General features: G+C 54.9%; 55 protein-coding genes and 3 pseudogenes (1 of these 58 running past the window's edge). 32 read left to right on the plus strand and 26 right to left on the minus strand.

Features of this window, described 5'->3' with window-relative positions:
• The first annotated feature begins 10 nt into the window (after positions 1-10).
• Both Q3Y66_RS04880 and Q3Y66_RS04885 read left to right on the plus strand, forming a co-directional pair.
• Positions 11-553, plus strand: coding sequence for a hypothetical protein (locus Q3Y66_RS04880; protein WP_008958284.1), 543 nt, complete (start codon positions 11-13; stop codon positions 551-553).
• Between the two features lie 290 nt (positions 554-843).
• Positions 844-1,221: an Ltp family lipoprotein gene (locus tag Q3Y66_RS04885; RefSeq protein WP_008958283.1), complete on the plus strand. Its 378-nt coding sequence runs from the start codon at positions 844-846 to the stop codon at positions 1,219-1,221.
• A 73-nt stretch (positions 1,222-1,294) separates the two neighbouring features.
• Here the strand turns inward: Q3Y66_RS04885 and Q3Y66_RS04890 are convergent.
• Positions 1,295-1,390 (minus strand): annotated as a pseudogene (locus Q3Y66_RS04890) (type II toxin-antitoxin system YoeB family toxin); the annotation flags it as partial.
• 265 nt (positions 1,391-1,655) lie between these two features.
• Between Q3Y66_RS04890 and Q3Y66_RS04895 the strand changes: the two are divergent.
• Entirely contained in the window at positions 1,656-2,261 is a 606-nt protein-coding gene (locus Q3Y66_RS04895; protein WP_008958282.1) for a porin family protein, read from the plus strand.
• 121 nt (positions 2,262-2,382) lie between these two features.
• On the opposite strand, the gene Q3Y66_RS04900 is transcribed toward Q3Y66_RS04895, so the two are convergent.
• Together Q3Y66_RS04900 and Q3Y66_RS04905 are read right to left on the minus strand one after the other, a co-directional pair.
• Positions 2,383-2,685: a putative quinol monooxygenase gene (locus tag Q3Y66_RS04900; protein WP_008958280.1), complete on the minus strand. Its 303-nt coding sequence runs from the start codon at positions 2,683-2,685 to the stop codon at positions 2,383-2,385.
• Positions 2,686-2,745: 60 nt separating this feature from the next.
• Entirely contained in the window at positions 2,746-3,765 is a 1,020-nt protein-coding gene (locus Q3Y66_RS04905; protein ID WP_008958279.1) for an NADP-dependent oxidoreductase, read from the minus strand.
• Positions 3,766-3,872: 107 nt separating this feature from the next.
• Here Q3Y66_RS04905 and Q3Y66_RS04910 point away from each other — a divergent pair, with 107 nt between their 5' ends.
• Positions 3,873-4,757, plus strand: a complete 885-nt coding sequence (locus Q3Y66_RS04910; protein WP_008958278.1) for a LysR family transcriptional regulator — start codon at positions 3,873-3,875, stop codon at positions 4,755-4,757.
• A gap of 95 nt (positions 4,758-4,852) precedes the next feature.
• On the opposite strand, the pseudogene Q3Y66_RS20930 reads toward Q3Y66_RS04910, so the two are convergent.
• Positions 4,853-4,921: pseudogene (locus Q3Y66_RS20930) on the minus strand (thiaminase II); the annotation flags it as partial.
• A 452-nt stretch (positions 4,922-5,373) separates the two neighbouring features.
• Between Q3Y66_RS20930 and Q3Y66_RS04915 the strand changes: the two are divergent.
• The 5 genes from Q3Y66_RS04915 (at position 5,374) to Q3Y66_RS04935 (ending at position 8,620) form a co-directional block, all read left to right on the plus strand.
• Positions 5,374-5,961 (plus strand): hypothetical protein, encoded by a 588-nt coding sequence (locus Q3Y66_RS04915; RefSeq protein ID WP_008958276.1) that lies wholly within the window; start codon positions 5,374-5,376, stop codon positions 5,959-5,961.
• Between the two features lie 135 nt (positions 5,962-6,096).
• Complete coding sequence (locus Q3Y66_RS04920) at positions 6,097-6,654, plus strand: hypothetical protein (RefSeq protein ID WP_008958275.1); 558 nt, start codon at positions 6,097-6,099, stop codon at positions 6,652-6,654.
• A gap of 135 nt (positions 6,655-6,789) precedes the next feature.
• Positions 6,790-6,984 (plus strand): hypothetical protein, encoded by a 195-nt coding sequence (locus Q3Y66_RS04925; RefSeq protein ID WP_008958274.1) that lies wholly within the window; start codon positions 6,790-6,792, stop codon positions 6,982-6,984.
• A 584-nt stretch (positions 6,985-7,568) separates the two neighbouring features.
• Positions 7,569-8,024, plus strand: coding sequence for a GNAT family N-acetyltransferase (locus tag Q3Y66_RS04930; protein ID WP_008958273.1), 456 nt, complete (start codon positions 7,569-7,571; stop codon positions 8,022-8,024).
• A 113-nt stretch (positions 8,025-8,137) separates the two neighbouring features.
• The gene (locus Q3Y66_RS04935) at positions 8,138-8,620 is read left to right on the plus strand and encodes a hypothetical protein (protein ID WP_008958272.1); all 483 of its coding nucleotides are present in this window, start codon (positions 8,138-8,140) and stop codon (positions 8,618-8,620) included.
• Between the two features lie 121 nt (positions 8,621-8,741).
• Here Q3Y66_RS04935 and Q3Y66_RS04940 read toward each other — a convergent pair whose 3' ends face one another.
• The 6 genes from Q3Y66_RS04940 to Q3Y66_RS04965 all read right to left on the minus strand — a co-directional run bounded on the left by Q3Y66_RS04940 (position 8,742) and on the right by Q3Y66_RS04965 (position 12,338).
• Positions 8,742-8,996, minus strand: coding sequence for a Txe/YoeB family addiction module toxin (locus tag Q3Y66_RS04940; RefSeq protein ID WP_008958271.1), 255 nt, complete (start codon positions 8,994-8,996; stop codon positions 8,742-8,744).
• The gene (locus Q3Y66_RS04945) at positions 8,993-9,244 is read right to left on the minus strand and encodes a type II toxin-antitoxin system Phd/YefM family antitoxin (RefSeq protein WP_008958270.1); all 252 of its coding nucleotides are present in this window, start codon (positions 9,242-9,244) and stop codon (positions 8,993-8,995) included. Before Q3Y66_RS04945 ends, Q3Y66_RS04940 begins: the two co-directional genes overlap by 4 nt.
• Positions 9,245-9,427: 183 nt before the next feature.
• Complete coding sequence (locus tag Q3Y66_RS04950; RefSeq protein ID WP_008958269.1) at positions 9,428-10,099, minus strand: hypothetical protein; 672 nt, start codon at positions 10,097-10,099, stop codon at positions 9,428-9,430.
• A complete protein-coding gene (locus tag Q3Y66_RS04955; protein ID WP_008958268.1) occupies positions 10,096-11,055 on the minus strand; it encodes an aldo/keto reductase in 960 nt (319 codons plus the stop codon). Before Q3Y66_RS04955 ends, Q3Y66_RS04950 begins: the two co-directional genes overlap by 4 nt.
• A complete protein-coding gene (locus Q3Y66_RS04960) occupies positions 11,052-11,465 on the minus strand; it encodes a hypothetical protein (RefSeq protein ID WP_008958267.1) in 414 nt (137 codons plus the stop codon). Before Q3Y66_RS04960 ends, Q3Y66_RS04955 begins: the two co-directional genes overlap by 4 nt.
• 51 nt (positions 11,466-11,516) lie before the next feature.
• Complete coding sequence (locus tag Q3Y66_RS04965) at positions 11,517-12,338, minus strand: aldo/keto reductase (RefSeq protein ID WP_008958266.1); 822 nt, start codon at positions 12,336-12,338, stop codon at positions 11,517-11,519.
• 281 nt (positions 12,339-12,619) lie between these two features.
• Between Q3Y66_RS04965 and Q3Y66_RS04970 the strand changes: the two genes are divergently transcribed.
• Positions 12,620-13,039, plus strand: coding sequence for an ester cyclase (locus tag Q3Y66_RS04970; RefSeq protein ID WP_008958265.1), 420 nt, complete (start codon positions 12,620-12,622; stop codon positions 13,037-13,039).
• A gap of 171 nt (positions 13,040-13,210) precedes the next feature.
• Positions 13,211-13,525 carry an antibiotic biosynthesis monooxygenase gene (locus tag Q3Y66_RS04975; protein ID WP_008958264.1) on the plus strand — a complete coding sequence of 105 codons (315 nt, stop codon included), beginning with the start codon at positions 13,211-13,213 and terminating at the stop codon, positions 13,523-13,525.
• On the opposite strand, the gene modF is transcribed toward Q3Y66_RS04975, so the two are convergent.
• Together modF and ilvC are read right to left on the minus strand one after the other, a co-directional pair.
• On the minus strand, positions 13,522-15,024 hold the full coding sequence (gene modF / locus Q3Y66_RS04980) for a molybdate ABC transporter ATP-binding protein ModF (RefSeq protein ID WP_008958263.1): 1,503 nt from the start codon (positions 15,022-15,024) through the stop codon (positions 13,522-13,524). The genes Q3Y66_RS04975 and modF overlap by 4 nt on opposite strands.
• 118 nt (positions 15,025-15,142) lie before the next feature.
• Complete coding sequence (gene ilvC / locus Q3Y66_RS04985) at positions 15,143-16,615, minus strand: ketol-acid reductoisomerase (protein WP_008958262.1); 1,473 nt, start codon at positions 16,613-16,615, stop codon at positions 15,143-15,145.
• Between the two features lie 230 nt (positions 16,616-16,845).
• On the opposite strand from ilvC, the gene ilvY reads away from it, so the two are divergent.
• Positions 16,846-17,724: an HTH-type transcriptional activator IlvY gene (ilvY, locus tag Q3Y66_RS04990; protein WP_008958261.1), complete on the plus strand. Its 879-nt coding sequence runs from the start codon at positions 16,846-16,848 to the stop codon at positions 17,722-17,724.
• A gap of 72 nt (positions 17,725-17,796) precedes the next feature.
• On the opposite strand, the gene Q3Y66_RS04995 is transcribed toward ilvY, so the two are convergent.
• From Q3Y66_RS04995 to Q3Y66_RS05005, 3 genes are all read right to left on the minus strand, one after another.
• On the minus strand, positions 17,797-17,928 hold the full coding sequence (locus tag Q3Y66_RS04995; RefSeq protein ID WP_008958260.1) for a putative transporter small subunit: 132 nt from the start codon (positions 17,926-17,928) through the stop codon (positions 17,797-17,799).
• 71 nt (positions 17,929-17,999) lie between these two features.
• Positions 18,000-19,652: a sodium:solute symporter family protein gene (locus Q3Y66_RS05000; RefSeq protein ID WP_008958259.1), complete on the minus strand. Its 1,653-nt coding sequence runs from the start codon at positions 19,650-19,652 to the stop codon at positions 18,000-18,002.
• A gap of 340 nt (positions 19,653-19,992) precedes the next feature.
• Positions 19,993-20,553, minus strand: coding sequence for a manganese efflux pump MntP family protein (locus Q3Y66_RS05005; RefSeq protein ID WP_008958258.1), 561 nt, complete (start codon positions 20,551-20,553; stop codon positions 19,993-19,995).
• A gap of 685 nt (positions 20,554-21,238) precedes the next feature.
• Between Q3Y66_RS05005 and Q3Y66_RS05010 the strand changes: the two genes are divergently transcribed.
• Positions 21,239-22,558: a GGDEF domain-containing protein gene (locus tag Q3Y66_RS05010; RefSeq protein ID WP_337998525.1), complete on the plus strand. Its 1,320-nt coding sequence runs from the start codon at positions 21,239-21,241 to the stop codon at positions 22,556-22,558.
• Here the strand turns inward: Q3Y66_RS05010 and Q3Y66_RS05015 are convergent.
• Positions 22,555-23,514, minus strand: coding sequence for an AraC family transcriptional regulator (locus tag Q3Y66_RS05015; RefSeq protein ID WP_008958256.1), 960 nt, complete (start codon positions 23,512-23,514; stop codon positions 22,555-22,557). The two genes, Q3Y66_RS05010 and Q3Y66_RS05015, sit on opposite strands and share 4 nt — an antisense overlap.
• 453 nt (positions 23,515-23,967) lie before the next feature.
• On the opposite strand from Q3Y66_RS05015, the gene Q3Y66_RS05020 reads away from it, so the two are divergent.
• The 4 genes from Q3Y66_RS05020 (at position 23,968) to Q3Y66_RS05035 (ending at position 29,499) form a co-directional block, all read left to right on the plus strand.
• Positions 23,968-25,155, plus strand: a complete 1,188-nt coding sequence (locus Q3Y66_RS05020) for an efflux RND transporter periplasmic adaptor subunit (RefSeq protein ID WP_008958254.1) — start codon at positions 23,968-23,970, stop codon at positions 25,153-25,155.
• Between the two features lie 5 nt (positions 25,156-25,160).
• Complete coding sequence (locus tag Q3Y66_RS05025; RefSeq protein ID WP_008958253.1) at positions 25,161-28,346, plus strand: efflux RND transporter permease subunit; 3,186 nt, start codon at positions 25,161-25,163, stop codon at positions 28,344-28,346.
• Positions 28,347-28,531: 185 nt separating this feature from the next.
• The gene (locus Q3Y66_RS05030) at positions 28,532-29,002 is read left to right on the plus strand and encodes a GFA family protein (protein ID WP_008958252.1); all 471 of its coding nucleotides are present in this window, start codon (positions 28,532-28,534) and stop codon (positions 29,000-29,002) included.
• 167 nt (positions 29,003-29,169) lie between these two features.
• A complete protein-coding gene (locus tag Q3Y66_RS05035; protein ID WP_008958251.1) occupies positions 29,170-29,499 on the plus strand; it encodes a four-helix bundle copper-binding protein in 330 nt (109 codons plus the stop codon).
• A gap of 107 nt (positions 29,500-29,606) precedes the next feature.
• Here Q3Y66_RS05035 and Q3Y66_RS05040 read toward each other — a convergent pair whose 3' ends face one another.
• Together Q3Y66_RS05040 and Q3Y66_RS05045 are read right to left on the minus strand one after the other, a co-directional pair.
• Entirely contained in the window at positions 29,607-30,260 is a 654-nt protein-coding gene (locus tag Q3Y66_RS05040) for a phosphoribosyltransferase (protein WP_008958250.1), read from the minus strand.
• A 45-nt stretch (positions 30,261-30,305) separates the two neighbouring features.
• On the minus strand, positions 30,306-31,034 hold the full coding sequence (locus tag Q3Y66_RS05045; RefSeq protein ID WP_035586911.1) for a CDP-alcohol phosphatidyltransferase family protein: 729 nt from the start codon (positions 31,032-31,034) through the stop codon (positions 30,306-30,308).
• Positions 31,035-31,396: 362 nt separating this feature from the next.
• Here Q3Y66_RS05045 and Q3Y66_RS05050 point away from each other — a divergent pair, with 362 nt between their 5' ends.
• The 4 genes and pseudogenes from Q3Y66_RS05050 to Q3Y66_RS05065 all read left to right on the plus strand — a co-directional run.
• Positions 31,397-32,416, plus strand: a complete 1,020-nt coding sequence (locus tag Q3Y66_RS05050; RefSeq protein ID WP_008958246.1) for a zinc-binding alcohol dehydrogenase — start codon at positions 31,397-31,399, stop codon at positions 32,414-32,416.
• Positions 32,417-32,449: 33 nt separating this feature from the next.
• Positions 32,450-32,848 (plus strand): 6-carboxytetrahydropterin synthase, encoded by a 399-nt coding sequence (locus Q3Y66_RS05055; protein ID WP_008958245.1) that lies wholly within the window; start codon positions 32,450-32,452, stop codon positions 32,846-32,848.
• Positions 32,845-34,809: a glycosyltransferase gene (locus Q3Y66_RS05060; protein WP_008958244.1), complete on the plus strand. Its 1,965-nt coding sequence runs from the start codon at positions 32,845-32,847 to the stop codon at positions 34,807-34,809. The genes Q3Y66_RS05055 and Q3Y66_RS05060 overlap by 4 nt, the downstream gene beginning before the upstream one ends.
• Before the next feature lie 4 nt (positions 34,810-34,813).
• A pseudogene (locus Q3Y66_RS05065) lies at positions 34,814-35,737 on the plus strand (lysylphosphatidylglycerol synthase transmembrane domain-containing protein); the annotation flags it as partial.
• A gap of 57 nt (positions 35,738-35,794) precedes the next feature.
• On the opposite strand, the gene Q3Y66_RS05070 reads toward Q3Y66_RS05065, so the two are convergent.
• The gene (locus Q3Y66_RS05070) at positions 35,795-36,661 is read right to left on the minus strand and encodes a RibD family protein (protein ID WP_368411725.1); all 867 of its coding nucleotides are present in this window, start codon (positions 36,659-36,661) and stop codon (positions 35,795-35,797) included.
• 139 nt (positions 36,662-36,800) lie between these two features.
• Here Q3Y66_RS05070 and ribA point away from each other — a divergent pair, with 139 nt between their 5' ends.
• On the plus strand, positions 36,801-37,904 hold the full coding sequence (gene ribA / locus Q3Y66_RS05075; RefSeq protein ID WP_008958242.1) for a GTP cyclohydrolase II RibA: 1,104 nt from the start codon (positions 36,801-36,803) through the stop codon (positions 37,902-37,904).
• Positions 37,905-37,942: 38 nt separating this feature from the next.
• On the opposite strand, the gene Q3Y66_RS05080 is transcribed toward ribA, so the two are convergent.
• Genes Q3Y66_RS05080 through Q3Y66_RS05090 form a run of 3 tightly spaced genes read right to left on the minus strand, consistent with a single transcriptional unit; the run spans position 37,943 to position 41,144 of the window.
• Positions 37,943-38,716: a creatininase family protein gene (locus Q3Y66_RS05080; protein ID WP_008958241.1), complete on the minus strand. Its 774-nt coding sequence runs from the start codon at positions 38,714-38,716 to the stop codon at positions 37,943-37,945.
• Positions 38,717-38,737: 21 nt separating this feature from the next.
• Positions 38,738-39,607, minus strand: coding sequence for an FkbM family methyltransferase (locus tag Q3Y66_RS05085; RefSeq protein WP_238528541.1), 870 nt, complete (start codon positions 39,605-39,607; stop codon positions 38,738-38,740).
• Positions 39,567-41,144, minus strand: a complete 1,578-nt coding sequence (locus Q3Y66_RS05090) for a glucan biosynthesis protein (protein ID WP_008958239.1) — start codon at positions 41,142-41,144, stop codon at positions 39,567-39,569. Before Q3Y66_RS05090 ends, Q3Y66_RS05085 begins: the two co-directional genes overlap by 41 nt.
• 226 nt (positions 41,145-41,370) lie before the next feature.
• Between Q3Y66_RS05090 and Q3Y66_RS05095 the strand changes: the two genes are divergently transcribed.
• On the plus strand, positions 41,371-42,999 hold the full coding sequence (locus Q3Y66_RS05095) for a hypothetical protein (protein ID WP_008958238.1): 1,629 nt from the start codon (positions 41,371-41,373) through the stop codon (positions 42,997-42,999).
• Entirely contained in the window at positions 42,996-44,405 is a 1,410-nt protein-coding gene (locus Q3Y66_RS05100; RefSeq protein ID WP_008958237.1) for a mannose-1-phosphate guanylyltransferase/mannose-6-phosphate isomerase, read from the plus strand. The genes Q3Y66_RS05095 and Q3Y66_RS05100 overlap by 4 nt, the downstream gene beginning before the upstream one ends.
• Before the next feature lie 7 nt (positions 44,406-44,412).
• On the opposite strand, the gene Q3Y66_RS05105 is transcribed toward Q3Y66_RS05100, so the two are convergent.
• The 4 genes from Q3Y66_RS05105 to Q3Y66_RS05120 all read right to left on the minus strand — a co-directional run bounded on the left by Q3Y66_RS05105 (position 44,413) and on the right by Q3Y66_RS05120 (position 46,627).
• The gene (locus Q3Y66_RS05105; protein ID WP_008958236.1) at positions 44,413-44,763 is read right to left on the minus strand and encodes a membrane protein; all 351 of its coding nucleotides are present in this window, start codon (positions 44,761-44,763) and stop codon (positions 44,413-44,415) included.
• 13 nt (positions 44,764-44,776) lie between these two features.
• Positions 44,777-45,712 (minus strand): lysophospholipid acyltransferase family protein, encoded by a 936-nt coding sequence (locus Q3Y66_RS05110; RefSeq protein WP_008958235.1) that lies wholly within the window; start codon positions 45,710-45,712, stop codon positions 44,777-44,779.
• 2 nt (positions 45,713-45,714) lie between these two features.
• Positions 45,715-46,104 carry a DUF4870 domain-containing protein gene (locus tag Q3Y66_RS05115; protein WP_008958234.1) on the minus strand — a complete coding sequence of 130 codons (390 nt, stop codon included), beginning with the start codon at positions 46,102-46,104 and terminating at the stop codon, positions 45,715-45,717.
• A gap of 139 nt (positions 46,105-46,243) precedes the next feature.
• On the minus strand, positions 46,244-46,627 hold the full coding sequence (locus tag Q3Y66_RS05120; protein WP_008958233.1) for a VOC family protein: 384 nt from the start codon (positions 46,625-46,627) through the stop codon (positions 46,244-46,246).
• Positions 46,628-46,667: 40 nt separating this feature from the next.
• Here Q3Y66_RS05120 and Q3Y66_RS05125 point away from each other — a divergent pair, with 40 nt between their 5' ends.
• The 8 genes from Q3Y66_RS05125 to Q3Y66_RS05160 form a co-directional block, all read left to right on the plus strand.
• Positions 46,668-47,312 (plus strand): class I SAM-dependent methyltransferase, encoded by a 645-nt coding sequence (locus Q3Y66_RS05125; RefSeq protein ID WP_035586908.1) that lies wholly within the window; start codon positions 46,668-46,670, stop codon positions 47,310-47,312.
• Positions 47,313-47,481: 169 nt separating this feature from the next.
• Positions 47,482-48,855: an MFS transporter gene (locus tag Q3Y66_RS05130; RefSeq protein ID WP_008958231.1), complete on the plus strand. Its 1,374-nt coding sequence runs from the start codon at positions 47,482-47,484 to the stop codon at positions 48,853-48,855.
• 123 nt (positions 48,856-48,978) lie between these two features.
• A complete protein-coding gene (locus tag Q3Y66_RS05135; protein ID WP_008958230.1) occupies positions 48,979-50,766 on the plus strand; it encodes an acyl-CoA dehydrogenase in 1,788 nt (595 codons plus the stop codon).
• Positions 50,767-50,882: 116 nt separating this feature from the next.
• Positions 50,883-52,511, plus strand: coding sequence for an acyl-CoA synthetase (locus Q3Y66_RS05140; protein WP_008958229.1), 1,629 nt, complete (start codon positions 50,883-50,885; stop codon positions 52,509-52,511).
• A gap of 70 nt (positions 52,512-52,581) precedes the next feature.
• The gene (locus Q3Y66_RS05145; protein ID WP_008958228.1) at positions 52,582-53,430 is read left to right on the plus strand and encodes a 3-hydroxybutyryl-CoA dehydrogenase; all 849 of its coding nucleotides are present in this window, start codon (positions 52,582-52,584) and stop codon (positions 53,428-53,430) included.
• 117 nt (positions 53,431-53,547) lie between these two features.
• The gene (locus Q3Y66_RS05150) at positions 53,548-54,321 is read left to right on the plus strand and encodes an enoyl-CoA hydratase/isomerase family protein (protein ID WP_008958227.1); all 774 of its coding nucleotides are present in this window, start codon (positions 53,548-53,550) and stop codon (positions 54,319-54,321) included.
• A gap of 106 nt (positions 54,322-54,427) precedes the next feature.
• On the plus strand, positions 54,428-55,045 hold the full coding sequence (locus Q3Y66_RS05155) for a LysE family translocator (RefSeq protein ID WP_008958226.1): 618 nt from the start codon (positions 54,428-54,430) through the stop codon (positions 55,043-55,045).
• A gap of 41 nt (positions 55,046-55,086) precedes the next feature.
• A protein-coding gene (locus Q3Y66_RS05160; protein WP_008958225.1) for a glutathione S-transferase family protein crosses the window boundary here: on the plus strand, positions 55,087-55,467 show its 5' portion. It continues 315 nt past the right edge of the window; 381 of the gene's 696 nt are visible here — the first part of the coding sequence; it begins with the start codon at positions 55,087-55,089; its stop codon lies beyond the right edge, outside the window.

Here is a 55,467-nt window from a genome sequence, read left to right on the forward strand (position 1 = left end):
GTGTAAAAGCATGTTTGAAATAGCGATCCTTGAAGAAGAAGCTCACCTCTCCACGTTGGTAAATACCGTACTGTACACACTTCGCAAGTCAATCAAGGAGATTGAGTATCCACATGATCTGCGAAAGAAATCCAATATGGTGGCATGGGAGCAATACTATAAGGAAATTGACGCCCTCAACGAAGATATCTTTTCAGCCTTGAACGGAAGAGCAGGTGTGTATGCGATTTTGACCGCTAGACCCACTAAAGAGTGGCACCTACGATATATTGGGCAAACAGACGTGAGAGGAAGTAAGCAACGCATACGTTCTCACATTGTATGGCGAAACAAATCAACAAAATCGGGAAAATTCACTGGCTCAAAATTCGACGAGGTCCAGCACGCCGTTGTTTGCGGAGCGGATATTGCTATCTCGTTTGTAGAGATTGCACCTGCAAGCTTACGACATTATGTCGAAGAAATATTGATCAAGACAAAACAGCCTGAATGGAACTTAAAAGGAACAACTCTGCAGGGGCAAAGCCAGAGTGCTCGCTCATGTGTCCTGTGATTGTATAGCCTAACCAGTGCAGGCGCGGCGACCTCCTTTCCATTGCGCCTTGGACTCCATTCCAAGGTCGCGTGTGCTGCGGGCATTAAGTCTGACTACACCCATGCAAATTGCCAAGTTTGCGGAGTGTGGTGATCAACGGCAATAACTATGGCTTCTTCTGTCAGCTCATGGCGAATATATCGTATGGGAAGCGTTCTGGAATCAGGCGTCTTGGTGTTGGGCTCTTGCTGGCGCCGTGAGTAAACTAAAGATAAGGGCCACCCGGATTTACATATGGAGAAATGACAATGAAAATTTTGAAATTAGCGATGATTATGGCCTTGTTTGCCGCCTTGCCGACATGGGCGGATAGCCTTACGGGGCCTCAAAATAATGCCGTAAGATCTGCGAATCTATATCTCAGCATGCAGGGCTTCTCACGGAACGGACTTATTCAGCAGCTCTCATCAGACTTTGGCGATGGTTATGAGGTTGCCGACGCTACCGTGGCTGTGGATAGCCTCGATATTGATTGGAACAAACAAGCGGCAAAGTCTGCGCAGCAGTACCTCAATATGATGGGCTTTTCTTGCCAAGGTCTTGTTGAGCAACTTTCATCCAGTGCAGGCGATGGGTACACCGAGAGCCAAGCCACTTATGGAGCACGGCAAGCGGGTGCTTGCTAATTAACCAATGGTACGTCCTGACAAATCCGTTCAAGAATCGACGTGCTTACGCGCAACCTAACGTAACGTTAAATCAGTAGTGATACCGGAGCTGGGCGATAAGCAAAGCGTCGTCCGTTACTTTGTATACCTTTCGGTGTTCTTTGTTGATTCGTCGAGACCAGTAACCGACGCGGCTCGCCATATTGACGAACCGTTTCAGCGCTGAGTCGATGACCGAAGCGCCTCTACCTTCCCGGTAGTGGCGCTTTTTTTACATACTATAAACTTACCTGTCGTAACCGAATCCTCCTTGTTGTCGAACAGTGTTTTGCCTATGGTTATACGTGTGAATCAAACGACTATCACATTGCGTGAATCACGGCAGGATAGCCTTTCAATACCATGACGATTCATAGAATCGTTCACAGCAAGTCGTCACAAGGAGAACACACGTGAAACTCAGAACCCTACTTACCGCCTCGTTTGCCTCTACCGCTCTGCTCGCCACGGCACCGTCGGCATTCGCCGCACCCAATGCTGATGGACTCTATCTGGGCATCGGCACCGGTTTCAGCTCGCTGGAGAACGACGACGACGAAGTCGGCGATTTCATCTCCGATGGCGCCGAAGACTTTGACTTGGATGATGACTCAGACAACGGCTTTAAAGGTTTCGTCGGCTACGAATTCAATCCTTACTTCGCTACCGAAATCTTCTATGCCGATCTTGGTCGTACGCGCCTGAGGGGTAACAGTGACGCCAATACCGATTTGGAATCCGACGCCTACGGGGCGAGTCTGGTCGGTCAATTGCCCATCACCTCCTGGTTTACCGCCTTCGCCAAGGCCGGTGTGGCCAAGTGGCAAACCGACGTCGATGGTAACCTTGGCGGGGCTAGCGTTGATCTTGAAGATCAGGACGGCACCGATCCGGTCTACGGTGTTGGCGCGCAGTTCAACTTCGACCCCTTCCTGGTCCGTGCCGAATACGAGCGCTACGACTTCGACAGCGACTATAAGATCGACTCCTTTACCGCGTCAGCCGGTTTCCGCTTCTAACCGTCAATTTGTTTTGCCATGTGCGATAACGGCGCCGGGGCGAGCCCCGGCGCTGCCGCTTTACCTCGCGCAACCCTCGCATCAGCTTCTGCACAAATGCCTAGTGCGCTTACAGGCATTTCTAATCCTCCATGAGGTCACGTTCATTCAATGCGTCGTACTTTCGGATATCAGCGCGCATCCTCCCGATCCATTGATTGACAAACTGTACGGTCTCGTCGGCGTTTAGATGAGCAGCTAGTGCGGCTTGATCAGCCCAACGCTCCGACAAGAGCAACCGTCCGGTGTCCGCGTCATCAACTGCCGCGTCATAAGAAATGTTTCCATCACGTTGCCGCGTGACGTTGGCAAGTGCTTTCAGGTGAGTCATAAATCGCGCTAATTCAGCCGGGGCAACGTATAAGTATCCGGTAACGATGAGCATGTATTGTTCCTCATAGTGCCGCCGCTGGTGCAAGGAATTGCTGTGATCGACGGCAACAATTTACTCTTTAACGACAAGCACGACCTTACCTTGAACACCGCCTTGCATAGCTCTCTGATGCGCAGCCGATGCTTCTGCCAATGAATAGGTACTGTCGATCACGACCCGAATGGTACGGTCGTCAAGCAAGCGACCGGCCTGCGCCAGAAGCATTCCGTTTGAGTGCACCTGTAGTGAGGAAACCGTAATCCCTAGCCTGTCGGCTTCATCCCTGGCAGAAAAGCCCAAGGGGTTGACCAGGAAGAGCGAGCCGCCTGGTTTAATAATGCTGAGAAAACGTTCCATGTTCGGCCCACCCACAGCGTCAAGCACCAGATCCACGTCATGGGCGACCGTTTCGGCGGCTGTCTTGGTGTAATCAATGAAGTCGTCAGCACCCAGCTCGCGAAGAAGCCCTTCATGCTTGCCTGAGGCAACCGCGATCACACGTGCCCCTTTCCATTTGGCGACTTGAACCGCTAGATGCCCCACGCCACCGCCAGCCCCATTGATCAAGACGGTCTTGCCTTCGAGCGGGACAGGCACATGCCGGAATGCCTGGAATGGGTTGGGTCGGTCTTGACCAGGGTCAACTAGAAATTGCCAGGCAGTAAGCAGTGACATCGGGGCACCTGCAGCCTCGACATGAGAAATGCTCTTTGGCTTCAACGCTGGTTGGCTTTCAGGAACGCTGACATATTCGGCATAGGTGCCGCTGCCCGTCATCAAGTCTTCGGGAAAACGCACCATTGCAAAGACGTGGTCACCTACGCTGACCTTGGAAACCTCGTCGCCTACGGCAGCAACGACGCCTGCCACATCAGTGCCTAATATCAGCGGGAAGTTGGGGCTAGGTTGCCATTCTGGCGGTAGCGCACGATAGCCGTCGCGCAGGTAAAGGTCTGGTGGATTAAGACTTGCCGCATGCACTTGGATAAGCACTTCACCGGCTTGTACTTCGGGTCGGGGCGTATCTTCGTAATGCAAGACCTCTGGGCCACCGAAACTATGCAGTTGCACTGCTTTCATCATCTCGTTCATCACAATCTCACTCAAGAATAGTCACATGGCAAATAGTAAGGAGGTTCCTTGTCGTTGATAATGGTGCGCCGTTTCGTTTTAATAGTTCCATGAAGGAACAAATCGGATTGGAACGCCTCACGGGGCTTATCGCATTTGCACGCGCCGGCTCTTTAGGCAGCTACACCGCTGCGGCGCGCTCGCTGTCTGTTTCGCCCTCTGCGATCAGTAAAAGCATCCAGCGGTTGGAGCGTCACTTCGGCGTCTCTCTTTTCACGCGTACGACACGCTCGCTGTCTTTCACAGCCGAGGGCCGCGACTTGCATGGGCGTGTGCTAGAGCTGCTGCGCCAAGCAGAAGAGATAGAACAGGTGGTTAAGTCTGCTCGTTCAGAGCCCGCAGGCACATTACGAATTGCGACATCACTTCCACTGGGACTGCACCTGATTGCTCCTGCTATTACGGATTTTCGAACACGCTACCCAAAGGTAACGATCGACCTGCGGCTGAGCGACCACATCGTCGGTATGGTTGAAGAGAGCATCGATCTTGCAGTACGAATCGGTGACCTTGCGGATTCGTCACTTTTGTCCAGGCGACTCTCACCTTACAGGCTCTCTTGCTACGCTTCGCCAGACTACCTAGCTAGGAATGGTGCTCCCGAGCATCCAGATGAACTGGTGGGGCACGAAACGATCAATTTGCGCTACCAAAGTACGGGCCAAATGTTTCGCTGGCCGTTCCTGATCGGTGGGAAGGAGGTCGAGATAGTGCCATCTTCCCCTGTCATCGTTGATTCAAGCGAAGCCGTCATAGCCGCTATGACAGCAGGGGCAGGCATTGGTATGGCTGCAAGTTTCATGGCTGCCCCGCGGGTTAGGCGAGAGGAACTGGTACCAATCCTGCCCGACTTCGACGTAGAGCGGCATAATATCGTGGCACTATGGCCACAGAGTCGTCGCACCAACCCCGCTGTACGCGCCTTTATCGATATGTTGATCGAAAGGCTTTGAATACCTAACACTTGATACACACAAGCCTCTGGAATCAACGAACAGCAGTTTTACATCGCTTTCGGCAGCATTTCAGCGCTTCGCAACGGTCCAACATCGTGCTCAATATAGGCGCGCCAATCTTGCTGGCAGGCGGTGGTGAGATCGGTAAAGCGGTAGCCCATGTTGCCTCAGGTGGTAATGATCTGGAGGGCAGGCGAGAAAGATCGAGGGAATGGCACGGAAGGTTGGTGCAAAGGTGCGCCGCGGCCATCGCTTGATCCCTACGTCGGTACCTGCGCTGTAACTCAAGTGAGCATCAGCACATTAGCCGGAGCGGGTACAGCGGGATCAGCGCTCGGCAGCATTAATTGCTAACCCTGTGCTATCAGCCGGATTTTACCGGCACCCCGTCAAGCTGTTCGTTGGTGACGTGTAGGAGGCGGGTGGGTTAGATGCAAGGGGAGTGAGCAAACACGCGAATTTTGGGTATGCTGCCAAAATTTGCTTTGCTACTAGAAGAATCGATGGGGTAAAGTTAATTTTGTTGGCTGAATAACCTCAATCAATGCGCCGTCGCGATTTTTTGAGGTTATTCAGCTGCATGTATGATCACTGTTATGAGTCAGGAAGGTAAATGGATAAGCGTTTAAAGCTCATATGGATGTGGATAAAGAAGTACAAGCATCCGCTAAGAGTTCTTGGAGGAATTTTTTTCGGGATGGGATTGTTGGCCGCTTTCTTCTGGATATCTGGTTTTGACATAGAGCCTGTAGCTTTTTCTCTCGGAATGATGAGTTCCCTTTTTCTTGCAAGCCCTTCAGTAGCAGAATACTTTTTGCCGGATCGTAAGCCAGTCCGAGATATGAGCTTTGAGGAAATCTTGGATTTCATTCCGAAAACTGACCCATCAGAAGATTGGCATGGGATATCAAGGGAATGGGCCAGTGAACGGTTCCTTAAAGAAGACCCACGTCTTCGGTTTAGAGCGAAATTTATAGACGATGGAATCCATTGTGAAGATTCCACCGAGGATTGGGCAAATCGGCATCCGGATAAAAGAGCAACTGGCTACTGGTATGAACTTTACTATGATGGTGCATTTTTAGACCGTTTTATATTGGTGTCTGTAGATGGCGGGAGGGCAGATCTTCCTCCACCAGATTTGCAAACCAAAGAAATTAGTCAGTTTGATTATCATTCGCAAAGATACATGACAATTTAAACTCTTTGGATGAGTACATAAGGCGGTCTGGTTTAAGCGTAAAAGACTCATAATAGTTTCTGTTTTTGGACGCGCTTACGCTGGCGCTCCGGCACGCCGCAAAGCCAAGCATTATAGCTCTTTAGGAGTTGGACTATGGACTGGAAGACTTTTATTACGGCAATAATTGCCTCCTTAGCATGGCCAGTAGTTGTCATATTTTCAATTGTTATACTTAAATCCAACCTTGGCGATTTACTGCCAAGGTTGAAGAAGCTTAAGCATAACGATACTGAGCTTGAGTTTATAGCGGGTGTTAAAGAGTTAGCCAAAGAAGATAGTGCCTTGCCCAAGCCGGAGATTGAGTCACAAGAAGTCAAATTAACCCGAGAGGTTTTGCAGCGTTTGGGAAATATCTCACCGCGATCTGCCGTTATCGAGGCTTACCGAATCGTTGAGGTTGCAGGTGTCAAAGCAATAGAAGCATTTTACCCAGATCTAAAAGGGCGTGATCTTCACAGTCAAGTTCAAGTGAGTAAAATGCTTAGAGATAAGGTTCTATCTTCAGAAAGATATCACCAGCTTCGCGAACTTTTAATGCTCAGAAATAAGGCGGCTCACGACGAAGAGTTTTCGTTAACAGGAAGTCCAATTGAGACTTATATTGATGTTGCGTTGTCGTTATCAAGTGAGCTTGAACAGGCCAAGCCATAATAGTCAATCAACTGCGCGCCTTCGGCGCCGAATACGGCAAAGCCGCGCCGATTATTTAGGCGTTGAACTTGTAGAAAAGCCCCGCTGACGGCTAAGTTTTGGTAGGAACGAGGAAGCAGGCGAGGAGTGGTCAGCATGCCGCGCTTCAAGGCTTATAACTACGATCAGAACGCCATGGTGGTGATCAACTACCAGGATCAGCTCCAGCCAGACACCTTTGAACACGCTGTGCACTACCTGATTGAGCACAAGCTCGACTTATCCGTTTTCCATCCCCAGTACCGCAACGACGTGACCGGTCGGTTGGCCTATGATCCAGCTTTCAGATGAAACGATAAGTAATATAAAAAGCTACCATTACAGTAGCTTTTATTAGTATTATTATTTTTTTGAGGATTTGCTAGGTTTTAAGCCCGGAGTATTTCCGGGTGTACTTTTATTGTCACGTCGACGTTGATCAGGTTTCCCTGTTGAGTCAGCAATTGGCTTTGGGCCTGGTTTAAGAGCCATAATTTTTTTTCCTTAATTGTATGAGAGAAATCCTCTCATACGTCAAGTTACTCGTATTGATTCATATATTCAATAGGTATGAGAGGTTTGGTTTTAACTAGTTTGCAACTGTGAATTTGTTGGAGTGAGCTTAGAGTGTTTGCGTTAAAAAAGAATATGCTACAGCAGGTTTACTGCTCTATATCAAAAATCTTAAGTTCCATAAATGAAAAGTTGCACCATGGGCTTTTGTTGTTAAATAGAAAATATGTAAGCTAATAAATTTTTCAAGGAGGGCGCAGCGCGTGGCATTTTTACTATTCGTTTTTTGTAATTAAGATGGTTTTCAACGGCTTTGGCATTGCGTTGCACACGCCGTAACAATGTGTTAAATCTAAAGCCAAGCATTAAATATGGAGCACCTAATGAAAGTTGCATACAGGATAGCAACGCCTAACGATACGGCCGAATGCATCGCCTTGAGAGGAAAGACGAGAGAAAATGCTTTCTCTGTCGAACAATTGGAAGAGCTCGGTATTACTTTAGATAGCTGGAAAGCAGGAGTTAGCGATGGCTCCTTACCTGGTTACGTTGGTGTTAGTGAAGGAAATATCATTGGCTATTGCTTCGGTGATAGCGAAACTGGAGAAATTGTTGTCCTAGCACTATTGCCAGAGTATGAAAGTAAAGGTGTTGGCAAAGTACTATTAAAGAAAATGATTGAGTATTTTAATTCTTTAGGGTTTGAAAGACTTTTCCTCGGATGCTCATCCGATCCGAAATCTCGGTCATATGGCTTTTATCGACACTTAGGCTGGTGTTCCACTGGTATATTTGATGATGCGGACGATGAGATACTTGAATACTTCCCTAATAAATAGTGAGGTCATTTGGTGCCGTCTAACAAGTGTTTCAAGCCATTCGCTGCGACGGACTAAAGTTCATCCATTAACTAAACGTGCTGACGCACGATAAAATTAACTAGGTAATTAAGATGAGCGATAGAGTAAAAGTGGCTTTGAGTTGGCTGAAGGGCATATTGGATTCAGAAAAAATTGACTACCAGATTGTTGGCGGTTTGGCTGCAAAAATTTACGGTGGCAGCCGCGAAGTGGCTGACATTGATTTGTATATCCGCAACTCAGACGCAGACAAGTTGTTAGCAAGGGTCGCTTCATATCTCTCAAAGCCTTTAACACATTACGTGGAATACGGTTGGGATTTAGAGTACTTTCAACTAATCTATCGTTCACAAAAAATCGAGGTTGGCTTGTCTCATGAAACTAGAATCCAATCTGCCATAGATGGTTCGTGGCACACGTTGGAAATAGATTTTTCTAAGTCAATTAAAATGCGTTATCAAGATATCGAAGTGCCAGTTATTCCTGCAGAAGAATTAATAAAATACAAACGTTTACTAAATAGGGAAGTAGATTTAATCGACATACATGAGCTGACTAAAAGCCCAACGTCATAAAAAAGCATTTAAGAGTGAATTGCAACGCTTGGCATTTTTAGTTCAAGGTTGGGTGTCGTTTTTACGGCGCAATGTTTTAGGTTAGGTGGCAGCGTTGCTCACACCTTAATGCTGCATTATATCAGTAGTGATAACGCAGCTGTGCAATAAGCAAAGCGTCATCCGTGACTTTGTAAACCATTCGGTGTTCTTCGTTGATTCGTCGAGACCAATAACCCGCGAGGCTGTGTTTGAGGGGCTCTGGTTTGCCGACGCCTGCAAATGGCTCTCGTTTAGTCTCTTTGATGAGCTTATTAATTCGGTTAAGAATCTTCTTGTCGGTTTTCTGCCAGTACAGATAGTCCTCCCAGGCGTTCTCGGAGAAGATCAATTTCATTCAAGAAGTTCCTTTTCCTGGCCACCACCTTGCTCCAGCTCGGTAACGGATTCCAGCAAACGGCGGGCGTTCTTAGGTGCGCGCAGGAGATAGGCTGTCTCTTGCAGTGCCTCATAGTCTTCGAGAGAGATCATTACCACGGATTGCGCCTTGCTTCGGGTGATGATCATAGGTGAGTGGTCTTCACAGACCTGCTCCATGGTTTTTGCTAGATTGGTTCTAGCGGCCGTGTAGCTGATGGCATCCATAAGGTAGCTCCTGTACGGGATGTTGTTAATGTACAGAATATCGTACGTTATGAGGTTTGACAATCGCCTGCACAGCGTTCGGTTTTCCGCCGCTTAAAACCAGCGGCTGAGCCCAGGCGTTAGGGGTTAAATTGTCGATAAACCAGAGCCTTGCATACGTTCATTATCGAAGATGCTGCGGCGTTATCGCTTGGCCTTGATGGATTTCCAAACAAGCCCAACAAGCGTAAGCGCCAACACGGCGAACAGCACGGCGGCGCCCGTCGAATCCAGCGCTTGCAACGTCAAGCCTGACACGACCAGCCAGAGTGCGGGAATGATGACGGCGATCCATAGGGCGAAACCCCGGAGCATGATAAGCACCAGGCCCAGCGTGGTAACCGCTGTGGGGTCGGCATGAATGCCGAATACTTCAGCCTGGTACCAGGAGCCACCGCTCAGCGGTGCTATCAACGGCATTATTAGCAGGCCGAAGAGGGTGATGGCTATGCCTATAATAACCGGTGGGTTTGTTGCGCGTGGCGCGTTATCCATTCCCCATCCCGTTAGCGCCATCAATACCAGCAGCACGGCTTGGGCGATGAAAGCGTAGCCAACATAGCCCCCGGCCCAGTTAAGTTCTGCATAGCGCTGAATGAAAAACACGACGGCGACGAAAGCCCAGAGAGGGGCGGGTAGCAGGCAGGCGATTCGCGCGCGGTGTTTCAGCGCCAGTACCAGGGTGGCGGCGCCGAGCCCGAGGGTCAGCAGGTGCAGCGGCCAGAAGGTTTCGCCCATGCGCTCCAGCAGGCGAAAGTAAACCTCCGCCGTGAAGGGAATAAAGTCCTGCAGCTGGTAGCTTGTCCACGCGTTCATAGCGACTCGAGATAGGTGGCTATCCGCTGCCGGACATTGGCCGAGGGCATGGGGGAGTGGCCAGCGCGCATATTCTCGCGCAGGTGCTCGACCTGGGTGGTGGCGGGTATCGCGCACGTTATCGCCGGGTGGCTGACGATAAACTTCAGCAGGAAGTCCGCCCAGGTTGTGCAACCGCATTCCTCGTTGGCCCATTCGGGCAATGGCGCGTTACGGCGCTTGAGGTTCTTGATCAAGCTGCCGCCATTGTAAGGCCGATTGGCGATCACGCCGATGCCCCGTTCTTCTGCCAGTGGCAGTAGCCGGTTTTCGGCCTCGCGGTGGGTGATGTTGTAGGTGAGCTGAACGAAGTCGATATCCTCTGACGTCATGATCTGCTCGATCTCGCTGTGGCGGCGCCCGTGTGAGGTGGTAATGCCGACATGGCGAATAATGCCTTCGGCTTTCATCGCCTGCAGCGCTGCCAAGTGCTCGCGCCAATCAGTCAGGTTGTGTACCTGCACCAGATCGAACTGCTCCACCTTCCAGCGCTCTTTAAGCTCCGCCACCTGCTCGCGGGCGGAACCACCGGCCGGACTCCAGACCTTCTCTGCGGCAAACAGGCTCTCGGGCGTGCCCAACTGCTGCAAGGCATATCCCATCACATCCGGCGCCGAGCCATACATGGGCGAGGAGTCGATCAGTCCACCGCCATGCTCGAAGAATGCCTTTACCACCTCGGTACGCGCATCAAGCAACTGCGGGTCACTGCCAACGTTGAAGGTGCGCCAGGTGCCCATGCCGATAACGGGCAGTTTTTTGTCCGTGCCCGCCAACGCCTTCTGGCGCATCCCGCCCGTGTTGGCAAGAAGCGATGCGGTTGGGAGCGCTATGGCGGCGAGCGTGGCGCCGATGAGCGTAAGGCTTTGTCTGCGCGTGATGCGATGCTTGATGCGGTGCTTGATGAGAGGCTTCATAGCGGTCGCTCCTTCCGATTTTTTCGAATCGGCACTGTGGCAGCCAACACCAGAACAAAGCATGTCAGCACAAATACCTTATTCACAAACCAGTTGGTGCGCCAGATCGACCACTCAGGGTCGGCGAGAAAACGGACGAACAGGGTACTGATGATAAGGATTTCAATGACGGACATGCCCACCGCCAAGGCACGCGTATAGCGAGGCCGTTCGAGCAGCGCCCAGCCTAGCCAGATGTGCGCCAGTGGCCATAGATCCCAATAGATATACCGCGCCCAGGGCTCGCCGTAGGCCAGCGCGTAACCCACAGGGAACAGGTATTTGATGAAAAGCGTCCACGCCGCGAGGATAAACAGCAAGTGGGCGAGGAAGCTGATCCAGGCATTGGGTCGTTGGGCGGGCAGTGACATGACAGTGCTCCTGTCCTATTCCTTTAATCCTGGGCCGTTAATGGCTCGTTCTCACACCATGTGCAAAGAGTGCTTGCGCGTTGGCGGGGGATAGGCGGCGTCAATCTGTGCCAAATCCTCTTCGTCGAGCCTGACCTTATCTGCCTCAGCATTCTGTTTGAGGTGCTCCAGATTTACGGCTTTGGGAATAGCGATCACGCCGGGGTGGCGCAGTGCCCAGGCAAGCGCAACTTGCGCGGGGGTGGCGCTGTGCTTGTCGGCGATGCGTTGCAGGGCGGCGTCACGAAGTAGCGCGCCGCCTTGCCCGATGGGGCAGTAGGCCATAAGCGGCATGTGGTGTTGTGCTTGCCAGGGCAGTAGGTCGTATTCAATGCCGCGGGCTTCGGGGTTGTAGAGCACTTGATTCGTGGCGCACGCGGGCGCGTTTAGCTCTTCTAGGTCGTCAACGTCGAAGTTCGACACGCCCCAGCGCAAGATCTTGCCCTGCTCGCGCAGCCGCTCAAACGCTTCCACTGTTTCGCTTAGCGGGTACTGGCCGCGCCAATGCAGCAGGTAGAGATCAATCGTATCGGTGCCCAATCGGCGCAGGCTGCGTTCGCAGGCGGCTTGAACACCCTGGGTGCTGGCGTTGTGCGGGTAAACCTTGCTAATCAGATACACCTCATCGCGCCGCCCGTGAATGGCTTCGCCCACGATTTCTTCAGCGCCGCCCTCGGCATACATCTCAGCGGTATCGATCAGCGTCATGCCCAGATCCAGCCCTTCACGCAGCGCTCTAACCTCAGCCTGCCGCTGCCCGGCATCCTCTCCCATGTGCCAGGTGCCCTGGCCAATACGGGGTACGCTTACGCCGCCTAGCTCTATTGTCTGCATATCTCGCTCTCCTAGTGTCATTCCCTGCTTTGATGCAGTTCTGACTGATTAAGGCAATCGCCGTTCATGGACCAAGCGTAGACGATCCGTATCGAAAGCCGCCCCATTTGAGAAGCACATCGGTGATCTTGCTGGCGCTATTACGCGTCGTACATCTCCAGCGGTATTATCGAAATGGGCCGCTATACTGCCAAATACCCCTATTAAACGTTGGCGAATAACGACCCGTTGGAGGCGTGACAGAGGGCGCCTAGCCCATTGATCCTCAACAGGAGTCTCACGTGTCAGAACAACATAAGGCCCGCATTGCTGCGTTTCTCGACCGCGTTCTCACAGCCGGTGAGATTTTTGCTACTGGCGAGTACTTTCATGACGATATGGTGGAAGAGGTTCCGTTTCCGGGCCAGGGGCCAGGCCTTGCAGGGCTCATGGAAACGTTAGCCGGTCTGCGAACCGCCTTTCCGGATATGCGCTGGAGCGTTCAAGAACAGATTGCAGAAGATAGCCGCGTCTTAACACGTTTCGTTTGGGAAGGAACTCAGCGGGGGGATTTTCTTGGAATACCACCGACTCACCGTGCCGTCAGCGTGTGGGGCATGGTCATTGATCAGTTTGAAGGGGAGAAGGTGAAGTCCACCCGCATTCTTATGGATACGATGGGCTTAATGCAGCAGCTTGGGGTTTTACCCGGTGCGCCTTAACAAGGTGACGACCCTGCAGCGTAACCGCCTTTAACATCTCGTATAGGAATCCAAGAAATGAATTCTGACATCGTTGCGGAAGCTGATCGTGCCACCCTTGATGGACGATGAACTCAATGAGATTTTCAGCTAATCTCGATTAACGCAGACGTAACGCAAGCAGAGGATTGAATGGCCATCGCTAACACCCCCAGCCCACCTTATTACGCGGTTATTTTCAGCTCTGTGCGCACCGAGGGAGATAATGGCTACGGGGCCATGGCTGACAGAATGCTGGCGCTGGCTTCCGAGCAGGAAGGCTTTCTGGGTATTGAGTCAGCGCGTGAGGAGGTGGGTATTACCGTGTCGTACTGGGCAAGCGAGGAAGCCATCAAGCAGTGGAAGCAGAACGCTGAGCATCTTGAAGCTCAGCGCCTGGGGCACAAGGTGTGGTACGCCGAATTTAAAGTCCGTGTTGCCAAGGTCGAGCGGGCTTATGGCATCTAGTGATTCTTTTCCAGCGCTAAATAGTGCTCGATACCTGAGATCTGGTCTTCCGCGTGGTGGTTGACGTAGAGCACGGTGGTTTCTGAGCCTTGGCAGATTTTTTCGATCAGGGCGAGCACGAGTTGGCGGTTGATGTCGTCCAGGCCAAGGCAAGGTTCGTCTAGAATCAGCAGGGGCGGATGTTTGACCATGGCGCGGGCAATGAGCAGTAGGCGCTGGTCGCCGTAAGAGAGCTTGTTAAACGGCTGGTCGGCGCGGTCTTGCATACCGAGTAGTGCGAGCCACTGGTAGGCAATTTTTTTCTGGCTGTCAGAAGACTTGGTGTACATGCCGATGCTGTCGTAGAAGCCGGAAATAATCACGTTTTTGCAGCTGGTGCTCACCCGATATTCCCACTGCAGGTTAGTGGAGACATAGCCGATGAACTGTTTAACCTGCCAGATGCTTTCGCCGTTACCACGCTGGAAACCAAACACGAAAATATCGTTGGTATAGCACTGCGGGTGATCGCCGGTGATCAACGATAAAACGCAGGTTTTGCCGCTACCGTTAGGGCCACTCAGTTGCCAATGCTGGCCCCGTTCTATCGTCCAATCCAGCTTATCGACAATCACCGTGTCGCCGTACTGGATGGTCGCTTGGGTTAGTTTGACTAATGGCTGGCTCGGGTCGAGAGCGGGTAGCTTATTGGTGGGGTCGGCCTCCGGCACGCTTAGGTCGGTGGTTTTTAAATGCAGTAATTGGTAAAGCTCATTGAAGGCGGCGTCGTCCTGACGGTCAACCGTGAGCTTTAGGCGGCCTTTGTCTCCACGCTGTTTATCTGAACGGTCTTTATCGCCACGCTCTTTATCTAAGTAGGCCACATGGGTGATGAAGTCCGGCATTTCATCAAAGCGGTTCAGCACCATGACCATGGGAACTGCGTCGATAATAGAGGCTAGGTGTGCTTGCAGCATCTTGAGCGTGTCGGCATCTAACCCATCGAAGGGCTCGTCTAAAATAAGTAAATCAGGCTTGTTGGCCAGTGCGCGAATCAGCATGACTTTACGCGTTTCGCCGGTGGATAGTTTGCGGAACGCGCGATCGAGCAGTTTGCTTAAGCCAAATTTTTCGACCAGGGATTGGGCAAGTTCAGTGTCTTGGCAGTGGTCGAAAATCATTTCACTGACGGGGGTGCCGAGTGAAATGACGTCCATAATGTCGGCGTCGTCTTTCTTCAACTCTTGGGCGATGAGCTCCGCCTGGACTTCAAAAGAGACGATTTCCACATTGTTGGGAAGGCCTTGAATGCTTCCGCTCTGAATGTCACCAATGCCCGCAAGGGCAGCCGCTAGGGCGGATTTACCTGCGCCGTTGGGGCCAGTGATAACCCAGTGTTGTTCTGGCGTAATGGTCCAATCAATCTCGCTTAGCGTGAAACGATCATCAAAGCTGACCGTCGCTTTTGTTAGGCGGATATGGTCTAGGTGAATATCGTCTAGGCGGGTTAACGAATCCATTACTCTCTTCCTTACGCTGTTCTAGGAGCAAAAAAGCCGAGCATATCGTGATGATATCTCGGCTTTTTTTGGCGGCCTAGGTGTTGAAGACCTGAACGTCTATCGGTTAATCAGGCGATTAAACGATTTTTTTCATGTCAGCCATGTAGCCACGAAGAACCGAGCCAACGGCTTCTACGGGGTGTGAACGAAGGGCGGTGTTAACTTCGATCAGACGTGCGTTATCAACGCCGTTGTCGTCTAGCGAAAGCCCTTTACCGATCACGTCGGATTTGATGCCTTTCATAAAGTCTGCCAACAGCGGCACGCAGGCGTGGTTGTAGAGGTAGCAACCGTATTCTGCGGTATCAGAGATCGTCGCGTTCATTTCGTACAACTTCTTACGCGCGATGGTGTTCGCGATAAGCGGCGTTTCGTGTAGCGACTCGTAGTAAGCAGACTCAGCGATGATGCCCGCCGCTGTCATGGTTTCGAAAGCAAGCTCAACGCCAGCTTTCACCATTGCTACCATCAAAATGCCGTTGTCGAAGAACTCTTGCTCAGTGATTTCGACATCACCAGCGGGGGTTTTCTCGAAGTTGGTTTCAGCGGTTTCGGCGCGCCATTTTAGCAGGTTCGCGTCATCGTTCGCCCAGTCTTCCATCATCGTTTTAGAGAAGTGGCCGCTCATGATGTCGTCTTGGTGCTTGTTGTACAGCGGACGCATGATGACCTTTAGCTCTTCAGAAAGATCGAACGCTTTGATCTTCGCTGGGTTAGAAAGACGGTCTAGCATGTTCGTTACGCCGCCGTACTTCAGCGCTTCGGTGACTGTTTCCCAGCCGTATTGAATCAAACGTGAGGCGTAGCCCGGGTCGATACCTTCTTCGATCATCTTGTCGAAGCACAGCAGTGAGCCCGTTTGCAGCATGCCGCAAAGGATCGTTTGCTCACCCATCAGGTCTGATTTCACTTCCGCGATGAAAGAGGACATCAGTACGCCCGCTTTGTGGCCGCCCGTACCGACCGCGTAGGCTTTGGCGAGCGCAAGGCCTTCGCCTTTAGGGTCGTTGTCTTCGTGAACAGCGATCAAGGTGGGAACACCGAAACCGCGCACGTATTCAGCGCGAACTTCAGACCCTGGGCACTTCGGTGCCACCATGATGACGGTTAGGTCATCGCGAATTTTCATGCCTTCTTCTACGATGTTGAAACCGTGAGAGTAAGACAGGCAGGCGCCTTCCTTCATCAGCGGCATCACTGCGTTCACTACCGAGGTGTGCTGCTTATCGGGTGTGAGGTTCAAAACAACGTCTGCAGTGGGGATCAACTCTTGGTAAGTACCTACTACAAAACCGTTTTCAGAAGCGTTTTTCCAGGACTGGCGCTTTTGCTCAATGGCTTCCGGGCGCAGTGCGTAAGAAACGTCCAGGCCGCTGTCGCGAAGGTTCAAACCTTGGTTAAGGCCTTGTGCGCCACAGCCGATCACCACCATTTTTTTGCCTTTTAGCGCTTCGACGCCATCAGCAAACTCGACGGTGTGCATGAAACGGCATTGCGCAAGCTGAGCCAATTGCTCGCGAAGCGGTAAGGTATTGAAATAATTAGCCATCGTTAGCTTCCTAATTTTGTGATCAATGTGTCGATGTAAGGTACACCGATATTAAAAAGGGTGACACCGTCGCTAGTGGTGAGCGCTAGCGGTATGTGATGAGAGGTAATGTATACAAGTGTGACTCTTTCTTAAATTGATATATTTGCAATATCACGTCCCATTTTTAGAAACAGTTGGTTAGTATTCGGACACCGCCATGAACGCAGTCGCGGAGCGCCGACGTTATTATGAATATTAAACTGTTAAAGCAGTTCCTCGCCCTGGCAGAAACGCTGCATTTCGGGCGCGCCAGCGATGAGTGCCATGTCAGCATTTCTGCGCTGTCGCGCAACATTCGTCATTTAGAAGACGAGCTGGGTGTGCCGCTGTTTAATCGCGACAACCGGACCGTAGCGTTGACCCAGGAAGGCCAGAAGTTTCTTAAATACGCGCGCGATACCAGCAGCCAGTGGAACTTGATCCGCCATGAGTTAACCGACAACGCTGATCAATTAAGCGGTGAAATCAGCTTGTACGGTTCCGTCACCGCGAGTTACAGCTTTCTATACGAGCTGCTGCGCCGCTTTCGTATTGCCTATCCTGGGATTGAAATAAAGCTGCGCACGGGAGATCCGGAACACGCGATTGCGCATGTGCGGGACGGTAAAGAAGACCTCAGCATCGCGGCACGTCCCGCCAACCTACCTCGCGGGTTAGGCTTTAAGCCCATTGCGACGTCGCCGCTGTTATTTATTGCGCCGCTTGAGCAGCAAGTGCCGAATGTTCCCACGACCTCGCCAACCGCATCGGAAGAGTGGGCGAATATTCCGATGATTTTATCCGAGAGCGGTGTCTCAAGAGCGCGTGTGGACGAATGGTTTCGCCAACGCGATATCGCCCCGCGCATTTATGCACAGGTGACGGGAAATGAGGCGATTGTGAGTATGGTGAGCTTGGGCTTCGGCATTGGCGTGGTGCCAAAAATTGTGCTCGATAACAGCCCATTGAAGGATCGTATTCGGGTGCTCGACGTGACGCCGGAGCTGGAACCCTACGATATTGGCTTGTTTACGTTGAAGAAAAACTTAAAAAATCCGCTGGTCGATGCCTTTTGGAGCTTAATGTAGGCCTGTAAGTCACGGCAGTCCTTTGCCGCACTTACTCCCCCTACTATTGCTGTTCATCAATGAATAGCTATGTCACACCAGCTCGCGCTTATTGCGTCGTGCAATGCGGATGTCTTTGACGGTGGCGATGCCGATGATCGCGAATATGGCGAGTGATATTAACGGCCAGATCAGTACGTATAACGCCAAGATAAAGGTTTGCATGCGCTTTCCTATTGCTTGGCTGGTGCGCTTGGCGCACCAGCGGATGAAGTGATTCTAGCGTGACGCTGGGCTTAGCCTTGAGTCGCAGGCTTGGCCGGGTCGTAGTTGATCACTTTTTGATTAATCTGCGTGAAGTCGAACTTATTGGAACTCATCAGGCTGACGCCGATACAGACAATGGTGCTGACGCCGTAGGCCATGAGTGAAGCCAGTAGCACCGTGTAGTCCCGCAGGAATCCGACGCAGAAATAGGCCAGCACGATGGCGCAGAGTGCACCGAAGATCACACCCACCCGGCGTCCGCAGAACCCGAAGGCCATCAAGCCGAGCACCACACCACCGCCGACGGCGGCGAGTAGTTCGAATAGCCCGCCGACTACGCCGACCAAGGGCAGCAACTCAAATCGTGCGACGCAGAACATCACTAGGCCCGCGATCACCGCAGAGGTGAAGGCCTTGTTAGTCACTCGATCCCAGAAGCAGCTGGCGATAACCGGGAACACGATCGCGCCCCAAAGAGCACCAACAAAGACCAGCATGATCAGTATGTCCATCGAGAAGCTGGCGAGAATCACCCCAATCAGCGTTGCAACGATCATGGTCAGCCTGCCGATAAACAGCATCTTGGTCGGGTCAGGTTTGTTTTTGGCGATGTTCTTGCCGTACACATCGGCCATCACAATCGCCGACATGGCAGAGAGGTCCGAGTCAGCGGTAGAGGAGAGCGAACCGATGACCAGGATAAAGAACAGCCCGATAAACACCGGCGAGAGGTACATCGAAACCATCTGCGGGATCAGGTTGTTCATGTCGCCACCAATGGGCTCCATGCCGGTCATCAGCGCCATCAAGCCAATCATGCCAAGGCCAATGACGATCGCACCGTAACCAATGGTCGCGGTGATAAAGGTCGGTTTGATATGGTCTTCACGCACGGCAAATAGCCGCTGGGAGATGGTCTGGTTACCAATCGCGTAAGCCAGCACCGCCACAAAGAAGGGCGCACCTTGATTGAGAATCGCGTCCATCGAGAACAGGTTGGCTTGTTCTGGCGTAAGGAGACTCATGCCGTCTGACAACGTTTCTGGGCCGCCGAGGGCAAACATCACCGCTGGAATAATCAGAATGGCCACGGCCATCATCGCCATTAGCTGAGCGAAATCCGTCAGCACCGAGGCGCGAAAACCTGACCACAGCGTATAGGAGAGCACCCCAACCCCGGCAATAATCACACCGGCCTGGAACGAGAGGGGGGAAAGCACCGAGACCAGCGCGCCGGAAGCGGTGAAGTTCACCATCAGACTGATGATGCTACCCAGAATGTTGGAGGAGGCGAGAATCAACTGGCTGGAAGAGCCATGGCGGGCGTGGATCAGCTCACCGAGGGTGTGGGCATTGGGCGCCAGTTTGCGAAAGCGACGACCAAAGGGATAGATGAACAGAATCATCAACGCGCCCCATAGGCCATAGTGCAAAGGGCCGGAAATACCGTAGGTGTAACCTGAGGTGGCCGCGCCGTAGAACGAGGCCGCCCAGATCCAAGTAGCGGTCATGCTGGCAGCGCCAAGGCCAAAGCCGATCTGGTGGTTGGACACCATAAAGGCGTCGGTATTTTCCTTTTTCTTCTTAATCAGCAGGGTCAGCAGGTAAGTGCCGCCATAAAAAGCCGCCAGTAAGGCGAGCACAGTCAGAGTAGAGAATTGATAGAAATTTTCTTCGTTCATTGAATACCCGTAGGCTTTGCAGCCCTAGCATCCTAAATAGCAACCACAGTTCCCTTTACGGGGTGGCCGCGACAGGACGTAAGTAAAAAACAGAACATCTTTCTAGGTATGTCTGTAGCGAGATGAGACTGCGGTTGGCAGCCTGGTCGTGCAAGTTCAGGCGTTGGAAGCGCCTTAATAGAGGGGCCGGATTAAACGCGCGCAGAAAGCTGCAATAAAGCAGCAACAAAGCGCTGAGAGGATCAATCCGGATGGCTACCCTACTCCCTAAGGCTTGAACAGTACAGGTAGACGCGCTAACGAGCTGGGGAAGTAGGAAGCCTGGAGGGGAGGGAATTCTTCAAAAAAACGCGGTGTGTTCTGCCAATACTGCTAAACCAATACCAATCAATACGACGCCGCCAATCAGCTCCGCCCAGTGGCCAACAAACTTGCCGAGTTTGTGGCCCAGGAAGGTGCCCATGGAAGCCATGACGGTGGTGGCGAGGCCAATCGCTAAGCTGGTGGCGATAATGTTGGCATCAATAAACGCAAGGCTGGCGCCCACGGCCATGGCATCAATACTAGTCGCCGTGGCGGTTAACACTAATAACCAGAGTGTTTGTTTGCGCTGTTCTATCTTGTCGTCTTTCTTGAGCCCGGCATACATCATATGTAGGCCAATAATCGAGAGCAGCGTAAAGGCCACCCAGTGATCCCAGGCCTGCACATACTGCTGCGATGCCTTACCCGCCGCCCAGCCAAGCACTGGTGTTATTGCTTCAATCACGCCAAATACCAAGCCAATACCAATAGCATGCCGGAAACGAGGCTTTTGCAGCTCGGCGCCTTTGCTGAGAGAGGCCGCAAAGGCGTCTGCCGACATGGAAACGGCCAGGAATAGCAGGGTGATAGGCGTCATGAAATATGCACTCGCTCACTGAAAAAAGTACCGCGTAGAATCCCGTCAGTATGAAAGCAGAATCCATACTTGAGTTTAATCGTCGGGTATTTAATAGTGCTGAATCCTATCAGCTTTTAATAAACAAACAAGGTGGTTTTATAAAAATAAAGTTTGAAATAGCGAACTAACATAGCCTTGGCTAACAATGTGTGTGCTAGCTGATTTTGTTGCCTTTTTTAATCTTATGCCTGCTCTGGTTAATCGGGCAGTATTTCCTTTTAATATTTAAGTTAGTGTTAATCATTTGGTGGATTTTTAAATCATAGTTTAAATTTTCAGATAGTCGCTTATGTGTGGTTTTTAAATTAATGAAATTAAGCACAGTTGTTTAGGTTCTCGTTGTTCAAACACTGGGTAGTCACCACCGAGCAGACAAAATCATGCTTCGACATTGGGTGCTCGTGCTAAAGTAGCCACTCACTGACTTACTAACGCTTTCTGTTAGCATGCTGAGCATGGTTGAAACAGGGATATTAAGTGAAAATTCGCATGAAGCGGGCATTTTACTTGATCTTTTCTGTTGTTAATTTGAGCTAAATAAGTAGAGATTAATATGCGATTAGCGGCGTTTATTCGGACTGAAATAGAGGCGATCCTGCTTGATTGGGAAAGATTTTCTAAGACCCTCTATCATGCTAAGAATATGGACAGGGACAGTCTGCGCGATCATGCCAAGGAAATGCTGTTGGCGATTGCCGCTGATATCGATTCACATCAGGATGAGTCCGCACAGGCTGCTAAATCGAAAGGGGACGCGCCAAAGGGTGAGGAAGAGACTTGGGCAGAAGTGCACGGAGGGGACCGCCAGAACAGCGGCTTCACCGTTATTGAAACGGTATCTGAGTTTCGGGCGCTGCGCGCGAGCGTGGTGTCGCACTGGAGTAAAGCGCACCCAACACTTGCGGGCCGACGGCTTGAAGATCTCACCCGTTTCCATGAAGCGATAGACCAGGCCGTCGCTGAATCATTGGAGCAGTACGCTACCGAAAAAGAGATGGAAACCCGCCTGTTTGGCGCCATTCTACTCGCATCGCCCGACCCAATTTACGTGCTGGATCTCGACGGTCGGTTTATCTATGCCAATAAGGCCACTGCCGATTTGTTCGCGATGGCGCCTGAGGCGATTATTGGTAAATCCACGTTTGATCTTGGCTTTTCCTTTGCCTCTGACTTTCAGCGCAATTTGGATAAGGTCATTGCTGAACAGACTACTTTTCGCGGTAAGTTTGCCCACACCTTTGCTTCTGGCCAGGGTGAGCGGTTCGAGTATCTACTTGCCCCCGTGCTTGATGAACAACAAGACACTGAAGCGACGGTGTGCATTTCCCGCGATATTACTGAGCAGGCCATTGCGGAAGAGAAAGCATGGCATAACGCCCACTACGACCTTTTGACCGGCTTGCCGAACCGGCGCCTTTTTCTGGACCGGTTGGAGCAGGAAATCAAACATGCCAAGCGCCGTAGTCGGCCTCTTGCGCTGCTCTTTATGGATCTTGACGGCTTTAAAGACGTCAACGACTCGCTTGGCCATGAAGCGGGGGACCGCATACTGTCTGATGTGGCGGAACGCCTTGCCGACTGTGTGCGAGCCAACGATACGGTTGCCCGTCTAGGTGGGGATGAATTTACCGTGATTCTCACCGGCGCCGAGCAGCGCAAAGATGTCGAGCTTGTGGCGCAGACGATCATCGATGCCCTGGCGATGCCATTTCACATGGGGCAACAGCGCATTCAGATTTCCGTCAGCATTGGGATCGCTTTTTATCCTGACGTTGCCTCCACTCCCGATGCGTTGTTAGAAGCCGCGGATCAGGCGATGTATCAAGCCAAAAAAGCCGGTTCTAATCAGATGTGTTTTTACGACACGTTCGATAAAACAGGTGCCGATGCAGCCAACGTTTGCCTGCAGAGTGAGTTTGCTTCCCTACCAACTGCGTTAGATACCCATAACGCTGCCGACTAAGCGGGCAGCGGCGCTGCTCCGGCTGCACGCAACTGGCTAACATCTGCCCGCGGCGGGGCACCAAACATGCGGCTGTATTCGCGGCTGAAGTGGGAGGGGCTTTCATAACCTACCCGGTAGCTGGCAGTGGCTGCTTCCAACCCTTCGGCCAGCATGAGCCGCCGCGCTTCATGTAGGCGTAGCTTCTTTTGAAACTGTAGCGGCGACATACGGGTGACTTGCCGGAAGCTGTGGTACAGGGTTGATTCGCTCATATTGGCGACTGCCGCCAGCTCGCGGATTTTTAGCGGCTGGGCGTAGTGCTCATTAAGAGCGTAGATGACCCGCGCAATGCGGTTAGCCTGGGAGTCCGAGGTGGTAAACCGGCGCATGTGAGGCCCCATTGCACCCATCAGTGCCCGATAGATCAGCTCACGACGGGCTAGGGGCGAAAGCACCTTAATATCTTCAGGGGCGTCGAGCAGGCTTAAGAGCCGGTAAAGCGCGCTCTGCATACGTGAATCCATGGGGGCCGACTTTAAACCGCAGTCCATCTCGGGGCAGATAGCATCATTCCCCGCGGGCGGTGCTGTGTCGCCCAGTTCTAGTATCAGTCCCGCTACCTCCTGAGGATTCACCGAGACCTTAACCGCCAGGTAAGGGCGCTCGGGAGTCGCATGGTCAATCCTGCCTACCACCGGTAGATGAACGGCGCTCGCCATGTAGCTGGGGCCGGTGTAAACGATCTCCTTGTCACCCAATAGCACGGTCTTGCTGCCCTGAATGACAAAGCACAGGCACGGCTCGTATACGGCACAGTGAAAGCTGGTGGGGGCGTCAGCACGCACGAGTTGCACTTCGGCAATCGCCGTATCCTGGAGCTCTTCCAAGGGCGTCCAACGGCGGGCGATTTGGCTCAGCTGCTGGGGCAGGCTGTCGCTGAAATGGGCGATCTGCTCAGGTACGATAACGGTCAATGGCTCTCCTCCCTAACAGCTCGAAGTATATGCCTTCGCTTTACCAATCGAAGGCTTTTTCATGTGTTTTTGCAGGTTCAGGCAAGCACCTCGCAGAAACCGGCAATCCACGCTGTGTGTCATCAGACCTTCATCAAGCTCAGGCGCGGAAATAGCGCTTTATCTTGAGTCGCCCGCCTTGTTAATGCTTTCACCCGCCACGGCAGAATTAGGCAATCTTCCCGCAGAAACCCGCTACCTCGAATGCGTTCGTGTCGCCTATGTTGAGTAACGTCCGGTTGACAGTAAGCCACTGCTCGATCATGCCAGCCCATTCAGCCCTCCTGATAACAATAAACGACTGTCGATTCTGACGCTGCGTAAACGACTAGTTAAATCGTCAACCGCCTGCGCGGTGCGAAATGTACAACGAACGCTGCTATCGGTTTTCGGTAGCCACTGGAGCAAGTCATCATGGGAAGTCTGTCTCAAAGAAGCCGTTTTGCAAGCAGCCGGGCGGTGATTCTGTTTCTGCTGCTAACGGCCTTGTTGACCGGGTGCGAGGCCAAAAGTGAGGAGGCAGCAGCGCCTGCTTCTCCGCCGCCGCCGGAAGTCGACGTCGCGGAAATCGTCGCTCAGCCGGTGGTCTTGAGCGAGTCGTTTACCGGGCGGGTGGAAGCGGCTGAAACGGTTGCGTTAAGAGCCCGGGTGAGTGGCTATATTCAGGAAGTGGCGTTTGAAGAGGGCGAACTGGTCGAGCAGGGGGATCTGCTGTTCCTGATTGATCAGCGGCCTTATCAGGCCCGTGTTGGTGCTGCCCAGGCGGATCTTGCTCAGGCCAAGAGCCAACTGGCTCAGACTGGCAGCGAAGCCGAGCGCGCCAGGGTATTGCTGGGGCGTCAGGCCATTTCCCAAGAGGTGCACGACCAGCGTCAAGCGGCACTGAATAATGCTCGCGCTATGGTGGATGCCGCCGAGGCAGCGTTAGATACCGCCGAGCTAGACCTGGAATACACCCGCATTACGGCGCCGGTCAGTGGTCGTGCCGGTCGGGCAATGGTAACCCGCGGCAATCTGGCCAACGCCGATCAGAGCCTTTTGACCACGCTGGTGAGCATCGATCCGGTGCATGTCTATTTCGAGGCGGACGAACAAGCCGCGTTTGCCAGCCAGACACTGCTAATCGGTGATATGCCGAACAGCCTCACCATTGAGTTGGGCGGCGACCCGCAGCGGCAACACGCAGGCGCCTTGGACTTTATCGACAACCATTTGAACCCCAATACGGGAACTCTGCAGTTCCGAGCGGTGCTGGCCAACCCTGATGGTCGCATCCGGCCTGGGGAATTTGCGCGGGTCGAAATGCCGATAGCGCGTTTAGAGCAGGCGCTGCTGGTGGATCGCAAGGCGGTATTAACCGACCAGGATCGCCGCTACGTTTATGTGGTGGATGCCAATAACCGCGCAGAGCGGCGCCAGGTAACCACCGGGCGCCAAGTGGCAGAACAAACCGTCATCACTGAAGGGCTCACCGCCGGTGACCGAGTGATCGTTAATGGGGTGCAAAAAGTCTTTATGCCGGGTATGGAAGTCGCCCCTCATAAGGTGGCTGATGTACCGCCGGTGAACGCTCAGCCCACCATTGCTGCCAGGGAAGATTAACCGCCATGAATTTCTCCCGTTTCTTCGTGGATCGACCGATTTTTGCGGCGGTGCTATCGATCATTATTCTGGCGGTGGGGCTGATCTCCATTCCCAATCTGCCCATTAGTGAGTACCCGGACGTGGTGCCGCCATCGGTGGTGGTTCGTACGGTCTACCCCGGCGCCAACCCGAAGGAAATTGCCGAGACCGTGGCGACGCCGTTGGAAGAAGCCATCAATGGCGTCGAGGACATGATGTACCTCAAGTCCGTGGCGGGTTCTGATGGCGTGCTGCAAATGACCGTCACCTTCCGCCCAGGCACCGATGCCGAGCAGGCCGCCGTTCGGGTGCAGAACCGCGTTAGCCAGGCCGAGGCCCGGCTACCGGAAGCTGTGCGTCGTCAAGGTGTCACTACCCAGAAACAGTCGCCGACGTTTCTGATGGTCGTTCACCTAACCTCGCCCAGCGGTGAATATGACACCCTTTATTTGCGCAACTATGTGCGGCTGAATGTCCGTGACCGTCTCGCCCGGCTCGAAGGGATTGGGGATGCACAGATATTTGGCGGTGGGGACTACGCCATGCGGGCGTGGCTTGATCCCGATCGCATAGCCACCCGCGGCCTGACAGCCAGCGATGTGGTGGGAGCCATGCGCGAACAGAACGTGCAGGTCTCCGCCGGGCAGTTGGGAGCCGAACCCATTGAAGAGAGTGACTTTCTCACCCTGATCAACGCCCGAGGGCGGCTGGAAACAGTGGAGGAGTTTGGCGACATCGTGCTGAAGCGCGGCGAGAGCGGAGAGATCCTCAGGCTTTCGGATGTGGCCCGGCTGGAAATGGGCGCCGGGGACTATACGCTGCGCTCGCAGTTGGACAGCAAAAACGCGGTGGGTGTGGGGATATTCCAGGCCCCGGGGGCCAATGCGCTGGAGATTCGCGAGCAGGTGATCGCCACCATGGATGAGCTGTCCGAGCAGTTCCCTGAAGGTGTTGAGTACGAAGCGGTCTACGACACCACCATCTTTGTGAATGACTCTATAGAGTCAGTGATAGCCACCCTACTGGAAGCCGTGTTGCTGGTGGTGTTGGTGGTCACGCTGTTCCTGCAGACCTGGCGTGCGTCGATTATCCCGCTGCTGGCGGTGCCGGTCTCGGTGATCGGCACCTTTGGGGCGCTCTACCTGCTGGGGTACTCCATCAACACGCTGACCCTGTTTGGGCTGGTGCTGGCCATCGGTATCGTGGTCGATGACGCCATCGTGGTAGTGGAAAACGTGGAGCGGAACATCGAGGAAGGCCTCAAGCCCCAGGCCGCCGCGCATCAGGCTATGCGTGAAGTCTCCGGGCCTATCATCGCCGTGGGACTGGTGCTGTGTGCGGTGTTTATCCCCATGGCTTTCCTGTCGGGGGTGACCGGTCAGTTTTATAGCCAGTTCGCGGTGACGATTGCCATCTCCACGGTGATCTCCACCATCAACTCGCTGACCCTGTCGCCCGCGCTGGCGGCGATGCTGCTCAAGCCCCACGACGCGCCCAAAGATCGACTCACTCGAGTCATCGATAAACTGTTTGGCTGGATTTTTCGTCCTTTCAACCGTTTCTTTAACGCCAGTTCCCACAAGTACCAGGGCGGTGTGGCCCGCTCCCTGAAGCATCGTGGTGCGGTGTTTGTGGTCTACGCGCTGTTGCTGCTGGGCACCGGGGTGATGTTCAAGGCGGTGCCGCCTGGATTTATTCCAGTGCAGGACAAGCTTTATCTGATCGCGGGCGTAATTCTGCCGGAAGGTGCGTCGCTGGAGCGAACCGACCAGATGCTTCAGGACGTCGTGGACATTGCCATGGAGACCGAAGGTGTGGAGCACGCCATTGCCTTTCCCGGCCTGAACGCGCTGCAGTTCACCAATACCTCCAACACCGGTGTGGCCTTTCTTACCCTTAGTGCCTTTGGTGAGCGCAGCCTTAGCGCTGCGGAAATAAATGCCCGCATCAACCAGGGAATTGGCGGCTTGAAAGAGGGCTTTGCGTTCTCCTTTATGCCTCCGCCGATCCTGGGGCTAGGCAATGGGTCTGGGTTTCAGCTGTTTATCGAGGATCGCGGCAACCTTGGCTATGGGGCGCTGCAGCAGGCGGTGAACCAACTCCAAGGCGCGATTGCGCAAACGCCGGGGATGGGCTTTCCAATCAGCAGCTATCAATCCAACGTGCCGCAGTTGGATGCCGAGGTGGATCGGCTGAGGGCCAAGGCCCAGGGCGTACCCTTGACCGAGCTGTTCGACACCCTGCAGACCTATCTTGGCTCGACTTATGTGAATGACTTCAACCGCTTTGGCCGCACCTGGCAGGTGATCGCCCAGGCGGACGCTCCTTACCGAGCCAGCGTGGAAGATATCGCCCGACTGCGCACTCGTAATGACCAGGGGGAAATGGTGCCCATCGGCACGATGGTGGATATCCGACAAACCTTCGGCCCGGACCCAGTGTTGCGCTACAACGGCTACCCGGCGGCGGACCTGGCCGGCGAGTTCGATCCCCGGGTACTCTCTTCCACACAAGCAATGGATACTATTACCGCCCTGGCGGAAGAGGTGCTGGCACCGGGCATGGCGTTGGAGTGGACCGATTTGAGCTACCAGCAGTCCACCCAAGGCAACGCGGCGCTGGTGGTCTTCCCGCTGTCGATCCTGCTGGTATTTCTGGTGTTGGCGGCCCTCTACGAGAGCTGGACGCTACCGCTGGCGGTGATTCTGATCGTGCCTATGTCGATGCTCGCGGCGCTGATTGGCGTCTGGTTTGGTGGCGGCGACAACAACATCTTTGTCCAAGTGGGCCTGGTGGTGCTGATTGGCCTGGCGTGTAAGAACGCCATCCTGATCGTGGAGTTCGCCCGTGAGCTGGAGTTGCAGGGCAAGGACGTAGTGGAAGCGGCGCTGGAAGCCTGCCGGTTGCGGCTGCGGCCGATCATCATGACGTCGATCGCCTTCACAGCGGCGGTGTTGCCTTCGGTAATCGCGACCGGCGCAGGCGCCGAGGTACGGGCGGCGCTGGGTACGGCGGTGTTTGCCGGCATGATTGGGGTGACGCTGTTTGGCCTGTTCCTGACTCCGGTGTTCTACGTAGCGCTGCGCAAGCTGGCTGGTCCTTTGACCAGCCATCACGCTTCGACCATGAACACTGAAGAAGATGTTAACCAGGGGGAATTGCCCGCCTAAAGCTAACGAGGCTTGTCCTACCGTGTGATGGCTAATATGAGCAGTAGGTGGAAATGGGCGGTAGATTGAAAATAGGCAGTAGTTTGAAAATAGAGGCTCAGCCCCGCAGAAAAATGCGGGGCTTACGCTGGTTTGGCTATAGTGAATAGAGTTAAAGCGTATTCAAGCCAGCACTGGAGGCAACTATGCTGCTCGAAGGATCATGCCACTGCCAAGCAGTGACGTTTAGTGTGACGTCACACCACCCTTATCCTTTCAACCGCTGTTACTGCTCCATCTGTCGCAAAACGGCAGGCGGTGGCGGCTACGCCATCAACCTTAGCGGCGATAACGAAACGCTAAAGGTGAGGGGTGAAGAGCATATCAGCGTCTATCGCGCGCTTATCAAGGGGGAGCAGAGCACAGGGGAGCGGCATTTCTGCAAACACTGCGCATCGTCGCTATGGGTTTATGACCCCGATTGGCCCGAGCTGGTGCATCCCTTTGCCTCAGCGATTGATACCGACTTGCCGACCCCTCCCAAGAAAACGCACATGATGCTGGGAAGCCGGGCGGACTGGGTCGAGGTCAATGCGCAGTTTCAAGACAAATGCTTTGATGAGTATCCGGATGAGAGTCTTGCCGAGTGGCACCAGCGGCTAGGATTGGAGTGCTAGGCCGTTAATGAGGCCGCTTGCTTCGCTTGTGTTGAAAGCAGGCTGTTCTACTCTTTTATACGAACTCCATAGAAATGCGGCCCATTGGAGCTCAACGTACGGCTTGTAAGGCCTTATCTTGCGAACGTCCAGCCGTGCTCTCGTTTTTTGACAAGGAGGGTGGAAAGATGGAATTTGAAAAATATAAGTCGTGTATTGAAGCGTGTAATGTCTGTGCCGTTTATTGTGATGCTTGCGCCACGGCCTGCTTGCAAGAAGATGATGTGAAAATGATGGCTGAGTGTATTCGTCTGGATCGCCAATGCGCGCAAATTTGCCGCTTGGCAGCTTCCTTCATGGCCCAGGGGAGTGAATACGCCAAGGAAATCTGCCGGATATGTGCTGATATTTGCAAAGCGTGCGGTGATGAGTGTGCCAAACACGATGCCGAGCATTGTCAGGAGTGCGCTAAAGCGTGCCATCATTGTGCCAGTGAGTGTGCTGCGATGGCTGCCTAAGGCAGCGTAAAAGCCTAGCCCAAGCTTAAACAAAGCCAGCTTTCATACGTCGTTCAAACGTGGTGAAAGCTGGCTTTTTTGTCTTTTAATCTATATCAAAGAGGGCGTTAAAAAGAGTGAGCCTTCTGCAAAAGGGTGATCACTTCGTCATCGCTGGTTTGGGTGAAATCCTGATAGTGAAGGCCAACAGCGATAAAGGGCTCGGGAGTAGCTAAACAGACCAAATCGTCAACCTCGGTAGCTAACTCATCCAGTGTGGACTGCGGGGCGACAGGCACTGCCAGAGTGACGGAAGCGGCGCCTGCCTGGCGTAGTGCTCTGGCGGCTGCTTTGGCGGTTCCGCCGGTGGCGATACCATCATCCACCAATAATACTCGACGTTCGCTGACGTTAATGGGTGCCCGGTTACCAATATAAGCCTGCCGGCGGCGGGTTATCTCGCTTAGTTGGCGCTCTACTTCAGCTTCAAGATATCGTTCAGAAGGCTGAAAAAACTGTAGCACATCCGCGGTCCATATCACCTGAGGGGGATCGCCATCGACGACAGCGCCTAGCCCAATCTCGGGTTGCCCAGGCGCGCCAATCTTACGCACGATGACCACATCAAGCGGAAGTTTAAGGGCTATCGCTACCTCGTAGGCAACGGGCACACCCCCACGAGGTAATGCCAGCACTAGGTCATATCGCGCCCCGGATAATGCGTGGGCAAGCTTTCGCCCTGCTTCACGCCGATTCTTGTAAAGCTCTTGTTGCTTGTGCATGGGTGGCTCCTAAGCCGCCAAACGGCTCCCTATAAGACGCAGTCGTTAGGAGGGTAATGTTTTTCGAGACAGCCACCAAACGTCAATACCAAAAGAATATAGCAATGAAATCAATGCACTAATGGCCAGCAGGCTGGCAGCAAAGTGGGAGGTAAGTGGCGTTAACGCCAACAGCAGCGCAACCACCTGCCAGACACATACGGCTTTACGGCGAAAGCTTTCGAACAGCGGTTCTGCAAGCCAGGGGAACGGCCAACTGGCGGCTACAAACAGGTAGCGCATCCCCCCAATCATCAGCACCCACAGGCCCAGAGACTCTAACCGCAGCAATCCTGCGCAAAGCAGCAGTATCAGTAGGGCATCCAGCTCCATGTCAAAGCGCGCGCCGAATAGCGAGTGGCTTTTGGTGCGCCTGGCAATCCAGCCATCAACGCCATCCAACAGTAGAGCGATCACCGCAATTGCCAACCACTGCCAGATGACCTCTACAAACGCATTGGCGGCGAGCGCACCTGCCAGCAGCGCGACTAATACTGCGCGGGCAAGCGTTACCCGGTTTGCCCAGCCCAGTGAGCCGTGGGGCCAGAACACCATCACTAAGATAGCTATAAACGTGTAGAAGGCCAAGGCAACCCACCAATTGGCCGAGGTAGCCATTAATTGAGGTAATCCTATACCTACAATCATTAGCACCAAGCCGCCCAGCAGTAGCTCTGCAGCGCTATAAAGCCGTTTGGGTAGTGTCATGGATGAGGCATTTGAAAAAAACGGCATGGTGGCTCACGAAGCGGCATCGCTGTCCGCAGTTGAAATAAATGATGCAAGTATTTTTATATGTACCATTCTTGTAGAAGAAGGTAGGGTTGTCTATATGATCAAAGAAAATAGTCTAGTTAGCTTCAAGTGTTGCACATTGTTAATCGAATAATTTCTCTTCAACCGCTACGCTAAAGATGGTGAGCCATTAATGACTATTCTGCATGAGGCCATTCAAGAGGTGGTCGTCCAGTATGGTAAGGGGCCAAGTCACATAACGAGCAACCTCGCCTTAATGTGCAGCGCCATGGCCCCACGCTACTTTCAATGGAATGAAATAGAGCTCGGTTTAGTTGAGCTTGTAACGAAAAGGATCGCTCATGTCGACGCCTGACGATGTTGGCAAAAATCTATACGCTGGCAAAAACCGCTGCGCCACCGCCTTCTGGGTGACCAGCCCAGCCCAAGGCGAGTTGCGGGCTGAGCCTCTGGCGACGCCCGCTCAGGATGAAGTGCAGGTACGCACCTTGTACAGCGGTATTAGCCGAGGCACCGAATCGCTGGTGTTTAACGGTCGCGTGCCTGAAAGCGAATTTTCGCGCATGCGCGCCCCTTTTCAGTCAGGTGAGTTTCCCGCCCCGGTCAAGTACGGTTACTGCAGCGTTGGTCGCGTTGAACAAGGGCCGGACGCGCTCTTAGATAAAACCGTCTTTTGCCTGTTCCCCCACCAGGACTACTACACCGTACCTGCTTCAGCGGTGCTTGAAGTGCCTGCCAATGTGCCCGCTAAACGCGCCGTATTGGCCGCCAATATGGAAACGGCCATCAACGGCGTGTGGGATGCCGAGCCCATGCTGGGCGAGCGGATTTGCGTTATTGGTGCCGGTGTCGTCGGTGCGCTAGTGGCGTACCTGTGTGCCCAGGTACCCGGCGTCGATGTGCATTTGGTCGACATCAACCCAGCGCGCCGCCAGCTCGCCGAGCAGCTAGGCGTTGCCTTCGCCACACCTGAACAAGCCCCCCATGATCAAGATTGCGTGATCCATGCCAGCGGCCACTCGGCTGGCTTGCGCCAGGCCTTGGAGGTAGTGGGTAGCGAAGGGCGCATTATCGAAATGAGCTGGTTTGGCGAGGGCGACGTCGCGATTCCTTTGGGCGGCGCTTTCCACTCCCAGCGGCTGACGCTTAAAGCCAGCCAGGTAGGCCAACTGCCACCAAAACTTCGCCCACGTTGGGACTACCAGCGTCGCCTTAGGCTCGCGCTGAGCTTACTGGTGGATGAGCGGTTGGATGCACTGATCAGCGGTGAAAGCGACTTTAAACAATTGCCTACGCTTGCTAATACGCTGTTTGGGCGCGGTAGTGTTGAGCTCTGCCATCGGCTGCGATATTCCGCATAACTTGTGTTTTTAAACAATTAATCAGGAGTTTTTATGTTTCGTTTATGCGTTCGTGACCATTTTATGATTGCCCACAGCTTTAACGGCGAGATATTTGGCCCCGCCCAGCGTACCCATGGCGCCACCTATGTGGTGGATGTGGTTTTCCAGCGCCCTGAGCTGGATGAGGATGGCTTAGTGATCGATATTGGCCTTGCCAGCGAAACAGTCAAAGAGGTATTGGCAGGCTACAACTTTCAAAACCTGGATGACGTAAGTGAATTTAAAGGTAAAAACACCACCACCGAATTTATGGCTAAGGTGATTTTCGACCAGCTAGCCAAAGCGATCGGCGAAGGCAAAATGGGCACCACCGCCCAGGGCATTACCCATATGGAGATCAAACTGCACGAGTCTCATGTAGCCTGGGCTAGTTACGAAGGCGCGCTATGAGTCGGCGTTTTACCTTGATCGTTGCCGGTGACCCTGCTCAGCGCACCGGTGGCTATATCTACGATGCGCGTATTGTCTCGGCCCTACGTGACCAGGGCTGGGAGATTGACGTCGTGGGCCTGGCAGGCGTGTTTCCCGATGCGGACGCCGAAGCGGCAGCGGCACTAGCTCAAGCGCTTGAGACACTTCCCGACCATGCGGCGGTGGTGATCGATGGCTTGGCCATGGGGGCGCTGCCTGACGTGGTTGCCCAGCATGCAACGCGGCTGGACATTACCGCGCTGCTGCACCATCCCTTAGGCGATGAACTGGGCCTTGATGAGGCTGATCAGCAGCGCTTTCATCGCAGCGAGTTAACCGCGCTGGCTTCTGTGGCGCGCACTATTGTCACCAGCCATTTTACCGCTCGGCGTTTGCCGGAACTGGCAGCGCACTACGCCATACCCATCAATGCAAGTGTCACCGTAGTGGAACCGGGCGTGGCCCAGGCACCGGTTAGCCCAGAAGCAGAAGCTGGTGAAACGCTGCGCCTGCTATGTGTGGCAACGCTAACGCCGCGCAAGGGGCAAGATGTTCTGGTTCAAGCGCTAGCGGGAGTGGCCGGTGATCAATGGCAGTGCGACTGCTATGGCGGCGCGCGAGACGCGGCGTTTACGCAACGCGTGCAACAGCTGATTGATCAGAACGGTTTACAAAGCAGTGTGCACCTCCACGGCGAGTGCGATAGCGAGACGTTGGAAGCGGCTTACCAACACGCGCACGCATTAGTGCTGCCTTCCTGGTACGAGGGCTATGGCATGGTGGTCACCGAAGCCTTGGCCCATGGCCTGCCGGTGATTACCACCACCGGTGGCGCGCTACGCGACACCTTGCCAGAAGGTGCAGGTTTAAGCGTTGAACCGGGCAATGTTGCGGCGCTTCAAGACGCGTTGAGCCGATTTTGTAACGATGCAAAACTGCGTCAGCAACTGCGTCATGGCGCTGCGCAGGCCCGTGGCCAGTTAAGCGATTGGCAGGCGGCGAGCGAGGCCTTCGCCGCGGCGTTAACAGCGCAAAACCATGCCGCCAATGATTCGCTAACCTTGCGCGCTGGGAGTCAGTTTGAATCCGATTGGCTAACGCTGCGCGAGGCCGCTGATTTCGCCTCACGCAGCCAGCGCCTTGCTCAGTTCGCTTCAGAGTGGTTGGAGGCACGTAGCTCAACGCCGATGATCGCGGATCTTGGCTGTGGCCGGGGGAGCAATATGCGATTTCTGGCCCCGCGTTTTAGCGCCCACCAGCGATGGGAGTTGATTGACCACGATGCCATTTTGTTAGCGCAGGCGCGCCAGCGTGCCGCCGGGTTAAGCGATAGCCAAGGGCAGCCTGTGGCCGTCGAAACGCACTGTGTATCGCTGGAGCCGCTTGACGATGTACCGCTGGGCGATGCGCACCTAGTCACGGCGTCGGCGCTGCTTGATCTGGTTTCTCAGCAATGGATCGAGGCATTAGTGGTGCGCTGTGACGAGCAGCAACAAGCGCTTCTAATCGCGCTGAGCGTGACCGGAGAGTGGCACTTTATCGATGCCCAGGGCGAGCCGTTGCTGGATGATGAAGACCACTGGCTGTTGGCTATGTTTATTGCCCACCAACAGCGCGATAAAGGCTTGGGCGATGCGCTGGGCGGTCAGGCTCAAGAGGTGTTAGTAGCTACCCTTGAGAAGGCCGATTATCGCATTGAGCAGGACGATACCCCATGGCAACTGACTGCTGGCAACCATGACCAGCAGCCGTTAATGATGGCGCTGTTGGAAGGTTGGGCTGAGGCCGCCACCGAACAAGCCCCTGACGCCGCGGCACGCATTGCCAGCTGGTTGGAGCAGCGCCAGCAGGCGGTGGCCAACGGCGAGCTGGGGATTTGGGTGGGGCACCGTGATCTCTTTGCCATCCCCCCGTTTGCCAAGCCTCAGGAAGAGGCCTAAGCCGATGGGGTTTGCTCAGACGTTGTGCACCCGGCTAGGCGCGTACATTCGCCCATGCCTGCAAAGCCCATGGCTACGGCGGGTGGTGCTCAGTATTGCCTTGCTAGGGGCCGTGTTGTTGTGGGTCGACCCCCGGGCCATCGTGGCGGAAGTGCAGCGCTTCTCGGCTGGTTGGGTAGTGCTGGCGTTAGTCATCAGTACGCTGCAGATCATGCTCTGCGCTTGGCGTTGGCAGTTTACCGCTGGGTTGATTGATGTACCGCTGCGGTTTGCTTATGCCCTGCGAGAGTACTATTTGGCGCTGCTGGTTAATCAGCTGTTGCCCGGTGGAGTACTGGGCGACGCCGGGCGGGCACATCGTCATGCTGCTCAGGCGCAGTCACGCGGTCGCGCTTGGCGAGCGGTCATTATTGAGCGCGCCTCGGGCCAAGTGGCTGTGGTCGTGCTAACGCTCGCGGCATTGCTGCTATCACCGCTCTGGCATGCCGCGCTGGGAGTGTCAGTACTTACTACGGTGGGCTTAGGCGTCGTGGCTGCTCTCGCCGTGGTTATCGCCAGCGGCCTGCTGTTGCGCCAACATATAAGCCATCGGTTGGCACGGCTGCCGCATTGGTGCCAAGCCCTGGCGCGCGACGTTAAACGTGGCTTATGGCGGCGTAATGTATGGCCTCAGCAACTATTCTCGTCGCTGGTCATTGTGCTGAGCTACGGCCTAGTGATGGTGTGTGCGGCGCGGGCAATTGGCGTTGAGCTAGCGGTATTGGAGGTGCTGGCACTGGCACCGGTGTTGCTGTTGGCGATGTTGGTGCCCTTTTCCGTGGCCGGATGGGGTTTACGGGAGGGCGCTGCGGCTGGTGTCTGGGCGCTGGTAGGACTGCCGCCCGCCCAAGGCGTGGCGGTGTCGTTGGCCTACGGTGTGCTGGTGCTGCTGGCGAGCCTACCAGGTATTTGGGTGGCGCTGAGCCGTCGCGAGAAAGCGCAGCCCTCAGGCGGTGGTATCCCGCAGATGCAGGTCGAACAGCGTGTCGTCGCCACAGCGGAAGGTGCGCGTGGGCGGGCGCAGCGCACTCTCAAGCGTCTGGATGGGCGTCATTTGAAGCCCTGGTCTGCCGGAGCCGATCAGCAGCGGGGCGACCAGCAGGTGCAGCCGGTCAACGGCGCCTGCTTCGATAAACTGAGATACCGTGATACCGCCGCCTTCAATCAGCACACGGGGCAGGCCTTTATCGGCCAGCAGGGTGATGACATCAAGCGGATTGAACTGGCCATTGGCACCCAGTGGCAGCACGCAACGTTGAACGTGGGCAGGCAGCGTCGTGTTCGCTACCCCAGGCCCCACAATCAGCAGTGTCGGCGCGGCACTGTTACACAGCAGCGCCAAGTCATTAGGGATACGGCCGCGTGGGTCCAGCACCACCCGCGTCGGGTTAGTACCGCTAACGTGTCGCACGGTCAGTTGAGGATTATCGGCGCTGGCGGTGCCGGCGCCCACGACCACCGCGTCGACCAGGGCGCGCAGGCGGTGCAGGTGAACCAAACTTTCATGGCCGTTGATGTAGTGGGAGTGGCCGCTTTCCGTCGCGATGCGACCATCAAGGCTTTGGCCCAATTGAGCCACGACCCAGGCCAGGCGACTGGCCAGCGGGGTCAGGCAGTCGAGCAGCTCACGCGCCTCAACACTGACCGGCTGATCCGTTTGCCACTCGCCGCTTGGCGTCACGGTGATCGCCACCTCGCAAGGGCGCCGATGACGCAGAGCCGAGAGCCATTGCCAGGCATCGACCAGCGAAATAGTGCCGCTAGTATTCATAACACTGCTATTAACACCCGTATTGACATGGGAGTCGGGCATGACGCCTCCGCGCTAATAAATCCGCTTCATCATGCGGGCTCTACTTGGTCTAGGGCAAGTAGTTCAGAGCCAGTAGCCCGAGCAACTCGTTCAGCGCGAGCGCGTAATAACCCCCACGCCAGGAAGCCAGGAGGCCTACATGTACCAGATTGAACGAGCTATTTTCGATATCCGTCGCGGATTGCCAGTAGTGGTAAATGCCGGTGAGCAGCGTTTGCTAGTGCAGGCACTGGAAGGCAGTGAATCAGTCGAAGCGCTTGCTCGGTTAGCAGGCGCGCGGCCTTCGCTGGTGCTTACCCGTCACCGCTTGGCAGCCATGGGCGTAACGTTAGCCGCTGAAGCAGCCAGTTTGCCGCTCGCGACCAGGATAAGCACCAATGAGCTGCATGGCTTAGCCACGGCGGAGGCGCTTTCGCAACCTGCGGGTGGGCTGCTAAGCGGCTTAAAGCCAGCGGGTTTAGCCGAACTAGGGGCCGTTACGTTGATGCGTCGCGCGCTGTTAATTCCAGCAGCGCTATGTGCTTTTGTCAGCAAAGAGGCCGCTGCGAATATCGAGCAGCAGCTAGCAGAAGGGCGGCTACTGGAAGTTACCGCTAAAGACGCTGAGCACTGCTTGGCCGGTGCGCCGGGCATGCTGAAGCGCGTTAGCGAAGCACATATTCCCTTGGAGGATGCCGCTGAAAGCCGCTTTGTGCTTTTCCGTGAGCCGGACGGCTTACGCGAGCATGTTGCCGTCGTTATTGGTAAGCCGGAGAGTTGGGAAGGTGCGGTGCCACTGCGCATGCACTCAGCGTGTTTAACCGGTGACCTGTTTGGCAGTTTGCGCTGTGACTGCGGCGAGCAATTACGCAATGCAGTCGCCGATATTCAGGCCATGGGCGGCGGTGTGCTGCTTTATTTGGCGCAAGAGGGGCGGGGCATCGGCTTAGCCAATAAACTGCGCGCCTACACCTTGCAAGATGGTGGCCTGGATACGGTGGATGCCGACCAAGTGCTTGGTTTTGGGGACGATGAGCGCCAGTACGCCGTGGCGGTAGATATGCTCAACGCTCTTGATATTGAGCAAGTGCAGCTGCTGACCAACAATCCGCTGAAAATGGAAGCGCTGCGCCAGGGCGGTATCGAGGTCGTCTCGCGCCAGGCGCTGTACGGCAGCGTTACCGATCATAACCAGCGCTATCTAAACGCCAAGGCCACCCGCGGCGGGCATCTGTTAGAAGACGTACTAAGCGGGCAGCGTTAACCGCCGCAAACTCAAGCTGCTCCAATCGTGAAGTGGTTTTAGTTGGTTAGCGGCGGTAGGTGGGCAGTTTCTGTCACGACTGCCGCTAACTGGCGGGCATAATGCATTACCAGCCGCTCGCCTAATTCGGCGCTGGCGTGGCTGGCATCACCGGCCACACCATGGGAGCTTAAATCTTCCGCTAACCAGGCAAACGCTGCTGCACCCTCTGCACTCACTAAGGCATTGCCAGCGGGCGCCGCAGGCGGTGTGGCTTGATAGTGATCTAGCTGGACAAGCATTGGTGCCAAATAGCGCATCATGGCAGTTTCGAGTAGCCCACCGTGTAACCCGTAACGCAGCTCATCAGCCTCAATGGCGCCTTCTAACGGTGGCAGCCGCGTGTAGGTGGCTTTTACCACGCGCATTCCATGCCGCCGCCGCAGGGTTAAGCCTGCTAAATCCATCACCGCTTTATTGCCACCGTGGCTATTAAGTAGTACCAGACGACGAATGCCAGCGCGGGCCAGGCTGTCGCCATACGCTTCTAGCGTGGCGATCGCCAATGGCGCTGGTAGGCTCAGCGTGCCTGGGAAACTGGCGTGCTCATCGCTTGCGCCGACGGCAATGGCGGGTAGGCAGATCACATTAAGGTGCGGATCAAGCTCCTGCAGCATGGCGGCTTGCAGACCTTCGCCAATGGTCAGGTCTGTAGCTAGAGGAAGGTGGGTGCCGTGTTGTTCAATGGCGCCGAGTACCAGCACCGCTACCGGGTCGCGTTGGGCGAACTCGGCTAACTGCGGTGCGGTGAGCGTTTGCCAGTGGTGAATCATGAAATGAAAAGCCTTTAGGGTTTAAACATTGTTGTGGATATTGTTGTGAACATTGTTCTGAAGCAACTGATGATCCGAGCGGCAGGCGTAGAGATCGCCAGAGGCTAGCTCGTCAGCACCAGCGCTTAGCCATTCGGTCATCGCTTGCGGCGTTTGCCACTCGGCCCAAAGGAAATGGCGCTGCTCTCCAGCGACCACGTTATAGCGATACTCGCCAAGACGACTTAAATGGTTAACACAGTCGTGGTTGACCGCTAATGCACCAGCCACAAACTCCACCGAAAGCGCGGCCACCGGGCTGCTTAGTCCTGCCAGCACCTCTGCTTCAAAGCCCTCCACGTCAATTTTGATAAAGCTGGGCTCACCATACTCTTCAATTAACGTATCCAGCGTGGTGACCGGTACCCGCAAGCGCTGTTCCCAGCGCACTTGGCTAAAGCCTGCATTGCGCTCGCCAATCTGTTCGCGCCATTCAGTGGCCAGGGTGGAAAGCGTCGGGTTGCCGGTGCTAATAGCGATGTCGGCAAAGCCCTCTGTTGGACCAGCCGCCATGGGGAGCAGCGTGATGCTTTTCGGCCTAACCAATCGCTTAAACCACTTGGCGAGATCAGGCTGGGGCTCCAGGGCAATCACTTTTGCACCTAGCGCATGAAAAGCCGCGCTGCGGTCACCTAAGTGAGCGCCAATATCAAAGGCGATAGTGCCGGGCTGAATAAACGGCTGGTAGAGGCGCTGGAGCCCTCGCTGACGCCCCGGGCGCCAATAAATAAACAGCGAGCGAGCAAGCCCGCCCGCGCTCCGCAGCCGTTGCAGCGCCATGCGCCGCATTAGGCGGGTTTTCTGAATATCTTCATCCGGCATCGGGATACCAGACGTAATTCCATGTTTCACTAACGGGGTCGTCGTTCAGCATGAGTCGCAGGCGAACATCACTGGGTTGGTCGCTTGCGGGCAGCCGAAAGCTCGCTCGCCAGCCGCCATTGGGGAGTGCGGTTACCTGGGGCAGTTGTACCTCGCCCTGGTGGGTGCTGATATCCAGCTCGACAGGTTGGTCGGCGGTGATATCCTCAAGCGCTCCGCCCTGGAAGTCGACAATGAACTGACGCTCCTCTGGCGTCGCCGAGTCCGCTTGCCCCGGCACGCCGGCACTGCCATGGCGGGTGCGGATCACACGGCCAAGGTGGTGCTCTTCCGGCTGCGTGTTGAGCGTGTGCGTCAGGTAGTGGAGGCGACGGGATTCGCCAGCATTTAACGCATCATCCGCGACCCAGTAAGCAACGATATTGTCGTGAGTTTCATCGGGTGTCGGAATTTCGACCAGTTCCACGTGGCCCGGCCCCCACGCATCTAACGGTACCACCCACTGACTGGGGCGGCGGTGGTATTGTGCTTCGATATCAAGGTAGCGGTTAAAGTCACGCTCCCGCTGCATCAAGCCAAATCCTTGGGGAGAGCTATCAGCAAACGTCGAAGTGCGTAGCTGTGTTGGGTTGGTGAGCGGGCGCCAGATCCACTCGTCGCTACCGGTATGCATCAGCAGGCCGTCGGAGTCATGTACCTGGGGGCGGAAATCATCGGGACGCTCACGGCTTGCCTCGCCGTAAGTGAACATACTGGTGAGCGGCGCAACCCCCAGCTTGGCAATGTCTTCGCGGGCAAACAGTTCCGCTTCCACCTCTACCTGCGTTTTTTCACCGGGTTCAATAATAAATCGATAGGCACCGCTGACAGAGGGGCTGTCCATTAACGCTAATAGCTCAATCTGTTTGGCGTCTGCGCTGGGTTTATAAAGCCAAAATTTGCGAAACGCCGGAAACTCTTCACCCTCAGGCGAGGCGGTGTCGATCGCTAGCCCGCGGGTGGATAGTCCGTATGCTTGGTCGCGCCCCACTATGCGGAAGTAGCTAGCACCGAGAAAAACGGCAAACTCGTCGGCGTACTCTTCATTATTTAGGGGGTAATGCAGACGAAACCCGGCGTGGTCACTGCCAGATAAATCGTGCTCTTTCAGCTTTTCGGCATTGCCATCATAGGAGTAGTCTTCCGCCGAAAAGAGAAGCGGGGAGGCTGTGTCGTTTTCGATCACATTGAGTGCAACCGGGGTTTGAAAGAGAAAGCCGCTGTGAAATAGCTGCAGGCTAAAGGGACTCTCATTGCGCCAATAGGCGTGATCAGGATCAAAGCGAATTTGCCGGTAGGTATCGTAATTGAGTTCACGTAATACCTCAGGCAGCGTCTCTTCAGGGGTTTGATAAGGCGCTTCAGCAAGCTGTTGGGCGCGCTCAATGACGGCGCTGAAATGTTTGTCGTCGTCGGCATAGGCGGTTGAAGCCACCGCACAGCCGAGTACAACTATCCATTTACTCGCTATCCACTTACCAGCTTGCCAATTACCAACCTGCCACCTGCAAACACGGCTAAAACGCATGGGCGAAATCCTTATCGAGTGAAGGCCTGCAAAACGTTTGGCAATAAGCCAAGCAGTACGTGAAATTTTTACACAATAACTATACGATTGCATGCGGACGTACAGGATTATTGCGTTCTATTCCTTGCTCTTTTCTCTTGCGCTTGGGTACACACTCTTAAAGACCGAACATGGAGAGGTCGTACTTCAGACACTGTAAGCTAAAGCAGGTACAAATGAGAATGCGATGATTCGAATATTATTAACGTCCTTACTGCTGAATGTCCTGCTCGTTGCGCCGCTATGGTGGCGGTTTGGAGAGATCGATGCCCATTTGATCGCTTGGGAGGCGTTTATCATTGCGCCCCTTATGCTGTTGCTTCCCGTCGGTCAGGCGCGTCGTGTCGCCGGTGTTGGGCTTGTCAGTTGGATCATGTTGGCGACAGCTGTGAATTTAGGCACTGCCGCTACTCACATGGCGTTTGCCCGGCCACTCAACCTCTATCTTGACGTACCTTTGCTGCGCTCCATTTATCACTTATTAGTAGGTAATGTAGGTCAGTTTTTGGCGGTTTGCGCAATGCTGGCAGGGGCTGCCGTGCTGCTTGGTATCGCCCTAGGCTTAGTGAGACTACTACTTCCTCCCGTCACTTACTCGATTAAACGGCTGCCCGGTGTCGCTGCGTTGACGCTATTAGTCATTGCCACCATCGGTACCGCACTTGAACTTAACGGTGTGCGGCTGGTGGATAGCGCCCGTTTGCCGATGGTCAACAGCACACGGTTTCAATGGCAGCAAATGGCCGATACTCACGCCGCGCGCTTGGCCTTTACCGCGCAATTGGAGGCAGCGCCGCTGGAAAGTCAGCGGTTACCTGGGCTCGATGGACACAATGTGCTGCTGACCTTTATTGAGTCTTATGGCGTCTCTGCGCTGGATAATGCCCGTTATGCAGACGTTCTGCTGCCGACCCTTGCCGATATGCAGCAGCGGCTAGAGGAGCGCGAGCTTCATGTTGTCTCCGGGTTGTTGGCGTCGCCGATTCGTGGCGGGCAATCCTGGCTGGCCCACGCAACAGCGCTCAGCGGGCGTTGGATTGATAACCAGCTGTGGTACCAGTTGATGTTAGACAGCGGCCACTCCACCTTGATTGATGATTTCAGCGCTACCGGCCAGCGGACCTTGGCAGTCATGCCCGCTATTACCCTGGCATGGCCGGAAGGGGAGGCCTACGGCTTCGATCAAATTGCCGCGGCAAAGGGTATCGACTATGCCGGGCCTGCGCTCAACTGGGTGACCATGCCCGATCAGTTCACCCTCGACTATACTCAGCGCCATTTGCTGGGTGAGTCGCCGGTGTTTGCCCAACTGGCATTAATCTCTAGCCATGCCCCCTGGACGCCTATTCTGCCGGTGATTGATGAGTGGTCTTTGATTGGGGATGGCAGCATTTTTGCGCCCTGGGAGAACGCTGGCGACCCGCCAGAAGTACTGTGGCAGGACATTGAACGTATTCGTGACCACTATGCCTGGTCGGTGGACTACGCTGTAAAAGTGGCCGGACGCTGGGCCGAACGAGTGGTGGATGACCATACCTTGATGATAGTACTGGGTGATCATCAGGCCGCGCCATTGATTACCGGCGACGATGCCAGCGCAGCGGTACCCGTGCATATTATCAGCGGTGATCCAGCGCTATTGGCGCCGTTTATAGAGCGTGGCTTTATTCCCGGCACGCTACCCGCGCTGGAGCAGGCAAGTCACGCGCCCAAGATGAGCCAACTGCGCCACTGGCTGCAGGATGATTTTGGTGAGTTAACAGATGATACAGACACTCGCCCGGATACAAGGACGACCACAAGGACGCAGCAATGATCCAACCGGTAATTTTAAGCGGTGGCAGCGGCACGCGGCTGTGGCCGCTTTCCCGAGAGCAGATGCCCAAACAATTTTTGCGCTTAACCTCGTCTCAAAGCTTACTGCAGCAAACCCTAAGCCGCTTAGCCGGGTTAACCGATGCAGCCCCAATGCTGATGGGCCACCATAGCCACCGCTTTTTAATGGCCGAACAGCTGCGCGAAATGAATCAAGCCGCCACCGTGGTGCTCGAACCTGAAGGCCGTAATACTGCGCCAGCGATTGCCTGTGCGGCGCTGCTAGCACGCCACTCAGGCGATGACCCACTGCTGCTGGTACTGCCCGCTGACCATGTGATTGGCGATGTAGAAGCTTTCCAGCATAGCGTGTCACTTGCCCAGCCGTTAGCCGAAGCGGGTTATCTCGTTACCTTTGGAGTAGTCCCGACCCAGCCTGAAACCGGCTATGGCTATATTGCCTGCGGCGAGCCGCTGGAAGGCGGCCATCATCTTGCGGCCTTTATTGAAAAACCCAATGCCCAGCGTGCCGCTGAACTGGTCAAAAGCGGTGATTACTTATGGAACAGCGGTATGTTTCTGCTGCGCGCCTCAAGCTATCTGGATCAATTAAAGCGGCTACAGCCGACCATGCTGGAAGCCTGCCAGGAAGCGGTTAATAGCGCACACCGCGACTTGGATTTTCTGCGCCTGGGCGAAGCAGCATTTGGCCGTTGCCCGGCTGACTCCATCGACTACGCGGTGATGGAGCACTGTGAGCATGCCGCCGTAGTGCCCTTGGCCGCTGCGTGGAGTGATATCGGCAGTTTTGATGCGCTATGGGCAACCGTTGAGCCTGACGCAGCGGGCAATGCCAGCAAAGGTGATGCCTGGCTAACCGATACCCAGGGTTCGCTGGTGTTTGCCGAGCATCGTCTTGTGGCCACGCTCGGCGTGCAGAACCTCATCGTCGTGGAAACATCGGATAGCGTGTTGGTGGCCCACCGCGACCAGGCGCAGCAGGTCAAGCAACTCGTGGCTTCGCTTACTCAGGCGGGGCGCAGCGAGCCCTGTTCGGCGCCCCAGGTGCAGCGACCTTGGGGCAGCTTTCAGGCGATGGACAGCGGCGAGCGCTATCAGGTCAAACACATTACCGTGAAGCCCGGTGGCCGGCTTTCACTGCAGCGCCACCATCACCGCGCTGAGCACTGGATAGTAGTGAGGGGAACCGCGCATGTAACGCTTGAGGAACAAAGCTTTCTGGTGAGTGAAAATCAGTCGACCTATATCCCCATTGGCGCGCTCCATCGGCTGGAAAATACCGGCAAAATTCCCCTTGAGCTGATTGAAGTGCAGTCGGGAAGCTATCTCGGTGAAGACGATATCGAGCGCTTGGATGACGTTTACGCTCGACACAACAACGAGTGAGGGTAGCTTACCAAAGCCAGCTGGCAGGGCGTGCGGGAGGGCGGCCTTTGCGTACATCGATCCAACCGAGCACGCAGCGCACGCCCAACCATCCCGCGAGCAGCGGCCAGAGCAGAGTGCCGATCATGACAATGCTGAGCAAAAAGGCGATGCAGGCATACAGTGTGCCAATCCAGAAGGTGCGAATCAGGTAACGGTAGTGCGGCTGTAGCCACGGTGCGGCGTCTTTGCGGTAGACATAGGCGATCACCACGCCAATCAGCAGGGTGATATTGGCAGTGACAATACCCGCCAGGAATAGCGCATAAATAATCTGCGGTGGGCGTATCTCATCCCGAGATAGAACGTTTTGGGTCATCAGTAAGCTCTGGTTAATAAATCCGGTAGTCGCGGTAGTTAGCTAGCTTTTGCTGCTCTTGAACCACTTTACGGTAGCGCTTGTACTCCCACTGATACTGCGCAGGTTCCAAGCTTATTGCGGCTTCCACGCTGGCATTCACTCCGGTGGCAGACGTTTGGTCATCGGGGCTGTAAACACGCTCATCGGCATCGAGAAAATAAATCTCAAACCCGCTGCCGGGTACCCGTAGCGCGACCCCGGTGATCACACGTGCCTGGGTGCGGGCTACTAGTTTGGGTAGCAACGTGGCGGTGTAGGCATCGCGACCAAAGAAAGGCGCGAAAACGCCACTGCCCCAATCCGGCTCCTGGTCGGGCAGTATGCCAATCGCCTCGCTGCGCTTAAGCGCTTTGAGCAGTGCTGCAACGCCGCGGGGGTTGGTGGGCACTAGGCTCGCCCCCATGCGCTCGCGACCATGGCGAATCACTGGGTCAAGGGCGCTGATTTTTGGGGGCTCGTACATGGCGGTAAACGGGAAGTGGCTCGACAGCCAGAAGTTAAGCACTTCCCAGTTGCCGAAGTGCGGGGCGAGCACAATGACACCGCGGCCTTCGTTGCGCGCACTATCGAGTTTGTCGCGGCCGTGTACCGCTAAAATGCTATTTTCTACTCTATTGGGCTCTGCCATCCAGGCGTGGCCTAATTCCAGCATAGTAGCGGTTGAGTGCCGTAAACTCTGCCGGGCAAGAGTTTGACGCTCAGCGTTAGAGAGAGTGGGATAAATGACCGTCAGGTTGCGCTCGGTTACCTCTCGCTCACGCTTATTGAAACGGTAAACCACTGGGCCCAGTACCGATGCCATGCGCCATAGCCGCTTAAGCGGCCAGCGTGATAGCTGGCGCCATAGCCAGCTAATCGCACTGGCCTTTGAAAAACGAAGTTGGGTATCACCCGTTTGTTGCGTCATATCTAAAACAACCAGGTATCTACGTTGGAAGGGGCGCGTTTCTCTTGCAGCCCTTTGAAGCCTTTAACGCAGCGGATAATTAGCCAGACGGCGAGTGCCAGCAGCAACGGGAAGCCGATCAAGATGAGCGTCAAGACCGAAAAGACAATGCCGTAGACTAGCCCTATCCAGAACGTACGAATCTGATAACGGTAGTGTTCATCTAGCCATGCAGGGCCTTTGCCTTTATAGACGTAGGCGATGATCACACCGATAAGCGACGTAAAACCGAGGAAGAAACTGGCCAGATAGAGCGCATAGTTCACCATTGCCATGGTGGTGTCGGGCTGTTGGGGGCGCTCTTCGCTGACAACGTTGCCTTCTAGTGGCGCCTCATTGGCGTTATCTTGCATAACATTTCCTTTCGGTAAATCGCTATAAGTGCTGAGCAGGCAATGCTGAAGTAGGGATGCAAAGCACCCTCAGCAGAGGTTGCCCCGGCGCACTATGATAGCGTGCGCTATTCGCCTTATCACTAACGAAAACTGGGCACTAACGCGCAGCGGGGCGGCAAATCTCGAGTAGATTGCCGTCCGGGTCGCGCAGGTAGATCGACTCAATGGGGCCATTGGCGCCTTGGCGAGCAACGGGACCCAACTCTACATCAATAGCCAAGGCGTCTAAGTGTTGCTTAAACTCATCCAGCGGCAGTTGGCAACGCAAGCATAAATCCAGGCTGCCGGGTGTTGGGGTTGCTGAGATGGGGGCAATGTCGGTGTCGGTTTGATGCAGACGCAACGCGGTATCACCGAGCATTAAATCCACCCGTTGAGCATCGCGGTAGCGTACATCTAAGCCTAAAACACGTGAGTAAAAATCGACGGCGCGACCCATGTCGGTCACGGTAACTACAAGATGATCCAGACCTGATAGCATGCCACTTTCCTTAATTCGTAACGATAAGCCAGAGAATACGATGATGCGCCGCTGTCCGCTCTGTGCGGAATCCACTACTGCGCTCTACCACCGGGATCGGCGTCGTGACTACTACCAGTGTGCCACGTGCAAACTGGTATTTGTCCCCCCTGAGCAGCATTTGAGCGCCGCTGCAGAAAAGGCCGAATATGATAAACATCAAAACTCGCCGCATGATACGGGATATCGACGCTTTCTAGGGCGTTTATTTACCCCGCTGTTAGCGAAGCTCGCACCCAATGCCCGCGGGCTCGATTTTGGCTCCGGGCCAGGGCCGACGCTATCCGTCATGTTCGCCGAGCACGGTTTTCAGATGGCGATTTACGACCTCTATTATGCCCCTGATACCGCGGTTCTCACCCAGACGTTCGATTTTATCACCGCCACAGAAGTGGTGGAGCATTTGTCGCAGCCTGGCCAAGTGCTGGAACAACTGGCCGAACAGCTCGCGCCCGGTGGTTATCTTGGCTTGATGACCAAGCGCGTTTCTACCCCGGACGCATTTGCTCGCTGGCACTATATTAGCGACCCCACGCATATCAGCTTTTTTAGTGAAGAGACCTTTCGTTGGTGGGCTCAAAAGAATAGTTTAGTAGTGGAATTTCCTGGGCCAGACACGGTTATTCTATATAAATCGCTAAGGTGAATAATTGTAACCTTAGAAAAGCATTGACTTTGCCCCCTTTGGGGCAATAATTGCGCGCCGCTATCCCTGCCTGACTCGATGTGCCAGGTGAGATAACGGTCGTTGTGAAATCGCTCAGTCGCGTTTTTCACGCCTGTTTTTCACCACTTTTAGTCAAGACGAGGTTTTCATGTCGCGGCAACTGCTAGCCATGGCGCTGGCGCCCCTATTAGGGCTATTCATTCTCGGAATAGGCAACGGTTTTCTTGCCACCTTAATTACCGTGCGCCTCGATGCCGCCGGTGAATCGGCGACGGTGATCGGTATTGTCTCGTCGGCTTATTTCATCGGTTTGGCGTTGGGCGCAATGGTGAATGATCGCCTGTTGCTGCGTATTGGCCATATTCGCGCTTACGGCAGTTTTGCCTCGTTAGTGGCTGTCACCGTGTTACTGCAAGGCTTGTTTTTCGACCCATGGGCGTGGTTTGCGCTGCGCTTGGTCGGCGGCTGGGCAACGGTAGGGGTTTATCTGGTTATAGAGAGCTGGCTATTGACCGCCGGTGATCAAAGAGTCCGTGGCCGCCTATTGGCGCTCTATATGATTTCGCTGTACGCCGCTGGGGTGCTGGGTCAGTTGCTGCTAGGCGTGACGAACGCCATGGGTGTTACTGCGCCCTTTATGGTGATTGGCCTACTGGCTTCGCTCTCTGTACTGCCCATGGCGATGATTCCCCGCGTATCGCCGATTATCGAGCACGCTGAGCCGCTTCCCCCGCACCGCTTGATTACCCTGACGCCCACCGGCGTGATGGGTAGTTTAGGCTCGGGTATGGTCGTCGCCGCGGCCTACACGCTGTTGCCACTCTACCTGCAGCGTAATGGTATGAGCGTGAGTCAGGTGGGTCAGATGATGGCGGTACTCATCATGGGGGCCATGTTGCTGCAATACCCGATTGGCCGCTGGTCGGATCGCCATGACCGACAAATGGTGCTGATCGCCATCAGTGGTTTCTGTGTACTTATCTCTGCGGCGATGCTCTGGCTACCCCTTTCGACACCGCTATTGGCAGTGCTGCTGTTCCTGCTCGGCGGTGGCGTCTTTGCCCTTTATCCAGTGGCCGTAAGCCACGCCGCCGACCGTGCGCCTGCTGGGGCTCTGGTGCGGATGAGTCAAGGCTTGCTGTTGATCAACTCGATTGGCGCTACCATTAGCCCACTGATGATTTCCCCGGTGATGACGGCAATGGGAGACGCGGGTCTGTTCTGGGCCTTCGGCTCGCTGAGTCTGTTCTTTGTGATGTTCTTCTCCTGGCGCCGTCATGTACGCCCAGCACCGGTGCCTGTGGCTCCGTTTACACCGACTACACCAATGACCGCTGCCGGTGCTGAACTGGTGGTGACTGAAGAGCTAATGCAGGGGGCACTGGAGCATGAGCACCTGGAAGACCTTTCCGATGCCGTTTGGGATGTCGATGCCGCCGAGCCGGTGGTGGGGCCGCCCGCAGAAGATGAGAGCCATATCACCTACTATGATGATGTGGAGCAAGCAAGTGAGCGAAAATAAATACGGGTGAAGACGCTATTCATAGCGGGTGATACCTTGGGCTAATGGTGTGGGCGGGAGAGTGTTACTACTATCGTAGGCAGATTTTCAAACAATTGTTTAATTTTCAGCCCGAGGTTCGCTATGAATGTTTACGCCGCACCGGTACGCGATTTGCGCTTTGTGCTCGAAGAGTTACTAGCGCACCGCTCGCTTAGCCTACCGGGCTTTGAAGAAGCCACGCCAGACTTGGTCGAGGCGGTACTCGAAGAGGCCGCAAAACTGGCCGGTGACGTCTGGGGCCCACTTAATAAGATTGGCGATCAGCAGGGGGCCAAACGCCATGCCGACGGCAGTGTAACGACCCCGGAAGGCTTCGCAGCGGCTTACCAGGCGTATGTCGAGGGGGGCTGGAACGGCATCGGTGTATCAGAAGCGCTAGGCGGTCAGAATCTGCCCGAAGTGGTGGCTAGCGCGGTCCAGGAGATGCTTCACGGGGCCAATATGGCGCTGGGGCTCTGCCCGATGCTGACCGCTGGTGCTATTGAAGCACTGGCGCATCACGGCAGCGATACCCTCAAAACGACCTACTTGCCCAAACTGGTAGAAGGCACCTGGACGGGCACCATGAATCTCACCGAATCCCAAGCGGGGTCGGATCTCTCCCAGGTGCGCACTCGCGCGATCCCTGAAAACGACCACTACCGCATCAGCGGCCAGAAGATCTATATCACCTGGGGCGAACACGACGCCGCCGAGAATATTATCCACTTGGTACTTGCCCGTAAGCCGGATGCACCGGAAGGCAACAAAGGCATCTCCCTGTTTTTGGTGCCCAAGTTCCTGGTTAACGAAGATGGCGCGCTGGGCGAGCGCAATGATGTCACCTGCGCGTCCATTGAGCATAAGCTGGGCATTCACGGCTCACCGACATGCACCCTCAGTTTTGGCGAAAATGGCGGCGCGATTGGCTACTTGGTCGGTGAAGAGGGGCGTGGTCTTAATCACATGTTCACCATGATGAACGAGGCACGTCATAAAGTCGGTATTCAGGGTATTGGCGTGGCCGAGCGAGCCTGCCAGCACGCCTTTGCCTATGCGTTGGAGCGTCGCCAGGGACGCTCTCCGAAGACGCGTGGCGGCGCTGAATGCAGCATCAGCGATCACTTGGACGTGCGCCGTATGCTGCTCTCCATGCGTTCGCGCACCGATGCGCTACGTGCATTGGCGTTGTACTGCGCCGCCGAGCTGGATACCGCCCGCCACGCTGAAAGTAATGAAGCCCGCCAAACCGCCCAGGCCCGCGCCGATATTTTGATTCCGGTCATCAAAAGCTTCTCTACCGATCAGGCGGTGGATATTGCCTCCATGGGCATTCAGGTACACGGCGGGATGGGCTACGTGGAGGAGACCGGTGCCGCCCAGCTACTGCGCGATGCCCGCATTGCCCCGATTTACGAAGGCACCAACGGTATTCAGGCGCTCGACTTGGCAGGCCGTAAGCTCCAGCGTGATAACGGCGAAGCGCTTACCGCGCTGTTGAGAGAGGTCGCCGCCACCGTGGAGCAACTCAACGCCGACCCTGCATTGACAGCGTTGGGCAGTGGTTTGGCCGCAGGACTTGAGGATTTGAAAGCTGCCCAGGCCATTGTGTTGGTACAAGGCTCTGACCCTGAAAAGGGGGCAGATGCAGTGCAGGCATACGCCACGCCGTTCCTTAGCTTGGCAGGGCATGTACTGTGCGCGTGGCAGATGGGCCAAGCAGCGCTGAGCGCTCAGGCCGCCCTTAACAACGGCAACGACGATCCCTTCTATACTGCCAAAATGCGCAGCGCCGAATTTGCCATCACTCAGTGGCTACCGGTAGGTCGCGCTCAACGTGCGGTGATTGAGGCAGGTATGCAGTGTTTAAGCGAATTTGAGGTTCATTAACGCTAATGTATTAGCCAGCACCGCCGCCCTAGAGGCGGCGGTGCTGTTTTCAGCCCATCAAAACAAACATTTAAAACGAACGCTTTTAATAACATCAAAAAAATCAGGAGCCGACCATGACCACCATTTTCGAGCAAGGCTTACCCAAAACCGTCGCTAACCACGTACCGCTTTCACCGCTGACCTTTATTGAACGCTCCGCGTCGATCTATCCCGACTACCCAGCGGTGGTTCATGGCAGTACGCGACGTACGTGGGGCCAATCCTGGGCGCGCTGCCGCCAGCTTGCTTCCGCCCTGCAACAGCGGGGCATTCAGCCAGGTCAGACGGTGGCGGCGATGCTGCCTAATATCCCGGCAATGTTCGAGGCGCACTTTGGCGTGCCGCTGGCGGGCTGCGTGTTGAACACCCTGAATATTCGCCTGGACGCCGAGGCGATCAGCTATATGCTGGAGCACGGCGAGGCTAAAGCAATTTTGGTCGATCCCGAGTTTGCTGAGGTCATCCAGCAAGCCGTTGCCAAGCTAACCCACAAGCCGCTGATCATTGATGTTGCCGATGTAGAATTTCTCGGCGACACGCAAGGCATTGGCGAGATTGAGTACGAAGCGCTACTTAACGAGGGCGACGCCAATTTCGCCTATCAACTGCCTGCGGATGAGTGGGACGCGATCTCGCTTAACTACACCTCTGGCACTACCGGCAAGCCTAAGGGCGTGGTTTATCACCATCGCGGCGCTTATCTCAACGCGGTGAGCAATATCATGGAGTGGGCAATGCCCCACCACCCGATCTACCTATGGACTCTGCCGATGTTCCACTGCAACGGCTGGTGTTTCCCCTGGACCATTGCCGCCAACGCCGGGGTCAACGTGTGCCTGCGCCGCGTCGACCCGAAAAAGATCATGCAGCTCATTGCTGAAGAGAAGGTTACTCACTTCAGCGGGGCGCCTATTATTCTTAATGGCTTAGTGAACCTGCCCGCGGAAGATAAGTGCCAGTTCGATCACCCCGTCAAAGTCACCACTGCCGGTGCCGCGCCGCCAGCCTCAGTGATTTCCGGGGTCGAGAAGCTGGGCATTGAAGTGACCCACGTGTATGGCTTAACCGAAGTGTATGGTCCGGTGACCGTCTGTGCCTGGCGGGAAGCGTGGGATGAACTGCCGCTGGAAGCACGGGCCAAAATAAAAGCCCGCCAGGGGGTGCGTTACCACATGCTCGAAGCGCTGTGCGTGGCTGACCCGCTCACCATGGAGCCAGTACCCAAGGATGGCCAGACCATGGGTGAAATACTGATGCGTGGCAACAACGTCATGAAGGGCTATTTAAAGAACCCGGAGGCCACCGAGCAAGCGCTGGACGGTGGCTGGTACCACACCGGCGATTTGGCGGTTTGGCATCCGGATGGCTATATCGAAATCAAAGACCGCTCGAAAGACATCATTATTTCCGGTGGAGAGAACATCTCGACCATCGAAGTGGAAGATGCCATTTACGGCCATCCCGCCGTTGAAGAGGCCGCAGTGGTCGCCAAGCCTGACGAGAAGTGGGGCGAAACGCCCTGTGCGTTTGTGAAGCTTAAGGTGGGTTACGGCGAAGTCACCGAGGCCGATATTATCGCCCACTGCCGTGAACATTTGGCGGGCTACAAAGTCCCTAAAACGGTTATTTTCAGCGAGCTACCTAAAACATCGACGGGCAAGATACAAAAATTCGTCTTGCGTGAAGAAGCTAAAAATCATTAACCAGCCCTAATAGAAATAAGCACTAGCGGTGATAACCGCCAGTAGTGATAACCAATAGAGGAGAGCGTGCATGAGTGACCAACAAATTGGCGTAGTGGGCGCCGGTACCATGGGGCAGGGGATTGCCCAGGTAGTGGCTGCCAGTGGCTTTAACGTGCGCCTTTACGATGTGGCCGAAAAGCAGCTTGGCCGCGCCAAGGCGAATATCGATAAAGGCTTGGGTAAATTGGTCACTAAAGAGAAAATCAGCGAGGCGGATAAAAGTGCCGCTCTCGCCCGTCTATCGACCACTACCACACTCAATGCTCTCAGCGACTGCGCGATCATTATCGAGGCGGCCCCCGAACAGCCCGAACTCAAAGAGAAGCTGTTTCGCGATCTTAGCCAAATGAGCAGCACGGCTATTTTAGCCTCCAACACCTCGTCGCTGTCACTCACCCGCCTGGCGGCGGTATGCGAGCACCCTGAGCGCGTGGTGGGCATGCACTTCTTCAATCCGGTGCCGGTGCTCAAACTGGTGGAAGTGATTCGCGCCGAGCAAACCTCGGACGCTACCGTGACCGAGATTGAAACGCTTGCAAAGGCGCTGGGCAAAACCGCCGTGCCGGTAGGTGATGCGCCGGGCTTTGCTGTGAATCGCCTGCTGGTGCCCATGATCAATGAGGCAGCGTTTATCGTGCAGGAGGGCACCGCAACGCCGGAAGCGGTTGATAACGCCATGAAGCTAGGCGCGGCTCACCCCATGGGGCCGCTAGCGCTGGCGGATTTGATTGGGCTGGATGTTTGCTTGGCGATCATGGAAGTGCTTCAAGAGGGCTTTGGCGACCCGAAATACCGTCCCTGCCCACTGCTTAAACGCATGGTCGCCGCGGGCTATCTAGGCCGTAAAAGTGGTCGCGGTTTCTATCACTACGACTAACTTGCGCTGACGAAACTAGCTCGGCATAAAGAAGTCATTGCCACTCAACCAAGCGTTCGCTAGGGTTGAGTGGTATTCACTTTCATGTTCAATAATAAATCGAATAAGGAGTCCGCCATGAGCGAAGCAGTGATCGAGAAGGTTGATAACGATGGGATGGTGCGACTGACCATCAATCGTCCTAAAGCGCTGAATGCCCTTAACAGCGAAGTGCTTGCCGCGCTGGAAGCACATTTGGTTGAGCTTGAAGCCCACCCGAACCTACGCGCCGTGCTAATTACCGGTGCGGGCGAGAAGTCCTTCGTGGCGGGTGCAGATATCACTGAAATGCGTGAAAAAACACCTGAAGAAGCGCGGGCCTTTGCCAGCCAAGCGCTGCGTACCATTAAACGCCTAGAGACACTCCCCGTGCCGGTGGTCGCGTTGGTGAACGGGTTTTGCCTTGGCGGCGGCTGCGAACTGGCACTGGCCTGCGACTGGGCCGTAGCCAGCGATAACGCGGTATTCGGCCAGCCGGAAGTACTGCTGGGCGTCATCCCTGGCTTTGGCGGCACCCAGCGCCTGCCTCGTCGCGTCGGGCCGGCCATGGCGATTGATCTGGTCACAACCGGGCGCAAAATCGATGCCCAAGAAGCGCTGCGTATCGGCCTAGTGAACCGCGTGATGCCGCAAGCTGAACTGGAGAGCTACGTTGAAGAGCTCACCAAGCAACTCAAAGGCAACGGCCCACAGTCAGTGCGCGGCGCCAAGCAGGCCGTTCACGACGGTATGGATCAAGACCTTGATAGCGCACTAGCGCTGGAAACCAGCCTGTTCGCCTTCTGCTTTGCCGGTGACGAGCAAAAAGAGGGCATGGCGGCATTTGTCGATAAGCGCAAACCGAACTTTTAACACTAGGCTCTAGGTTATTCGTTCCAATTTTGATTAGGGGGTGGCGCTTGCGCCACCCCCGTTTTATTCTCGAAAGCTAACCGTTCCCTTCAGGAGAGCCGCCACTATGCAATGGGCCGCGTTTATCCTCGCCGCACTTGGTTTCGCTTATTTACCTGGGCCTGCAATGCTATATACCGCAGCGCAAACGTTGGGGCGCGGCCGACGGGCAGGGTGGTTAGCGGTCATCGGTGTGCATATGGGGTGTTATGTGCATGTAGTTGCCGCCGCGCTAGGATTAGCGCTGCTGTTTGCGGCGATTCCACCTGCCTACATCGCCATGAAAGTCGTCGGTGGGCTCTACCTGCTCTGGATGGGGCTGCGGCTATGGCAGCAGGGCATTCGCGCCCACGGCGAAGAGGTGCCGCTGGCAACCACGAAACGCGTGCTGCGCGACAGCTTTCTGGTGGAGATGCTCAACCCTAAAACTGCACTTTTCTTTGTCGCGTTTCTGCCTCAGTTTGTGCAACCCGAGAGCGCAATGCCGGTAGCTTGGCAACTGCTCTGGCTAGGTATCGCCACCAATGTGCTGTTCTCCTCTGCGGATGTCATGGTGGTGCTACTTGCGAGTCCTCTTCGCGAATGGCTACAAAAATCCCACGGCTCCTCTCGGCTCATTCAGCGCATTGGCGGTGGTGTATTAATGGGATTAGGGGGCAACACCCTCGCTCAGGCAGCACGTTAATATTGATCGGCTACTTCAATTTCACACACAAGGAGCGCTGTATGTTTGATCTCTATATCGCTAACAAGAACTACTCTTCTTGGTCGCTGCGCCCTTGGGTGTTGATGAAGGTATTGGAGATTACGTTCGACGAACATCTGATGCCGTTTGAAGGCGGTTTTGGCGCTAGCCATGACGTTTATACCCGCTTTTCGCCATCGGGCTTAGTGCCCTGTTTAGTGGATAGGGAGAGTGATCTGGCGGTGTGGGATTCGCTGGCGATTGTTGAGTATTTGGCTGAGCAATACCCTAACGTATGGCCGAGTGATAAAACCGCCCGCGGCTGGGCACGCTCAGCCACTGCTGAAATGCACAGCGGCTTTGGCGCCCTGCGCGACGAGTGTTCAATGAATTGCGGTGTGCGAGTGGAACTGAAGGACTAT

Origin of the sequence: Halomonas sp. HAL1, assembly GCF_030544485.1 — a bacterium.
Taxonomy (GTDB): Bacteria; Pseudomonadota; Gammaproteobacteria; order Pseudomonadales; family Halomonadaceae; genus Vreelandella; species Vreelandella arctica.

What these genes read in the sequence shown, in the direction of transcription:
- Q3Y66_RS04880 (WP_008958284.1), top strand. Translation starts at nt 11, where the DNA reads ATGTTTGAAATAGCGATCCTTGAAGAAGAAGCTCACCTCTCCACGTTG.
- Q3Y66_RS04885 (WP_008958283.1), top strand. Translation starts at nt 844, where the DNA reads ATGAAAATTTTGAAATTAGCGATGATTATGGCCTTGTTTGCCGCCTTG.
- Q3Y66_RS04900 (WP_008958280.1), bottom strand. Translation starts at nt 2,685, where the DNA reads ATGCTCATCGTTACCGGATACTTATACGTTGCCCCGGCTGAATTAGCG.
- Q3Y66_RS04905 (WP_008958279.1), bottom strand. Translation starts at nt 3,765, where the DNA reads ATGAACGAGATGATGAAAGCAGTGCAACTGCATAGTTTCGGTGGCCCA.
- Q3Y66_RS04915 (WP_008958276.1), top strand. Translation starts at nt 5,374, where the DNA reads ATGGATAAGCGTTTAAAGCTCATATGGATGTGGATAAAGAAGTACAAG.
- Q3Y66_RS04920 (WP_008958275.1), top strand. Translation starts at nt 6,097, where the DNA reads ATGGACTGGAAGACTTTTATTACGGCAATAATTGCCTCCTTAGCATGG.
- Q3Y66_RS04925 (WP_008958274.1), top strand. Translation starts at nt 6,790, where the DNA reads ATGCCGCGCTTCAAGGCTTATAACTACGATCAGAACGCCATGGTGGTG.
- Q3Y66_RS04930 (WP_008958273.1), top strand. Translation starts at nt 7,569, where the DNA reads ATGAAAGTTGCATACAGGATAGCAACGCCTAACGATACGGCCGAATGC.
- Q3Y66_RS04935 (WP_008958272.1), top strand. Translation starts at nt 8,138, where the DNA reads ATGAGCGATAGAGTAAAAGTGGCTTTGAGTTGGCTGAAGGGCATATTG.
- Q3Y66_RS04940 (WP_008958271.1), bottom strand. Translation starts at nt 8,996, where the DNA reads ATGAAATTGATCTTCTCCGAGAACGCCTGGGAGGACTATCTGTACTGG.
- Q3Y66_RS04945 (WP_008958270.1), bottom strand. Translation starts at nt 9,244, where the DNA reads ATGGATGCCATCAGCTACACGGCCGCTAGAACCAATCTAGCAAAAACC.
- Q3Y66_RS04950 (WP_008958269.1), bottom strand. Translation starts at nt 10,099, where the DNA reads ATGAACGCGTGGACAAGCTACCAGCTGCAGGACTTTATTCCCTTCACG.
- Q3Y66_RS04955 (WP_008958268.1), bottom strand. Translation starts at nt 11,055, where the DNA reads ATGAAGCCTCTCATCAAGCACCGCATCAAGCATCGCATCACGCGCAGA.
- Q3Y66_RS04960 (WP_008958267.1), bottom strand. Translation starts at nt 11,465, where the DNA reads ATGTCACTGCCCGCCCAACGACCCAATGCCTGGATCAGCTTCCTCGCC.
- Q3Y66_RS04965 (WP_008958266.1), bottom strand. Translation starts at nt 12,338, where the DNA reads ATGCAGACAATAGAGCTAGGCGGCGTAAGCGTACCCCGTATTGGCCAG.
- Q3Y66_RS04975 (WP_008958264.1), top strand. Translation starts at nt 13,211, where the DNA reads ATGGCCATCGCTAACACCCCCAGCCCACCTTATTACGCGGTTATTTTC.
- modF (WP_008958263.1), bottom strand. Translation starts at nt 15,024, where the DNA reads ATGGATTCGTTAACCCGCCTAGACGATATTCACCTAGACCATATCCGC.
- ilvC (WP_008958262.1), bottom strand. Translation starts at nt 16,615, where the DNA reads ATGGCTAATTATTTCAATACCTTACCGCTTCGCGAGCAATTGGCTCAG.
- ilvY (WP_008958261.1), top strand. Translation starts at nt 16,846, where the DNA reads ATGAATATTAAACTGTTAAAGCAGTTCCTCGCCCTGGCAGAAACGCTG.
- Q3Y66_RS04995 (WP_008958260.1), bottom strand. Translation starts at nt 17,928, where the DNA reads ATGCAAACCTTTATCTTGGCGTTATACGTACTGATCTGGCCGTTAATA.
- Q3Y66_RS05000 (WP_008958259.1), bottom strand. Translation starts at nt 19,652, where the DNA reads ATGAACGAAGAAAATTTCTATCAATTCTCTACTCTGACTGTGCTCGCC.
- Q3Y66_RS05005 (WP_008958258.1), bottom strand. Translation starts at nt 20,553, where the DNA reads ATGACGCCTATCACCCTGCTATTCCTGGCCGTTTCCATGTCGGCAGAC.
- Q3Y66_RS05010 (WP_337998525.1), top strand. Translation starts at nt 21,239, where the DNA reads ATGGACAGGGACAGTCTGCGCGATCATGCCAAGGAAATGCTGTTGGCG.
- Q3Y66_RS05020 (WP_008958254.1), top strand. Translation starts at nt 23,968, where the DNA reads ATGGGAAGTCTGTCTCAAAGAAGCCGTTTTGCAAGCAGCCGGGCGGTG.
- Q3Y66_RS05025 (WP_008958253.1), top strand. Translation starts at nt 25,161, where the DNA reads ATGAATTTCTCCCGTTTCTTCGTGGATCGACCGATTTTTGCGGCGGTG.
- Q3Y66_RS05030 (WP_008958252.1), top strand. Translation starts at nt 28,532, where the DNA reads ATGCTGCTCGAAGGATCATGCCACTGCCAAGCAGTGACGTTTAGTGTG.
- Q3Y66_RS05035 (WP_008958251.1), top strand. Translation starts at nt 29,170, where the DNA reads ATGGAATTTGAAAAATATAAGTCGTGTATTGAAGCGTGTAATGTCTGT.
- Q3Y66_RS05040 (WP_008958250.1), bottom strand. Translation starts at nt 30,260, where the DNA reads ATGCACAAGCAACAAGAGCTTTACAAGAATCGGCGTGAAGCAGGGCGA.
- Q3Y66_RS05045 (WP_035586911.1), bottom strand. Translation starts at nt 31,034, where the DNA reads ATGCCGTTTTTTTCAAATGCCTCATCCATGACACTACCCAAACGGCTT.
- Q3Y66_RS05050 (WP_008958246.1), top strand. Translation starts at nt 31,397, where the DNA reads ATGTCGACGCCTGACGATGTTGGCAAAAATCTATACGCTGGCAAAAAC.
- Q3Y66_RS05055 (WP_008958245.1), top strand. Translation starts at nt 32,450, where the DNA reads ATGTTTCGTTTATGCGTTCGTGACCATTTTATGATTGCCCACAGCTTT.
- Q3Y66_RS05060 (WP_008958244.1), top strand. Translation starts at nt 32,845, where the DNA reads ATGAGTCGGCGTTTTACCTTGATCGTTGCCGGTGACCCTGCTCAGCGC.
- Q3Y66_RS05070 (WP_368411725.1), bottom strand. Translation starts at nt 36,661, where the DNA reads ATGCCCGACTCCCATGTCAATACGGGTGTTAATAGCAGTGTTATGAAT.
- ribA (WP_008958242.1), top strand. Translation starts at nt 36,801, where the DNA reads ATGTACCAGATTGAACGAGCTATTTTCGATATCCGTCGCGGATTGCCA.
- Q3Y66_RS05080 (WP_008958241.1), bottom strand. Translation starts at nt 38,716, where the DNA reads ATGATTCACCACTGGCAAACGCTCACCGCACCGCAGTTAGCCGAGTTC.
- Q3Y66_RS05090 (WP_008958239.1), bottom strand. Translation starts at nt 41,144, where the DNA reads ATGCGTTTTAGCCGTGTTTGCAGGTGGCAGGTTGGTAATTGGCAAGCT.
- Q3Y66_RS05095 (WP_008958238.1), top strand. Translation starts at nt 41,371, where the DNA reads ATGATTCGAATATTATTAACGTCCTTACTGCTGAATGTCCTGCTCGTT.
- Q3Y66_RS05100 (WP_008958237.1), top strand. Translation starts at nt 42,996, where the DNA reads ATGATCCAACCGGTAATTTTAAGCGGTGGCAGCGGCACGCGGCTGTGG.
- Q3Y66_RS05105 (WP_008958236.1), bottom strand. Translation starts at nt 44,763, where the DNA reads ATGACCCAAAACGTTCTATCTCGGGATGAGATACGCCCACCGCAGATT.
- Q3Y66_RS05110 (WP_008958235.1), bottom strand. Translation starts at nt 45,712, where the DNA reads ATGACGCAACAAACGGGTGATACCCAACTTCGTTTTTCAAAGGCCAGT.
- Q3Y66_RS05115 (WP_008958234.1), bottom strand. Translation starts at nt 46,104, where the DNA reads ATGCAAGATAACGCCAATGAGGCGCCACTAGAAGGCAACGTTGTCAGC.
- Q3Y66_RS05120 (WP_008958233.1), bottom strand. Translation starts at nt 46,627, where the DNA reads ATGCTATCAGGTCTGGATCATCTTGTAGTTACCGTGACCGACATGGGT.
- Q3Y66_RS05125 (WP_035586908.1), top strand. Translation starts at nt 46,668, where the DNA reads ATGATGCGCCGCTGTCCGCTCTGTGCGGAATCCACTACTGCGCTCTAC.
- Q3Y66_RS05130 (WP_008958231.1), top strand. Translation starts at nt 47,482, where the DNA reads ATGTCGCGGCAACTGCTAGCCATGGCGCTGGCGCCCCTATTAGGGCTA.
- Q3Y66_RS05135 (WP_008958230.1), top strand. Translation starts at nt 48,979, where the DNA reads ATGAATGTTTACGCCGCACCGGTACGCGATTTGCGCTTTGTGCTCGAA.
- Q3Y66_RS05140 (WP_008958229.1), top strand. Translation starts at nt 50,883, where the DNA reads ATGACCACCATTTTCGAGCAAGGCTTACCCAAAACCGTCGCTAACCAC.
- Q3Y66_RS05145 (WP_008958228.1), top strand. Translation starts at nt 52,582, where the DNA reads ATGAGTGACCAACAAATTGGCGTAGTGGGCGCCGGTACCATGGGGCAG.
- Q3Y66_RS05150 (WP_008958227.1), top strand. Translation starts at nt 53,548, where the DNA reads ATGAGCGAAGCAGTGATCGAGAAGGTTGATAACGATGGGATGGTGCGA.
- Q3Y66_RS05155 (WP_008958226.1), top strand. Translation starts at nt 54,428, where the DNA reads ATGCAATGGGCCGCGTTTATCCTCGCCGCACTTGGTTTCGCTTATTTA.